We start from the raw sequence: 54215 nt of genomic DNA on the forward strand, positions 1-54215 counted from the left end.
TGTTTATAAGAGACAGGGCGGGGAGGGCGACCGTCACCTGGAGGCCGCCGCCGTCGCGCGGACGGGCGGTCACGGTCCCGCCGTGGGCGCGGACGATCGACTGCACGATCGACAGCCCGAGCCCCGCCCCCTTCGCGGTGACCACGCGGTCGCTGTCGAGGCGGCGGAACGGCTCGAACAGCGCCGGGATCTCGTACGGTGGGACGACGGGGCCGGAGTTGCCCACCTCCAGGACGGCGCGGCCGTTCAGCGTCCGGCAGGACACGCGCACCCGGCCGCCGTCCCCGGTGTTGTGCCGGATGCCGTTCTCCACGAGGTTCTGGACGACCCGTTCGAGCAGCAGCGCGTCGCCCGACGTGACGGCCTCGTCCGTCTCCTCCTCGACGGTCACCCCGGCCGCCCCGGCCTCCGCCGCGGTCTGCGCGGCGACATGGCCGACGACGTCGGCGAGGTCGACCGGGGCGCGGTCCCTGATCTCGTTCTCCGACCGGGCGAGCAGCAGCAGTCCGGTGATCAGCCGCTCGTGCCGGGAGTTGATCTGCAGCAGGGTCTCGCCGAGCTGCAGCACGTCCGGGGACGCCGTCCGGCGGTGCATGGCGACCTCGACCAGCGCGCGGCCCAGCGTGAGCGGGGTGCGCAGCTCGTGCGAGGCGTTGGCGACGAAGCGCCGCTGCCCGTCGAAGGACCGGTCGAGCCGCTCGACCATCGAGTCGAAGGTGTCGGCGAGCTTCTTGACCTCGTCGTCCGGGCCGTCCAGCGCGATCCGCTCGTGCAGGCCGCGGTCGGCGGCGGGCGCCCCGGCGATCCGGCGGGCGGTCTCGGTCACCCGGTGCAGCGGCGCCAGGACCTGGCCCGCGATGAGCCAGCCGAAGCCCGCCGCGGCCCCGCCGACGACCAGCAGCGCGATCGACCCCTGGGTGACCAGCGAGGTCGTCGCGGCGTTGCGCAGCTCGTCGCGCTGCTTGCGGATCAAGTGCTCGGTGTCGGACATCTCCTTCAGCTCGCCGGAGTCCGGCACCCGGGCCTGCGCGTCCCGCTGGGCGGACGCCCGGCTCGTGGCGCCGCCCGTGTCACCGCCCGTGGCGCCGGGGCTGGCCGACGCCGAGCTGGGAGTGAGCGTCCGGGCGAAGATCTTGGTGCCGTTGCCCCGGGAGATCTGCTGGTCGAACAGCGCGTAGGTGACGCCGAGGAGCACGAGGCCCGCGACGAGGAACAGGCCGCCGTAGGTCAGCGTCAGCCGGGCCCGCAGCGAGATTCCGCCGGTCGGGAAGATCTTCACTTGATCCGGTACCCCACTCCCTTGACGGTCTCGACGACGGGCGGGTCGGCGAGCTTGCGGCGCAGCTTGAGGATGGTGAGCCGGACGGCGCCGGTGAACGGGTCGGCGTGCTCGTCCCACGCCTTCTCCAGCAGCCGCTCGGCGGAGACGACGGCCCCGTCGGCGCGCAGCAGCTCGGCGAGGACGGCGAACTCCTTCTTGGCCAGCGGCACGTACCGCCCGTCCCGGAACACCTCGCGGCGGGCCGGGTCGAGGGAGATGCCCGCGCGGCGCAGCGTCGGCGGCGCGGCCGGCCGCGCCCGGCGGCCGAGCGCGAGGACGCGGGCGGCCAGCTCGGGGAAGGCGAACGGCTTGGTGAGGTAGTCGTCCGCGCCGAGCCCGAGCCCGGCGACGCGGTCGGTGACCTCGGCGGCGGCGGTGAGCATCAGCACCCGCGCCGCGTTCTCGCGCACCAGCTCGCGGCAGACGTCGTCGCCGTGCACGAGCGGGAGGTCGCGGTCCAGGACGACGACGTCGTAGTCGTTGACGCCGGCGCGTTCGAGCGCGGCCTCCCCGTCGTAGGCGAGATCGACGGCGTGCGCGTCGTCGCGCAGCCATTCCGCGATCGCGCCGGCGAGCAGCTGCTCGTCCTCCACCACCAGTACCCGCATGTGACCTCCTCGGACGGCCGTCGTGGCCCGGCGGCCCATGCTGCCCGGAAGGGTGTTTCCTCGCCGTTAGGAAACGGTTGTCCGCAAGAGCCGGGCTGGACGGAAACGCGGGGGAAACGTCCGATCGCGTTGCATCGCTCCTCGTCCGGCCGGAACCGATCCGGCCGGCGGACGATGGAGACAAGATATGAGGATTCGGACTCGCGGGGCGCTGGCGGCGCTGCCGCTGGTATTGGCGTTGACGCTGGCCGGGTGCGGCTCGGACGACGGCGGCGACGGGAAGGTGGCGTCGGCGGGCGGCGCCAAGCAGGGCGGCGCGGCGGCCGCCGGCAAGGGCATGAGCCAGGACGAGAAGGGCGTGAAGTACGCCGAGTGCATGCGCAAGAACGGCGTCCCCATGGAGGACCCGAAGCCCGGCGGGAACATCCAGCTCAAGCTCGACAAGAGGACGCCCAAGGCCACGCTCGACAAGGCCACGCAGGCGTGCAAGGCGCTCGACCCGATGGCCGACGGCTCCGGCAAGCAGGACCCGAAGCAGCAGGAGCAGGGCCGCAAGTTCGCCGAGTGCATGCGCCAGAACGGCGTGGAGGCGTTCGCCGACCCCAAGCCGGGCCAGCGCGGGATCATGATCGACGGCAAGGTCGCCGAGGACCCCGACTTCAAGGCGGCGCAGCAGAAGTGCCAGGAGGTCCTGTCGGGCGGCGGCAAGTGAGCGGCGCCACGGTGGACGAGCGGGCGCCGACCGCGGAGGGGGACCGGCCGTCCCGGCGCAGGAGGCCGCGCCGCCGGGTCGCGCTCGCCGTCGCGGCCGTCGTGGCGGTGGGCGGCGGCGCGTCCGCGGTGCTGCTGGGCACGGGCGGCGGCTCGGCGAGCGGGACGGCGGCCGCCCTGCCGCCCAAGACCGCGCCGGTCACCAAGCAGACGCTGCGGGACACCCAGACAGAGGACGGGCAGCTCGGCTACGGCCCGACCTACAGCGCGACCAGCCGCCTGCAAGGCACCCTGACCAAGGTCCCCGAGAGCGGCGATGTGATCACCCGCGGCCGGGAGCTGTACGAGGTGGACGGCAAGCCGGTGACGCTGATGTACGGCTCCAAGCCCTCGTACCGCCCGCTGGAGGTCGGCACCGAGGGATCGGACGTGCTCCGGTTCGAGAAGAACCTGCGGGCCCTCGGCTACGACGGGTTCACCGTCGACAAGGAGTACACCGAGGACACCGCCGACGCGGTCCAGGAGTGGCAGGACGATCTCGGCCTGGAGGAGACCGGCACCGTCGAGCTGGGACGGGTGGTGTTCGCGCCTGGGGCCGTCCGGGTGGACAGCAAGCAGGCGAGCGCGGGCGACCCCACGTCCCCTGGACGCAAGGTGCTCACCTACACCGGCACCGACAAGGCCGTGACCCTGGAGCTGGAGACCACCGACCAGCGGATGGCGAAGAAGGGCGCCGAGGTCGAGGTCACGCTCCCCGACGACGAGACCGTCAAGGGCAGGATCGACGAGGTCTCCACGGTGATCGAGCCCGGGTCGGGGCAGAGCGAGGAGGCGAAGACCAAGGTCGAGGTGACCGTGTGGCTCCGCAGCGCCAAGGCCCGCAAGGCCGCCGCCGCGTACGCGCTGGCGTCGGTCGACGTCACCTTCACCGCGGGGACGCGCGAGGACGTCCTGACCGTGCCGGTGTCGGCGCTGCTGGCCCTGGAGGAGGGCGGCTTCGGCCTGGAGGTCGTGAAGGGCGCCGCGTCGTCCTACGTCCCGGTGAAGACGGGCCTGTTCGCCGACGGGCGGGTCGAGGTCTCCGGTGACGGGATCGCCGAGGGCACGGCCGTGGGGGTCCCGAAATGATCGACCTGAAGGACGTGACCAAGCGGTACGCGGGCGGCGTCCACGCCCTCGACGGCGTGTCGCTGCACATCGGGGCGGGGGAGCTGGTCGCCATCGTGGGCCCGTCCGGCTCGGGGAAGTCGACCATGCTGAACGTCCTCGGCACGCTGGACCGCCCGACGTCGGGCACCGTGCACATCGACGGCCACGACGTGGGACGGCTGTCGGACGCCAAGCTGTCGGCGCTGCGCGCGAGCCGCATCGGGTTCGTCTTCCAGCAGTTCCACCTCGCCGGGGGCACCAAGGCGGTGGACAACGTCGCCGATGGGCTCCTGTACTCGGGGCTGCGGCCGGGCGTGCGGCGCCGCCGCGCGATGGCCGCGCTGCAGCGCGTCGGCCTCGGCCACCGGATGGGCCACGAGCCGCACGAGCTGTCCGGCGGCGAGCGGCAGCGCGTCGCCATCGCGCGGGCCGTCGCCGGTGAGCCCGCGCTGCTGCTCGCGGACGAGCCGACCGGCGCCCTGGACTCGGTGTCGGGCGACGGGGTGATGGCGCTGCTGCGGGAGCTGCACGCCGCCGGCACCACGGTCGTGATCATCACGCACGACCGGGAGATCGCCGACGGCCTGCCGCGCCAGGTGCGCATGCGCGACGGCCGCGTCATCTCCGACTCGGGCCCGCCCGCCGGCGGGGCCGCGGGGCTCGGCGCGCCCGGCATCCCCTTCGCGGAGGCGCGGTGATGGGGGCCGGGGCGCTGCAGCCCGCCCGGCTGTGGCCGCGGGACGTGCTCAAGGTCGGCGCCGTGGGGCTGCGGACGCGGCCGATGCGGGCCTTCCTGTCCGCGCTCGGCATCGCGATCGGGATCGCGGCGATGGTCGCGGTCGTCGGCGTCTCGTCCTCGTCCCGCGCCGATCTCGACCGGGCCCTGGCCGCGCTCGGCACGAACCTGCTCACGGTCACCCCGGGCAGCACGCTGACCGGCGGGAAGGCGCAGCTCCCGCTGGAATCGGAGGCCATGGTGGCCCGCATCCGCCCGGTGCAGGAGGTGTCGGCCATCGGGCTGCTGGAGGAGGCGAAGGTCTACCGCTCCAACAAGATCCCCGAGACGGAGACCAACGGGCTCGCCACCTACGCCACGCGCAGCGACCTGCGCGCCGCGACGGGCGCCGAGCTGCGCAGCGGCGCCTGGCTGAACGCGGCCACCGGCACCTACCCGGCGACCGTGCTCGGCTCGACCGCCGCGGAGCGGCTCGGGATCGGCCACGCGGGCCCCGGCGTGAAGGTGCTGATCGGCGGCAAGTGGTTCACCGTGGTCGGGATCCTCGCCAAGGCGCCGCTTGCGCCCGAGCTGGACTCGGCCGCGCTGGTGGGCTGGCCGGTGGCGCAGTCGCGGCTGGGGTTCGACGGGCACCCGACGACGATCTACACGCGCTCGGAGGACGCGAGCGTCGAGGACGTCCGGGCGGTGCTCGGCGCGACCGCCAACCCCGAGGCGACCAACGAGGTGGAGGTGTCGCGCCCGTCGGACGCGCTGGCGGCGAAGAAGGCGGCGGGCGAGGCGTTCACCGGGCTCCTGCTCGGGCTGGGCGCGGTGGCGCTGCTCGTCGGCGGCGTCGGGGTGGCCAACACCATGGTCATCTCGGTGCTGGAGCGCCGCTCGGAGATCGGCCTGCGGCGCTCCCTGGGCGCGACCCGCGGCCAGATCCGCACGCAGTTCCTCGCCGAGTCGCTCCTGCTGTCGGCGCTCGGCGGGCTGGGCGGGGCCCTCCTCGGGACGATGGTGACCCTGCTCTACGCCCTGTACCAGGGGTGGCCGATCGTCGTCCCCGCGTGGGCGGTCTTCGGCGGCGTCGGGGCGACCCTGGTCATCGGCGCCCTCGCCGGCCTCTACCCGGCGATCCGGGCGTCCCGCCTCTCCCCGACCGAGGCCCTCGCCACGCCCTAACTCCCTAAGGGGGAGGGGGACCATGTGAGGGGGAGGGACTCGATGCCGTAGATGCCCTCCACGCCGCCGAAGCGGACCGGGCCGTCCACGGCCAGGCCGGGCATGCGGGGGGCGAGGAAGGTCAGGGCCTCCTCCAACTCGGCCCTGGCCAGGTTCGCGCCGAGGCAGTAGTGGACGCCTGCGCCGAACGTCAGCGGCCTGTGCTCGCGTTCGGCCGTGATGTCGAACTCCTCGCCCTCCTCGCGGTTGGCGCGTTCCGCGCAGACCGCGACGATCGCCCCGGCGGGGAACCTCACGCCGCGGTGCTCGACCGGCTCCACGCAGATGCGGGCGGTGAACGGGGTGATCGGCTCGAACCGGAGGACCTCGTCCACCGCCCGCCCCACCAGGCCGGGCTCCGCGGCCAGCAGCGCCCACTGGTCCGGATGCCCGGCGAACAGGTTCAGCGCGTGCGAGAGCTGGGCCTGCGTGGTGTCGATCCCGCCGCCCATCACGTTCAAGACGAGGTGGACGCACTCCTCCAGCGTGAGCCGGTCGCCCTCGTCCTCGGCGGCCAGCAGGGTGCTGAGCAGGTCGTCCTCCGGGGCGGCCCGCCGGACGGCGAGCAGGTCGGCGACGTACTCGTGCATCTCCGCCGCCGCCTTCTCGACCAGCGGCAGGTCCTCCGACAGCGCGCGGATGTCGAACTGCCGCTGCACCCAGTGGGCCCACTCGTGCAGGCGGGGGACGTCCTGCTTGGGCGCGCCGAGCACCGCCGCGATCGTCAGCGCCGGGTAGGGACGGGCGATCTCCGGTACGAAGTCGCAGGACGTCGCGCCGGGCTTCCATAGCTCGTCCAGGAAGGCCCGCATGGCGGGACGCGCGCGGTTGGCCGCGCGGGGCGTGAACGCGGGGCCGATGAGCGCGCGCAGCCGCCGGTGCCGCTCGCCGTTCTGGTTGATGATGTTCGCGTCGATGTGCTCGCGCAGCCGCCCGTCCGGCACCGCGAACAGCTCGGCGATCTCGCGGCCGGGGAAGGCCATCGCCCGCGAGCGCAGGAAGAACTCGCCGGCCTCGCGATCCAGCACCACGTACGAGAAGGGGCCCTGCGCGAGCCAGCCCTTCGCCGCGGTCTCGGCGAGGCGCCGGTGGTAGACCTCGCCGACGAGGTCGGGCGCCGAATAATCGAAGACGGGAAGGTCAAGATCTGCCGCCTCTGTCACGATGACTCCCGCTTCGCCGTGTTTACCTGTCAGATGATTATGCGTGCCCGGGACGGCGCGTTTCAGCTTCTCTGGACACCGTCCAGATCAATGCGTGCATGGACCGCGCGTGTCGGGTGAGGCTCAGGGCATGGAAGAGCAAGAGGGACCCGCCGAGGGCTCTGGCGAGGGACCCGTGACGGTCGTGTTCACTTGGGACGTCAAACCCGGACGCGAGCGCGAGTTCGAGGACTGGGCCGACGAACTCCACCGGGTCGCCAGAGGGTACTCCGGCCACGAGGGCGCGACCTGGCTGCGCGCCGAGGGGAACAGGCACCGCTACTACACCGTGCTGAAGTTCGCCGACCAGGAGCGGCTCGACTGGTGGCTGGACTCGGGCGAGCGCAGGAGCCGGATCGAGCGGCTGGACGGGATCGCCGCCGAGCACCGGCACGGGACGACCGGGCTGGAGACCTGGTTCAGCCTGCCCGGCGAGTCCGTGCCGGCGCCGTCCAAGATCAAGATGATCATCGTGACGCTGTGCGCGGTCTACCCGCTCAGCATCGCCTTCCAGGCCGTCATCGCCCCGGCGACCAAGACCTGGGCGCTCCCGCTGCGCGGGCTGGTCTTCCCGATCATCATGGTGCCGCTGCTCACCCTGCTCGTCATGCCGGGGCTGAGCAGGCTGCTCCGGCGCTGGCTCTATCCGGCCGGGCGCGTCCACCGGCCCGCCAGGCCCGGCCGCCCCGACCGGTGATCGGCCGCCGGCGATGCGTCAGCCCTCCGCCGCGAGCAGGTCGTCCAGCTCCCGGACGGCCCTGCGCAGCTCGGCGGCGAAGGCGTGCATGGCGTCCGCGACCGGCCGCGGCGTGCTCAGGTAGACGTTGAAGCGGTCGGGCAGCAGGACGTAGGCGACGCCGATGCACTGCTCGCTGGTCGACCCGAAGCCGAAGTAGCGGATATTGGCCGACGGCGCCGAACTGGTGCTCAGGTAGTCGTCGCGCATCTTCAGCCAGCCCGGCGACTCGAACAGCGGGAGCGGCCCGTCCACCCCCAGCTCCGCGCCGCGCCGCTTCTGGATCAGCTGCAGCTCCCAGAGGTGCTGCTCGGGCGCCCGCACCGCCTGGCACTCCTTGGCGCGCCGGACGTGCGCCTCGGCGGCGGCGCGGAAGGCGGCCCGGCGCTCCTCCGCGCCGGCTCCGGGATCGTCCATGGCCCGGACGAAGCGGACGGCCTCCGGGGTGACGACCCGCATGGCCTCGGTGCGCCCGCGCCGGTACTGCCGGGTGGCGATCGACTCGTAGGTGGCGCCCGTGAGGCCCTTCGCGCGCCGGTGGGCGAGCTGGTAGGCCATCTGCACGAACGCGTCGGGCGACATGCGCAGCCGCTTGGCCCGGTCGCCGCCGAAGTCGTCGAACGCCACGGTGGCGGTGGCCGTGGCGGCGGCGTAGGCGGCGAACGCGGCGGCGGCGTCCCGCATGTCGGCCCGCAGGCCGCCGTCCAGGACGAACTCGACCGGCTCGATGGCGGGCAGCCCCTGCGACCGGGCGCCCGACCGCTGCGAGTGGTGCGCGGCGGACGAGCCCAGCAGGTCGTCGACGAAGCTGAGGACCGTGGTGCCGTCCAGCCCGCAGTGCTCGACGTTGATGCCCGCCCGCCCGTCGCCGAACACGATCAGGGACACGGCCTTGTCGAACCACCGGTTGGCGCTGTCGCCGTGCAGGAGATGGTCGCACGCCTCCAGGTCGTCCTCGGGCGCGAAGTCCTCCAGGCAGAGGCAGAACAGCGCGGTCTCCACCTCCTCCAGCGCGGCGGCGTTGCCGGGATCGGCGGCGAGCAGGTCCCGGCGGCTCGCCGCCCATTCCGCGCGGGCCTTGGTGGTGAGGTGCCCGGCGGACGGTTCGAGGGCGGGGTCCGCCTTCATGATCGTGCGCAGGCCGCCCATGAGCTCGTCGAGGGAGTGCGGCCGCCCGTCCGGGCCGATCACGTCCATGCGGATCATGTTGCCGCGGAAGAACACCAGGATGTGCCGGGCCCGGGACGGGCCGGGCCACGCGTCCGAGTACGGCGCGCGGACCGTGTCCTGCTCCGGGCCCGGGATCCGCGTCGCGGAGAACAGGGCCTTGTTCTGCTCCATCGACAGCGGCCGCCCGCGCCGGGTGACCGGCGGGACCCTCTCCTCGTCCAGCCGCAGCTTGTAGTCGACGGCGCCCGCGACGAGCCCGGCGGCCCGCTCGACCTGCCCCTCGCCGGTGTCCTTGAAGAGGAAGAAGAAATTGGCGTTGAGCGCGATGCGGTCGCGGCGGCCCAGGTACCGGTACGGCCAGAAGGTGTCGAGCCAGCTGTGCACGCCCTCGCTCGCGTCGTAGCGCTCCAGTGCCGCGTGCAGCGCGCGGCCGGGGCCGTCCGGGCGGACGAAGGAGGCCAGCGCGGCCTCCGTCCGCGACAGCTCGTCCGCGGTCAGCAGGGGCGCGCACCATTCCAGGAACCGCTCGCCGCTCGCGTCGAGCGTGGGCAGGGGGACCCGGGGCAGGTCGTCCTCGTTGCCGAAGGTGCGGAGAGAGGGCTCGGGGCTGGCGTTCACGTTCGGTTCCTCGATCTGGCTCGTACGGGAAGGGAGGGCGGCGCCGCCCGGCGGCGGGCGTTCGCCGGGCGGCGCCGGTGCCTGTGCCGGTCAGCCGGTGCGGGGACGCGAGACGTAGAGCTGGGCGTAGAGCCAGCCGTCGGTCTCCAGGCCGCTCGGGTCGGCGCCGACGTCCGACAGCCGGTCCAGCACGAGCGACTGCTCCTCCGCGGTCGCGAACCGCCGCTGCCGGAAGAAGCCGTCCCGGCGGACGCTCTCGTACCCGGCCTCGGCGAGGCTCTCGGCGATCGCGTCGAACGGGAACATGCGCAGGACGAAATGCGCCATCCAGGGCCGCCGCCCGTCATGCGACTCGACGATGCGGGAAATGGTCCGTTCGGTGACGTAGCCGAGGCATCCGGTCGAGATGACCAGGTCCGTTTGGGCGAGCTGGGCGCGCTGCTCCTCCGTCGGGTCGTCGCCCTCCAGATCGGCGTGGACGGCGCCGTCGAGAAAACCGGCCTCGGTCGCGTAGGAAAGGGCGTTGTCCGAGGCGTCCAGGCCGAGGAAGCGTGTTCGGTTCGCATGTTCACCGGAGCGGACCAACTCCCGGTCGCGGGTCAGCAGCATGCCGCGTGTGTGTCCGTTGACGTCGCGGCCGCTGTAGCGATCGTACAGGTCCGCCATGCTGGCCCCGTATTTCACGAGGGCCGCGTTGATGCCGTACGAGCAGCCGATGTCCAGGACGGTGGGGACCGGGACACGGAGCACCTCCCGGTATTCATTGATAAGTCCGGTAAAGTGTGGTTTGGCCAGTTCCGGAATGATGTAGCCGAGCTCGCGCAGCGTGCGGAAATAGGCTCGGGGATCGGGCTGGGTGTAGATGTGGTCGAGCGAGATCTTTCCGGTCGTGTCAACGCGCATGATCGCGTTCCTCCTGGAGCGGCGGTGGATCGAACGGCGGGATCGGCTCGTCGTCGGACAACCTGCTCGTCCGGTGACCGGCCGGCTAGTCCAGCAGCCGGTCGATCCGGACGGCGCGTCCCTCGGCCGCCGGGTGCTCGGGCAGTACACGGCCGAAGAGCTGCCGTGTGCGCTCGACGCTGCCGATGACTCCGGGACGCTCGCTGTAGGCGAAGATCGCCGTATGACGGGCGGTGGCGCCCCGGACGGTGCTCACACGATGCAACGAGTAGCGCCCTTTGAACAGTTGCAGGTCGCCGGGACGCAGCGTCAGCCGCCGGATCAGATGGCCTCCGCCGCCGGTCAGGACGCTTTGGACGTCCTGAAAATTCTCGGCGTCGGCGGACCTGATGTTCGGGCAGTACTCGAAGGCGCCGCCGTCCGCGGGGCCCTGGGTCAGCAGGGTGACCGTGAACTCGTTGGTGTCGAAGTGCCAGGGGTGCTCCATTCCCGGGTTGACGACGTTGAGGCACAGCCCGGACAGCGGGTCGGCCAGCTCGTGCACCCGCGGCAGCCCGAAGCAGCCCGCGACGAAACGCCGGAACGGCTCGCTCGTGTAGAGCCGCCCGATAATGGAATCGGCGGGAATGTGGTCGCGTGCGACGAATGCATTGCCTCGTTTGACGGTAATGCGTCCGGGGTGGTTGTCCGGCAATGGCGAGTTCACGTCGATGTTGTAGGCGTTCACCGTTTCGACGCCGTAATGTGCGCGAGGGGCGAGCGCCGCGCATTCCGCCCGCAGGGCGCCGTGCAGATCCGGCCGGATGAAGTCGGGAAGCACGCAGCAGCCGGATTCTGCCAGCTCGGCCCGGGTCCGGGAGACGACGGCCGCCCAGGCGGCGCCGCCCGGGTCGGCGAGCGGATATCGCTCGGTGTCCACCGCCCGTCCAACGTCCCGGGCTTCCGCAGTGCGCATGGCGATCCTTCCGAGTGGTGAACCCCAGTCGGGTTCTAGCACACTGATTGGGGCAATTCATGAGGGGGTTTTCGGACCGGGCTTATCGGCCGCCGATAAATAACGGGCGTGACCTGTGTCTTTGCACGTTCCAACTTCTCGTTCCGCCACGGGACCGGGACCGCGCGGTGTGGTTCATCTCACGCGGAGGTCACCTGCCCGGCACCGGGACGCCCCGCTCCGTCCCGGCCGCCGGCCGCCGGTCCGCCTGCCCGCCGGGCCGAAGTTTGATCGACTTTCCGCGAACCATCCCTTACGCAGGGGCGTCACCCTCTGGTGGAATGCCTGGTCGAGGACGAGCAAGGGGAGCGCGGTGGCGGATTGGCGGCTGGCGGAGTTCATCGAGGACCGTGAACTCGGACGCGGCGCACAGGGGCGGGTGGTCCTCGCCCGCCACGCCGGGTCCGGGACCCCGGTGGCGATCAAGTACCTGGCCCACGGTGACGCGGCGGCCGTCGCCGGGCTCCGGGCCGAGGCGCAGATGCTCGGCCGGCTGACCAGCCCGTACGTGGCCCGGCTCTACCGGTTCGTGGAGAGCGGGCAGGGCGCCGCGATCGTCATGGAGGCGATCAACGGGGCGTCGCTGAAGGACGTCCTCAACGAGCACGGGGCGCTGGCCCCCGAGGCGGCGCTGCTCGTGCTGAAGGGCTCGCTGCTGGGGCTCGCGGCGGCGCACGCCGTCGGGGTCGTCCACCGCGACTACAAGCCCGCCAACGTGGTCGTGCAGGGCGACGGGCTCAGCAAGCTCGTCGACTTCGGCGTGGCCGTGCTGTCGGGGCAGGGGTCGTTCGCGGGGACGCCCGCCTACATGGCGCCCGAGCAGTGGCGCGGCGAGCCCGCCACCCCGGCCACCGACGTGTACGCGGCGACCTGCGTGTTCGTGGAGAGCGTCACCGGACGGCGGCCGTTCGCGGCGGACGGGCGCGCCGCGCTGATGAACCAGCACCTGACCGCCCCGATCGACCTCGCGGACGTGCCCGGCCCGCTGCGTCCCCTCGTCCAGGAGGGGATGGCCAAGAGCGCCGAGGAGCGGCCGCCCGGCGCGGCGGCGTTCGTCACCCGGCTGGAGTCCGCGGCGGTCGCCGCGTACGGAACCGACTGGGAGCAGCGCGGCGTCCGGGCACTGGCCGCCGCGGCCGTCGCTTTGGCCGCTCTGTTCCCGCTCGGCGCGCTGGCGCTCGCCCCCGGCGCCGCCGGAGCCGGGGCGGGCGCCGCGGGGACGGCGGGCGCCGCGGGGACGGCCGGGTCCGGCGGCGGCATGGGCGCGGCCGGGACCGCGGGCACGAGCGTCGGCAAGGGGTTCCTCGCCACCGCCGCGGGCAAGGGGACGCTCGCGGTGGCGGGCGCGGCCGTGGTCGCCACGTCGGCGACCGCCGCGGTGTACGCGACGAAGGACTCGCCGAAGCAGGACCCGCCCGTGGCGAGCGTGAACATGGCGGCGCAGACTCAGACGATCGGCGACGTCCAGGTCACGAACGCGCAGTACATGAAGATCAGCGGGTTGGGGGATCCGGCCCTGGAGCGGCGCATCAACGAGACCCTGCGCGGGCCGCTGGACCGGCTCATCACGATCGGGAAGAGCAACAGGACGTTCTGCCGGGGCCGTCCCACCAAGGTCTACACGACCGCGCGCGCCGGGCTGCGCGGCCCGCGGCTGGTGTCGGTCCGCTACTTCATGCTCTCCGACTGGTGCCAGCAGGCGGACGGCGCGCCCGGCGGCGAGGTCGTCACCGTCGACCTGCGCACCGGCCGCAGGCTCACCGCCGCCGACGTCTTCCGTCCCGAGACGCTGACGGCGGCGGGCGTGGCGCGGCTCCAGTCGCTCGTCAAGCAGCGCGTCGGCCGGGGACGCCTGTGGTCGCAGTGCTCTCCCGACGCCAAGTTCAAGCCGGACGACTTCCAGCCGAAGAAGTCCGACGGCGAGGCCATCAAGGGGATGGAGACCGCTCCGCCGGTGCTCAGCGCGTTCTTCACCCCCGGCGAGTTCCAGCTGTCGTGGCTGCACGGGGGCAGCGACGGCTGCGGCGATATGGACTTCGGCGCGCCCTACGCCGCCGTCCGCGACCTGCTCAAGCCGGAGATCGCCGCGCTGCTGCCGCGCGCCTGACCTTTGGGGCGCCCCGCTTGGGGGTAGGAGTCGTCCCCGAGAGGTCGGCATGGTGCGCGGGCGCCAGGATGGGAAGGCGATGGAGCCGAGGGGCGAGCGGCTGCTGAAGGACCTCGTGGCGGCGAGCCACCTGATGTCCCTTGAGCAGCTGCCGGGCGTGGTGGCCGGGCACGCCGCGCACGCCGGCCTCAAGGACGTGCTGATCTACGTCGTGGACCTCCAGCAGAACGTCCTGCTGCTGCTCACCGGGTACGGCGTGGACGCGGCGGGCGACCCCGGCGCGGAGGCCGCCGAGCTGCGCGTCGACGGCACCCTCGCCGGACGGGCGTTCCAGAGCGTGCGCGCGGTGACGGGCCAGACGGCGGACGACGGCACCTGCCCCTGCTGGGTGCCGATCCTCGACGGCACCGAGCGGCTCGGCGTGCTGCGGGTGACCGTCGAGCGCGACGACGACGCCGCGATGGAGGACGCCGAGAGCCTGGCCGGCCTGGTGGCGCTGCTGCTGGTCAGCAAGGGGCCGTCCAGCGACTCCTTCTCCCGGCTGGTCCGCACCCGCGCCATGACGGTGTCGGCGGAGATGCAGTGGCGGCTGATGCCGCCGATGACCTTCGCCACCGACCGGGTGGTGATCGGCGCCGCGCTGGAGCCCGCCTACAAGCTGGGCGGGGACACCTTCGACTACGCGCTCGCCGGCGACACCGTGCACCTCGGCGTGTTCGACGCCATGGGCCACGACACCGCCGCGGGCCTGACGTCCAACCTGGCCGTCGCGGCGTGCCGCAACAACCGGCTCCAGGGCGCCGGGCTGGTCGAGACGGGACGGGCGATCGAGGAGGTGCTGGTCGAGCAGGACCAGTCCGGCCGCTTCGTCACCGCCGTCCTGGCCGAGCTGGACATCGGGACGGGCATGCTGTCCTGGGTGTCCTTCGGGCATCCCGCACCGGTGGTCGTCCGCAACGGCCGCTGGGTGACGACCTTGGAGTGCACGCCGGCGACCCCGCTCGGCACCGGCCTCGGCGTCGAGGCGACGCTGTGCCGCGAGCAGCTGGAGCCCGGCGACCGGCTCCTGCTCTACACCGACGGCATCGTGGAGGCCCGCGACCCGGACAAGCAGGAGTTCGGCCTCCAGCGCTTCGTCGACTTCATCATCCGCCGCAACGCCGACGGAATGGCCGTCCCGGAGACGCTGCGCCGCCTCGTCAACAGCATCCTGGAGCACCACGCGGGCCGCTTGGACGACGACGCGACCGTCCTGCTCCTGGAATGGCTCGGACCGGCGCCGCCCGCGAGCGCCGCCGAGGCGACCGAGCAGACGTGACATGAGGACCACCCGGACAGGGGAACGCGCCGGACGCCCTCCGATCGAGGGCACCCGGCGCGCTCGTCCACGCCTTGCGGGGTCAGGCGTCCGGCACCGCGGCGGGAGCGGGGCCCTGCACGTACCGGACGGCCATCCTCACCAGGCCGCGCAAGAGCTGGAAGAGGATCAGGGCGAGGCCGACCAGCGGCAGGAACAGCAGGACGATCTGCAGCCCCGAGGAGAGCAACTGGAGCGGGTCGGCCCCGGACGCGGCGGCGGAGGCCAGCCTGCGCGTCATCCGCCAGTCGGTCTCGGCCAGGCGGGGGACCTGCGAGACCACCAGGCCCAGCTGGAGGAGCAGCACCGGGATGACGGTCAGCACCCAGAGCGTGACGAACAGCTGCGGCCAGCGCTTGAGGTCCCCCAGCCGGGTGTCCGCCGGGCGGCGCAGCAGGGTCCGCTTGAGGATCGGCCCGATGTACTTGAACAGGTCGGGGATGCCGACCAGGTCCGACATGATGTAGTACCCGTCGAACCGCAGCGTCGGCAGGAGCTGCTGGATGATCTCGAAGTTGACGTAGAGGACGGCCACCAGCAGCGGCTCGAACCCGGTCTGCAGGTACGCCAGCGTCAGCCCGACGATGAAGATGCCGTTGAAGTAGACGCCGGCGAGGTCGGCGCGCAGCCGGCCGCCGCGCCCGAGCCGGTACGACTCGGTGATGTCGGTGTAGAAGGCGGGCCACACCAGGTAGATGCCGCACCCCATGGCGCCGGGCCGGACGCCGCCGTAGCGGCACGCGGTCGCGTGGCCGATCTCGTGGAACGCGCACGACGCGACCCCGAGTCCCATGATCAGCAGGATGCTCACCGGGGTGAGGATGGCGTGCTGGAGCGCGTCCGCCATCGACCGGGCGGTGTTCACCCAGACCTCGGCCACCGTGATGGCGGCGACCGCCAGGACCATCACCACCGGCCGGAACAGCCAGGCGAGCAGGCCGCCGACGAACCAGGTGACGGACGCGGGGAACACCGCGATCTTGAAGCGCAGCGCCAGGAACGGGTCGGCCTTCACCCTCGGCGCCGCCGTGCCGTCGCTGTAGGTGGTGACGCCGAGCGGGGCGAGCTTGCGGTCGACGAGGTAGACGATCTGCTCGGCGGACAGCCGCGCGCCCGCCGCCTCGGTGACCGCGCCGGCGACGCGTTCGAGCGCGCCGCCGGCGTCGCCGTCGCCCGCCAGGTGGCGGTGCTCGTGCAGCGCCTTGACGACGAGGAACAGCAGCGGGGGGAGCCGGACGAGCTGCCGGTTGGGCAGGCTGACGAGCTGCGGCGCCTCCCGGTATCCCGAGTTCTTGAACTCGCCGACGAGCTCGGCGCCCTCGGTGAGCGTCGGGAGGGTGAGCGTCGCCGGCGGGCCGGCGCCGGCCTTGGCCGGGGTCGCTGGTGTGCTCATCAGTGGTGCTGGACCACGGTGCCGGGAACGCAGGTCAGCGAGGAGTAGGGCGCCTGGGCCAGCAGGCCCGTCCCGAGCACGCCGGCGGTGCCCGGCGAGTAGGTGGCCTGGCAGGCGTAGACGATCGTGGTGTCGCCGGACCCGTGGCCGCCGCCCTGCGGCATGGCGGTGGACAGCAGCAGCCGCCCCGGCAGGACCTCGGCGTCGAGCCGGTCCAGGTCGGCGTAGGTGAGCGTCTGAGGGTGTGGGTGGCTCATCGGTTCGCTTTCGGATTGTTCGGAAAGAGGGGGAAGGGCTGGCGGGAGAACGCCAGCCCTTCCCATGCGGGTGTGCACCCGCGGCCATGCCAGGTCGGATCAGTGACCCGAGACCACCGAGCTTCCAGAGCAGGTGAACGACTGGTTGGGGTTCTCGGAGCTGAGACCCAGGGCCCCGATGAGACCGCCCTGCGAGTGGTTGATGTTGCTCTGGCAGTTCGGCACGACCGCGGTGGTGCCGCCGTGGCCGCCGTGGCCGCCGTTGTGGTTGAGGTTGAGGTTGTCGTTGTCGGTGCCACCGCCCACGAGCAGGGTGGAGAGCACCGCGCGCTCAGGCAGAACCTCGCCGGCCAGCTTGTCCAGCTCGGTGTAGCTGAAGGACTTCATGTGGTTCCTTTTCTTCCTTGTCACGCCCGGATCTCAAGGTGGATACCGGATGTCCCATACCTCGCCCCGGGTCGAAGCGAGGTAGCTCTACGTATAGCAGATGTGACTCATGGTGGCCAAGTAAGCGGGTTCCGCGCCCCGTCGTGTCGGCTTCCGGATCGCTGGGTAGGCACAGGTCGTTCGCGATCAGAAGGAGTGGCATGTCCGAAAACAGCTTCAGCATCGACGTGGCGGCGATCCGGGAGCGCGCCCGCCAGAAGATGACCGACGGGCCCGTGACCGAGGGGTACCGGCGCAGCGCGCAGGAGGTGGTGGGCGTCCTCAACGACGTCCTCGCGACGGAGATCGTCTGCTGGATGCGCTACAGCCGGCACGCCATCAGCGCGACCGGGATCGACCGGGCGCAGGTCGCGGCGGAGTTCAGCGAGCACGCGGACGAGGAGCGCGACCACGCGATGCGGGCGGCCGAGCGGATCAGCCAGCTCGGCGGGGACCCCGACTTCGACCCGAAGACCATCGCCGAGCGCGCGCACACGACCTACGAGACCTACGACGACAACGACCTCAAGGGCATGCTCGAAGACAACCTCGTCGCCGAGCGGATCGTCATCGAGTCCTACCAGGAGATCATCCGGTGGCTCGGCGGGGGCGACCCCACCACCCGCCGCCTGATGGAGGACATCCTGGCCGAGGAGGAGGAGCACGCCGACGACCTCATGGACCTGCTCGGCAACTGACGCACCCGGCGCCCTTCGTCCCCGAAGGCGCGGCCGCATGATGGGCGTCTCTTGACCATGCATCCCGGATCGGCGGGTATGCGGCCCGTATGGAATTCGGATACACCCTGCTCTGCGAGCAGACACCGCCCAAGCAACTCGTCACCGACCTCGTCGAGGCGGAGGCCGCGGGATTCGGCTACTCGGTCATCTCCGACCACTACTTCCCCTGGCTGGAGGACATGGGCCACTCCGCCTACGTCTGGTCCGTCCTCGGCGCCCTCGCCCAGGCCACGGACCGCATCCCGCTGATGACGTTCGTGACCTGCCCGATCATGCGCTACCACCCGGCCGTGGTCGCGCAGAAGGCCGCCACCATGGGCGTGCTGTCGGACGGCCGGTTCACGCTCGGCCTCGGCGCGGGCGAGAACCTCAACGAGCACATCGTGGGCCGCGGCTGGCCGTCGGTCGACGTGCGCCACGAGATGTTCGCCGAGGCCGTCGAGATCATCAAGGCCCTCTTCGGCGGCGGCTACGTCAACTACGAGGGCAGGCACTTCAAGGTCGACTCCGCGAAGCTGTACGACCTGCCCGACCAGCCCGTCCGGATCGGGATGGCCGCCTTCGGGCCCCGCGCCGGCCGCCTCGCCGCCCGGCACGCCGACGTCCTGGTCTCCGATCAGCCCGTCGGCGACGTCGTCCGCCTCTTCAACGACGAGGGCGGCGCGGGCAAGCCCGTGTACGGTCAGATCCCGATCGCCTACGGCACCGACTACGACGAGGCCAAGGAGCGGGCCCACCGCACGTGGAAGTTCTCCGCGCCCGGCTGGAAGGTCATGGCCGAGCTCCCCGGCCCGGTCAACTTCGAGGCGAGCACGAAGACCGTCCGTCCCGACGACGTCGCCGAGTCGGTGCCGTGCGGCAACGACGTGGACCACTACATCCAGGCCGTCCAGCAGTGGGCGGACGCGGGCTTCACCCACATCTCGTTCTGCCAGAGCGGAGCCGACCACCAGAAGGAGTTCCGCACCTGGGCGGAAGCCGAACTCCTCCCCGCCCTCCGCGAGCGCTTCCCCTGAGCGAACAGCCTCGGTAGAAGCCCGCTGATCGGCCGGGCCATTCCGGACGCGGCCGATCGGGCCGCCGTAACCCTCCCTGATTGATAGGTTGCATCGATCGCAAAATGAGCCGATTGAAAGGTGAACCCTATCGAACGGGCCCGTCGTACTCCTGGCTGTACGGAGGCCGCACTGAGACCGCGGCCCCCGGCTTCCCAGAGACCAGGGAGTATGCAATGTCCGCGAACAAGATTTCCGCCCGCCGCCTCACGGCCACCGCCCTCATGGTCGGCGCCGCCGGAGCGCTCGGCCTCGGCGCCGCCTCGTCCGCCGGCGCCGCCGCCGCGCCCGCCAAGGTCACCGTGAAGGTCGCCCAGAAGGGCAACTACACCGCCACCGTGTGCGTGGGCGACATCCTTGAAGCGCGCTGCACCGAGGGCATCCGCAAGGGCCAGACCAAGACCTTCACCGTGGCGCCCCCGAAGGGCAGCGCCGTCAGCGTCCGCGTGGTCGTCGACGGCGGCGGTTCCGCCGAGAAGTCGGTCGTGAGCAACAAGACCCAGCTCAAGTTCGAGACCGCCGGCAGCAAGGCCAAGCCCTCCGTGAAGCAGGCCTGACCCACCCACCGCCGAGTCCCGCTCCACTCGGCCCGGCCCCGCAACCCTGCCTGGGGGTTGCGGGGCCGGCTTGCCGGCGGAGTTCGTCAGCCCAGGTCGTGGCGCGATCTCGGATCAGCTCTCGAAGAGCCTCCAGGCGGGTAGGCGATGGGCCTTGCCGTGCCCGTCGTCGACGAGGTCGCGGCGGCGGAGCATGAGCCGGAGGTGGCGGGCGGGGTCGCCGTCCTCGGGTGGGCCCGAGTCGAGCAGGACGGCGGTGGAACGGCCGCCCGTCCGCACCAGCGCGTCGACGGGGTGACCGTTCGCGACCAGGCCCAGTTCGATGGCGGCGTCCGGATACTGGGCGGAAAGCGAGACGTAGAGGCGTTTCAGCTCGTCCGGAGTGCGCCCCTGTCCGGCGGCTCCTTCGGAGCGGGACGCGGTGAGGAGGGCGGCGGCCACGCCTGACCGTCTCTCCCAGAGCCCGGCGTCACCGACGACGATCAGGTGCGACCGGGCCCGCGTGACGGCGACGTTCCACAGGTTGAGCTGGTTCTCGATCCAGCGGATCGTGCCCTCGCGCATGCTTGTCGCCGCGACGAGAGAGAAGATCATGACGTCGCGTTCGCCGCCCTGGAAGGTGTGCACCGTGCCGACGCGCACGCGGTCCGTGGCCATCCGGCTCCGGACGGCGTCCGCCTGGGCCGCGAACGGGGTCACCACGCCGATGGTGGCGTCGGCCGGGAGCGTCTCCAGCAGGTAGTTCGCGGACTCGATGACCTTGCCGACCTCGGCATGGTTGACCCAGGAGCCGCCCGGACGCTCGGCCCGGCCTTGCACGTCCGACCAGAGGACCGCGCGGCGGCCGGGCAGGTGGGGACGGCCGCGCACGTCGGTCAGGATGTTCAGCCCGCCGCCGTAGAAGCGCTCGTTGGAGAAGGCGGCGATGTCCGGATGGCAGCGGAAGTGCTCGTCGAGCAGAAGGCTGCGGCCGGTGGCGCGCTCGGCCGCGTGGAAGGCGGAGTGGCGGCGGAATGCCAGGCGGTACTTCTCCAGCCACTCGGCCCGCAGCCCCCGCTCCCGCCGGAACTTCGCCTCCCGCTCGGCGCCCAGGGTGGTGACATGCGGCAGCTGCATGACGTCGCCGATGATGAGCGCCCGCCGGGCGCGGAACAGCAGCGGCAGGATCTGCGGGATGGCGCACTGGCTCGCCTCATCGATGATCACGAGGTCGAACAGCACGGGATTCGGCGGGAAGCGGCGGGCGGAGAGGCAGGTAACGGCCCAGCCCGGCACGGCGCGGAGCACTTGGCCGACGGCCGACCAGTCGGAGCCGTTCATGCCCTGTGCCCTGATGAGCCCGGTGATGAGATCCTTCCCGTTCGTGGCGGACGTGCGGACCACGCTGTCGAGCAAGGTCGCCGAGGCGTCGCGCATACCGGTCTCCGCCGCGGCGAGCGCCCCGGCGAGAGCGTCGTCGTCCGGCCCGGCCGTCAGCTCGGCGCGCTCGGCCCGCCAGCCGAGCTCCGCGCGCCAGAAACCCGCGACCGACAGGCAGGCGGCGGGCGTGCCCGCGCTGGTCACGGGCACACCCACGCGACGGAGCAGGCGTTTGCGGCGCCACTCGCCCAGGAACCTGGCGGACGCGATCCGCTCGGCCCGCTGCGCCACGGTGTCGTCGCGGACGGTCTCGGCGAGCCGATCGACGGGCATTTGCAGCTCGGCCGCGTGCTCTTCGCGGGCCTCGCCGTGCTCGCGGAGCCTCAGCTCTGCGCGGACCGTGCGGTCTAGGGCTGCGCGCGCTTGCTCCAGGGTCTCGGCCGCGACGGTGAGGCGCATCCGTGCGGTTTGGACATTGCAGGCGGGCGGCTCTACCAGGCTCAGTGACTGGAGCGCGGCCGCCTCGGCCCTGGTCTTGTAGTCGGCCGAACCGGTGCGGACGATGCTGCCCGCGACCAGCTTCTCGCAGCGCTCCCACACCTCGTCCACGGCGCGGTTGTTCGTGGAGGCCACCAGGACCTTCTCCCCGGCGGCCTCGGCGGTGGCGACCAGGTTCGCGACGAGCTGGCTCTTGCCGGTCCCGGGCGGGCCGGTCGCCACGGTGAGGCGCCGCGTCATGGCCGCGACGATGACATTCTCTTGCGGCTCGTTGCACGGCAGGGGAGTCACTAACTGGACGTCTTCTCGCGCGCGCGCCGGGGGAGGCTCGGTCCGTTCGAGCGGGTCGGGGGACAGGGCGGCGAGGGCGGTGGTCCCGATCTGCGCGGCCTTGCTCTCCACGGTGTCCAGGTCCTTGAGGAGCTTCTTGGTGGCAGCCTCGGTCGCCCGGGGAACGGTGAAGAGGACGGCGGTGTTTCGGGCGCCGTCCCCTGGCGTGTCGATGTCGATTCGCCCGGCGAGGTCATCGGGCCGCGGCTCCTGGACGCACGGCAGCTCGTACTCCTCGGCCAGCAGGTTGCGGACGTCGACCGCCATCCGGTCGTGCTGCCCTGCGTGCCACGTGGGCTGGTAGGTCTCGGCAAGCCGCTCGGCCTCGTCCGCGCCGAGCCTCTCCCGGGCGAGCTGGGGATGCGGCAGCACCGGCCCGTAGGGTCGCAGGCGCATTCCCTCCTCGTCATGGACGAACTCCACGGCCCGGATGAGCAGCGGCGCGAACCTTGCCACGCCCTGGTGCCGTGTTCTGGACGCGCCCTGAAGCACCACGGCCGGATAGCCGGCCCAGAGTTCGGCGCCCTTGTCGACGGCGTCGACCAGCGCCGTCGCCTGCGCGGGCATGGGGACACAGTGATCCTCATCGAGATCGCCTGAGAGGAGCCGTTCGGCGCCGTCCAGGCACACGTATGAACTGCCGTGGGCGTCCACCCGCAGCAGCGGAGGCTCGGTCACGTCCGAGAGCACGCAATCCCGGTAGTACGCCAGCAGGTCGGGCCAGGTGGGCTGTGACCTCGCGGCCTTCTGGGACGTGGGCTGCGGGGACGCGCCGCCGGGAGCGGCGGCCGTTCCGCGGGTCAGCGGGACGAGTTGAGGCGCGGGGCCGAGCGGGCAGCCGGCGATGATGATCTGGTCGTCGACGCCCTGCGCCGAGTGGACGGGAATCTGCTTAGAGTCGTTCGTCCGCATTCTCCGGTTCACGTAGTCGAAGAGGTCGGCGACGGAGACATCGCCGGTCCCGTCCTTGCCGACCTTGCCCGTGCGCAGGGCCTCGACGATCTCGTGGGTGAACGCGGACGGGGCGGCGCCCTCCGGGAGGTCGGCACCCGCGTAGGAGTCCTCGCCCGCCCTGGAGGACGACAGCACGTACACCCCGCGGCTGGTCAGCAGAGCGCCCTCGCCCGACTTCGCGGCGCCCGGCGGCGGCGCGTCGGCGGTGCGCAGCCCCACCGCGAAACCGCCGCTGCGGCAGCAGTCGATCACCACGACCTTCTGCGGGGCGGCGCACTGCTCAAGCTGCTCGTTGACGAACCCCGCGCTCACCGCCGTTTCGGCGATGTGGTCGAAGTCGGTGTCCCGGGCGATGAAGTGGAACTCTCCACCGGCCTGGACGAGCCTCGTCCCGTGCCCCGACACGTACAGCAGGGCCAGTTCGTCCTCGTCGCAGTCGTCGAGGAACTCGGTGATCTCGTAGCGCATCTCGTCGGCGGTGAGGTCGGCGGCCGACCGCACCGCCAGGAACGCGCCGATCGTGCGGTGCTCCAGGACCTGCCGCAGCCGCCAGGTGTCGGCGCGGGCGGACGGCAGGCCGGCGAACCGGCCGTCGTCGTAGTTCTCGTTGCCGATCAGCAGCGCCTTCCGGCGCGTCGGCCGGCTCATTCCGTCCCGCTCCCGCCGTCGTGCCGGTCGAGGAACGCCAGGACGAGCCGCTCCTGCGCCTCGTCGGGGCTTCCGGTGATGGTGATACTGCCCGCGTCGCTTTTGATCTCGACCTTGCGCTGTCGCGCCCGCGCGCTCCACTCCTTGATCAGCGTGACCAGCACCCGTGACGCCTGCCCGCTGCCCGCTGCGGCGATGGCCCACAGCGCCAGCTCCCCGGCCTGCCCTCCCTTGCGAGCCCCGCCGGATGGTGCCGCCGCTTCGGCCTCCTCGGAGAACCCGGCCTCCAGCGCCTCGGCTCGCCGCAGCTCGGCAAGGAGGTCGCGGGTCAGGCGTTCCTGCCGCAACGTGTCGCCGTCCGTGAGCACCCGCAGCCGCCATTCCTGCTGCTCACGCCCCATAGCGCCCCCATCTTCCACCTTGCGGTCAGTTATAACGTCTTGCTCCGTACTGGCACGCTCCGTGATCGATTGTGACGCAACAGCGGTTTGACTGAGGCTGACTTCCGCGCGCCGGCGATGGCCGCAGTCGGCCACTGATGCGGTGCCGAGGGCACCGAGAAAGGCTCTCCGAAGGGATAACCATGTGTTACTGATCGACTACCTTGAGGGCGGGGAGGGAAGGTCACTTCGGGACTGCGCCGATCTGTTCCGGAGGCTGCCATGACGGAGAACTCGACCCTGCCCTCGACGATCGTCCGGCCCGGTGACAAGCGGTATCCGGCGTTGAGCCGCGGGTTCAACCAGCGGTGGATCGGACGGCCCGACTACGTGCGGCTGGTGCGGTCGCCGGAGGAGGTGCGGACGGCGCTGGAGAAGGCCGTGCGGGAGACGCCGGACGATCCGGAGCGGGCGCGGATCACGGTGCGGTCCGGTGGGCACTGCTACGAGGACTTCGTCTGCGGCAAGGACGTACGGGTGATCCTGGACGTGAGCCCGATGTGCGGGGTCTTCTACGACGAGGACATGAGGGCCTACTGCGTGGAGGCCGGGGCCACCAACTGGCACGTGTACAGCCACCTGTATCCGATCAGCGGCAAGGCGCTGCCGGGCGGGTCGTGCTATTCGGTGGGGCTGGGCGGTCATATTCCCGCCGGAGGGTTCGGGCTCCTGTCGAGGCAGCACGGGCTCACCGTCGACTACCTGTACGCGGTCGAGGTGGCGGTGGTGCGGAGCGACCGGACGGTCAAGCTCGTGGTGGCGAAACGCGATGACGAGGGCGAGCTCGGCGAGTTGCTGTGGGCCCATACCGGGGGCGGCGGCGGGAACTTCGGGGTGGTGACGCGGTTCTGGTTCCGGGGGCTGCCCGAGCCGCCCAGGCAGGTTCTGCTGGTCGGCCTCGCGTGGGACTGGAAGGACTTCACCAAGGACGAGTTCACCACGCTGGTGTCCGCCTTCGGGGACTACTTCCAGGACCATCAGGACGCGTCGACCGCGCCGGGGAAGCTGTTCGCGATGCTCAAGCTCACCCATATGAGCAATGGGCAGATCGGGCTCCTGGCCCAGGTGGACGTGGACGATCCGGACGGCCCCGAGGCGATGGCGGGGTTCATCAGGGCCGTCGACGGTGCCATCGCACCGAAGGCCACGCAGATGCGGACGGTGATGGGGGAGCACCTCGTCCACATGGAGATCCCGCGGGTGATGCCGTGGCTGACCGCGACGCAGGCCCTGAACGCGAGCGGGGAGAACCGCTGCGGGAAATACAAGTCGGCCTATCTGCGGGAGCCGTTCAGCCGGGAGCAGATCAACACGATGTGGGCGTATCTCGGGAAGGAGAAGTACACCAAGTACGTCAACAAACAGGCCCTCATCCAGGTCGACTCTTATGGCAGCGCCATCAACAGCCCGCTACATGACACGGCGGCACGGCAGCGCGACTCGATTCTGAAAATGCAGTACCAGGTCTACTGGACGCAGCAGGATCCCAACGAGCCCCAGCACATCGCCTGGATCCGCGACATCTACAGGGCGACGTTCGCCGGCAGCGGTGGCGTGCCCGTCATCGGCGACCGTACCGACGGGTGCTACATCGGCTACCCCGACGTCGATCTGAACGAGGACGAGTGGAACGACTCGGACCAGACGTGGGCCACGCTGTACTACAAGGACGCCTACCCCAGGTTGCAGGAGATCAAGACGTACTGGGATCCGCTCAACATCTTCGAGCACCGCCAGTCGATCCGGCCCCTCGTGAGCTGAACCCCGGTACGATCCGGGGTCACTGACGCCCGCTGCGGCGCTATTGCACACTTTGGCAATACTTGCGGGTGTGACGCCGGGGACAGTAGTTTCTTCTGGCGAGCGCCGGGCCGCATCGGCTGGGGAGTCCATGAAGAAGCGCACCGACCGGAAGATCGCCATCGCGGGGTCCGCCGCGGCGGCGGTGGTCCTGCCCACCGTCATGATCGGGCTCGTCCAGGCGGGCGTGGGCACCTCGTCCGGCAAGAAGGAGGCGGCCTCGCGCAACGAGACGGTCCCCTCCTTCGGGCCGCCGGCGCAGCCGCCGATGCCCTCGGTGCCGGCGCCCACCGCGTCCAAGCTTCCGAAGCTGCCGGCCAGGGCGCTGACGTCCAACCCGTTCCGGACGGGCAGCGGCTCGCCGAGCGCCGCCGACCCGGACCGCAACACCTCCCAGCACGGCAGGAGGCCGCACCTTCCGCCGGGCTCCGGGCGGTCGAAGTACCGGACGGCCGACGACGGCGCCAGGATCACCGCGGTCAAGAAGGTCAACGCGTCGCAGTTCGACGTCACGATCGCCTCGCCGGCGCTCGGCGCGGCGGTGCGGACCCGGGTGATGATCCCCAAGGGCTGGAAGACAAGGTCCACCCGCAGTTGGCCGGTCGTGTACGCCTACCACGGCGGCAACAACAAGTACACGTCCTGGACCAAGGACTCCAACATCGAGCAGGTCGCGGCCCGCTACAGCGCCATGGTCGTCATGCCCGAGGGCGGCTGGAACGGCTCGTACACCAACTGGTGGAACGGCGGCCGGGGCGGCATCCCCGAGTGGGAGAACTTCCACATCAACGAGGTCATCCCGCTGATGGAGCGCAACTTCCACGCGGGGCCGCGCCGGGCCGCGATCGGGCTGTCGTCCGGCGGCCAGGGCGCCATCACCTACACTGAACGGCATCCGGGGCTGTTCCGGTACGTCGCGTCCTACAGCGGTCCCCTCAACATCACCGCCCCCGGCATGCCGGCCATGCTGCTCTTCATGAACAGGGATTCGGGCACCGCCATCTGGGGCGACCCGATCACCAACCGCGCGAACTGGGAGGCCCACGACGGCACCGTCATGGTGTCCCGGCTCAGGGGCACCGGCGTGTACGTCTCCTCGGGCGACGGGCGCGTGGGCCCCTACGACAAGCCGGGCACGGCGCCCTGGGACGCGGGGCGGATCGGCGAGCAGCTCTCGGGTCAGATGAACACCAACTTCGTCAACGCCGCCAGGCGGGCGGGCGTCCCGGTCACCGCCAACCTGTACGGGCCGGGCATGCACAACTGGAAGTACTGGCGGCGGGAGCTGGTCAGGAGCTGGCCCGCCATCGCCGCCGCCATCGGCGCCCGCAAGTCCTGACCCGCCCGATAGCGTGGGCGCCGATGAAGGGCTTCGCTCGACGTGAGTTCCAGCTGGTGCTGCTGCGGCGCATGGCCGACTACCAGCCCGGCATGGTGGACGGGGCGATGCGCGCGCTGGACGCCTCCCGCACCGAGATGCGCGAGGTCAACGCCCGCTGGCAGCGCATCCTGCGGTCACGGACGTTCCCGCGCGGCCTGCGCCGGTACGAGGCGGTCCTCGGCCCCGCGGCCGTGACGGAGCGCCGGATCGGCGACGTGCGGTGCGAGGTCGCCCGGTGGCCGCCGCTGCCGCTCTGGCCCGGCCTGCGGTTCGAGATCATGATGGCGCCGGACGGGTCGGTCGCGCAGGAGTGGCTCGTCCGGGACGAGGACGACCCGGCGCCGCGCCTGGAGAGCGTCGACGACCTCGTCCCCTGGTCATGCGTGGTGGGCGACCTCGGTGCCCTCGATGGCCTCGACGGGCGCCCCGGCCCGATCACCCACCAGGACGGCGACGCGCCCAGCCGCTGGCACGTCACGTTCTCCGCACCGGACGGCTCCTCCTACGTGGCCCACTTCGTCTGGGGCCTCCTCCAGGAAGTGGTCGCCGTCTAGGACGGGCCCGGCGGAATCGGTGGGCCCGTCACCGGTTCTCGGGCGCGGAGCCGACCAGGGCCGCCGACACCGCCCGGCGCACCAGCCGGGGCGGCACCGTACCGCTCCTATGGGGCTATTGAGGGGTTGCCTGACGCTCATAACCCCGGTGGGGGCATAAGAGCAATGGATGTGTCCCTTGCTCAGCCCAGGATGCGGAAGACGCCGATGTCGTCGTCGTTGCGTCCGGCCGCCGTCGTCTGGTTCAGCGATGCCTCGACCCCGACCCACCCGCGGAAGCGGCCGTGGTCGTCCACGACCTGGATCATGGGCTTCACATGCGAGTTCCCCGTGTAGCAGCCCTGTTCGAGCGCGTCGGCGAGTTCGGTGTGCCAATGCCAGAGGGTGTCGCGCCGGTCCTCCGCCGCGGCGTCGGCGGGCGCGACGTAGTACACGGTGTGGACGGTCGGCTCGGCGTTGGTCTGCGCGCCCAAGCACCTTCCGCCGGCGCAGACCTTCCAGCGTGTGACCCAGAACGGCGCCCCGTCGCCCTCGTCGATGTATCCCGTGTAGCCCCCGCCGGGATCGAAGTCGGTCTTCCACAGGTGATGCCGGTGCACCAGGCGGCCGTGGTCGATGGCGGCGATCTCGTCGGCGGGCACCCGGGCGTCCCAAGGGGCGTTGCTGCCGTTGCCGAAACCATGCGTCGCACCGAAGTCGCTGTCGGCGAGCTCGGCACCGACGAGCCCGCCGTCCAGCGGACGGAGCGTCCAGCCCTCCCGGTGGCCGTCGTCCCATTCGATGCGCAGCTCGCGCCCGCTCACGCGATAGGTGCCGAACATTTTCCGCGCCGCGAACGTGGACTGCCAGCCGTCCGCCGTGAGCACGGCGCAGTCTCGTCCCGCGCAGCCGTGGGCCAGGACGCCCGTGCTGGCGCGCTTGACGCGGACGCGTTGCGTCCAGTCCCAATGCCGCTGCGAAACGCTCCCGTCGGACGCGAACGTGTACTGCCCGAGGCGGACCCAGTTGGCCGTCGATCCGGCATCGAGGCCGCCGACGGCGATGGCGAAGTTCGTCCTGCCCAGCGGCAGCCGCGCCGCGTCCGCCCGCGTGGTGAGCAGCGCGACGAGCAGCACCGCGGCACCGCAGGCGGCCGTCCGCGCGCCGAAAGAGCGCATCGACCTCTCCAGGACCATCGGCACCGACGATCAACGATGACCCCCGTCCCGGGCCGCGCCATGGACCGCCACCGCCCCGCTCCGCGGACTTGCCGAAGACCTTGCCTTCCGTTGGCGAGCGGGGGCCACGTGCTCAACGACCGAATTGAGGGGAGAGTCGCTCTAGTCGCGACTCAATAGCTATTTTTACGGCAAACTACGCCTTTGTGGGCGCGGCGATCCGAGAACTGAGTTTGCTCGAAGTTGAGATGACGAGATGCTTGGGTTTACTATCTGTTCCGACGTGTTCACATGCCGTGAATACTTGTCAATGCGACGAAAGGCGGTTCATTTCAGCATGCGTTTTGTCAGATTGGCTTCGGCCGCCGTGGGCGTGACGGCGGCCGCGACGATGGCCGGTGCCGTGCCCGCGACGGCGGCAACGTCCGTGTTCTACAGCAGCTCCGTCGCCGGGGGGTCCGGGCAGCTCAACGATCCAAAGGCCGGCCCGTGCTACACGGTCGCCACAGGTTCCCTCTCCGCGCGGAACAACACGAGTATGGTGGCCCACCTCTACACCGACCCGTTCTGCTCGACGTTGCGCATCCGGCTCGATCCCGGAAACGAAGTCGGCACGGTGTTCGGCTCGGTGCGCTTCAGCGCCGAGTGACAGGCGTCCTCATGGTGACGCCGCCTCCTCGGCGGCGTCACCATTCCTGATCACATAACGTGCGGCCACGGCGAGGCTTCGAGAGTCCATTTTGTCCCTTTATGTATCGATATTCTCGTTGCCTTCATGGCACAGGAAGTTGTCGCCGGGGTGACGTCCGCGTTTTTCGTTAGTGATCAGCCTCCGGTCGGGAAGCGCGGGATGTGAGGCCGAAATCCGGTCTTCGACGCTACGGCGTCGTCTGGTGCCCCGGGTATTTCCCGGGCCTGCCTGTTAGGAGGAACCGTGCTCCAGACAGTGACCGAACGCACCCCCGTCTCGGGCCTGGACGGTGTGGTGGCGGATCTGATGACCCCGCCGGAGGCGCCCATCAGCGACGCTCCGTCTCCCATCCCTGCCGTCGCTGCTTTTGTCGTCTTCGGCTCCTCGGACGACCCGGGCGACCCGGAGGAGTAGCGGTGGGAACGGCACAGGTCCCGGCTGACGGCGGGAGGGGCTGAGCACCGGTGGTGCTTGCTTGGCAGGAGAGGGTCGCCGGTGCGGTGGAGCGGCTCGCCGGTCTGATCCATCAGGCCGTGCGCCGTCGACAATGCGGTGTGCTGGCCGCGTTCGTGGACGGGGCGCCGCAGGAGGAGGCGGCGCTGGCCGCGGTGCGGGTGCTGGGGCCTGATGCCCTGGCGCCCGCGCTGCTGGCCGGGGTTTCGCCGTCGGGCGTGGACCGCGTCGTCCTCACCCGTGCCCTGGCGGCCCATCCCACCGCGGTCGCCGATCGCCTGGACGTGCGCTGCCTGTCCCAGGCCACGAGCGTCCTGTGCGCCGGTGAGGCCGTTACCGATGTCGGGGCCGCCGCGGACTGGGCACGGGCAGCGGCCGGCTGGGACTGGATCACCCTGTCCCGGCATCTGGCGTGGCTGGCGCCCATGGCGTGGCCGCGATTGTGCGACGCGGTCGGTGAGACGGTTCGCGCCCGTTCGGTGGACGTGGGCCGCGGTCTGGCACGCGCGATGCTGCGCCGTGATTATCCGACCGCGGCCCGGTTGGTCCGCTGGTCCGCGCTGGCCTGCTGTCTGGGCGCCGACCCTGGACTGGACACCGGCGCGGTGACGCACCACGTGGATCTCTGCGGCGGTGCGAGCCCGCGCACGGCCCTGCACACCGAGCTCGCCCGTTGCCTGGCACCCGCCGCGGCGGAGGGATCGTGAGCTCGCCGACCGCGCCATGGGCGCAGGCGGCGCTGCCGCTGGTACGGGGTGCGCTCGCCTGGCTGCACCGCAACCGGCGGTACGGAACCCTCCCGCCGGGGATCACCGCCGATGTCAAGGGGCACGGCGAGACCTACAAGGCCATCGGCGAAGTCGGCCTGGTGTGCCGTATGGTGCTCCTCGCCGGTGCGGCCCTGCCCGCCGAACAGGCCCGGGCGCGGCGGTTGCTGGATTTCTGCTGGGCGCAACTGGGGTATGGCGACCTGCTGTTCGAACGCCAGTTGCGGCACACGCTGGTGACCGACCCGGTGGAGATCTACGCGCACCTGGCCGCGGCCGGCTACCGCCACCAGAAGCTGGAGGAACTGGCCGCGCATTGCCACCGCCTGCGGGGCGTCCAGGCCGTGGAGCAATATCCCAACCGCCGCCTGGCCGTGGCCAACGCCCTGCGCAGGCTCCGACTGCCCTCATCGCAGGACTGGAACGCGCTGACCGACCGCACCTGGCTGGGCCACACGCCCGAGCCATGGACGCTGGACTGGGACGCCGCCTACTGCCTCACCCACACCGTCTACCACCTGGCCGACTGGGGCTGCCGTCCGGACGGAATCCCACCGCACCTGGTCGACTACCTCCACCGCTGGCTGCCGGTGTGGCTGGATGTCTGGACCGAGACCCGGCACTGGGATCTGGTCGGCGAGCTCGTCGCGGTGGACGCCTGCCTCCCCGAACCGCATTACCCTCTGGCCGCATGGCGGGCACTGGCCGCCGCGCAGCACGCCACCGGCTACGTGCCCTGCGAAGGAACCCCCGAGCCGCAGGACGAACCGCAGGACGAGGCGAAGGTCTTCCGCCGCCACCGGCACACCACCTGCGTCACCGCGATGGCCGGCGCGCTCGCCCTGCGCCGCGCGAGCGATGCCGGACCCTGACGGCGACCGACTGGTGCGCGCGGTGGCCGGTGCCGCGGACCGTCACGGCGCGGCCGTGGTCGCGGTGACCCGGCAGGGGACGACCAGCGTGCACTGTACGGGACTCGCCGACCCCGCCCGGGGGCTGCCTGCCGACCAGCGGACACGGTTCGAGATCGGTTCGCTCACCAAGACCTTCACGGTCCTGCTGTTCGCCGTCCTGGTCGCCGAGGGCCGGGTGGACCTGCACGAACCACTCGTCCGCCACCTGCCCGCCGACACCCTGCCCGCCGACCCCGACGCCCAGCGCATCACCGCCTACCATCTGGCCACCCACACCTCCGGGCTACCCCACCACCCACCAAGGCTGCGGCCCTGGAATCTGCCCGTGCTCACCACCAATCCCTACAGCCGTTACCAGCGTGAACACCTGTTCGCCCACCTATCCCGCGCCCGGCTGAGCCATCCCCCCGGCACCGCCACCGCCTACTCCAACCTGGCCGTCGGCCTGCTGGGGCACCTGATCGAAGACGCCGCCGGCGACACCTACGGCAACCTGCTGCGCGAGAAGGTCCTCACGCCCCTTGATCTGACCGACACCACCGGCGACCCCGCCCTTCCGCAAGCACTCGGCCACTGGCACGGCCGGCCCCGTCCGCCCAACCGCGTCCCGGCCATCCCCGCCGCCGGCGGCCTGCGCTCCAGCGCCCACGACCTCACCCGCTACCTTCACCACCTCATCGAGCCCGGCGCCGACCTGCCCCGGCCACTGCGCTCGGCCCTGCACATCGTCCTGCACCCGCCGGCCGACCCCGGCACACCCCTGATATGGCACACCCGCACCGTCCACGGCCGGGCCCTGTACTCCCACCCTGGCGGCACCCGCGGCCACAGCGCCTTCATCGGCTTCTGTCCCCGAGCAGCCGTCACCGTCGTCGCACTGACCAGCAACGGGCACACCCGCAAAAGCACCTTCATCCGCGATTCCCGGCGCCTGCTCCGCCACCACGCGAGCACCTGAGCTTTGAGGATCAGGAGAGGCTCGGTTCGCGGGCCTCCGTCGCGCGTGGGGGTTCGCGGAGGAGGAGGGCGCGGGCGAGCGGGCGGGGGAGCCACCAGTTCCAGCGGCCGAGGAGGACGACCAGCGCGGGCACGAGCATCGCCCGGACCACGGTGGCGTCCAGCAGGATCCCGATCCCGAGGGCGGTCGCGAAGACCTTCACCTCGGTGCCCGGCGTCGCGGCGAGCGAGACGAACGCGAGGAAGAGCACCAGCGCGGCGCTGGTGACCAGGCGGCCGGTGCGGGCGATGCCGGACACCACGGCGCCCGGGGTGGAGCCCGCGGTGTCGTACTCCTCCCGGATCCTGGCCAGGATGAACACCTCGTAGTCCATGGACAGCCCGAACAGGAACGCGAAGACCATGACGGGCACCCATTCGGTGAGGGCGCCGGTCGCCTCGATGCCCCACACCGGCTCGGACAGGTACCCCCGCTGCCAGGCCAGGACGATCAGCCCGAAGGTCGCGGTGACGCTGAGGAGGTTGAGCGCGACGGCCTTGACCGCCAGCAGGACCGACCGGAACGCCCGGACGAGCAGGGCCAGGGTGAGCAGGACGATCAGCGCGAGGGCCAGGGGCGCGTTGCCGTAGACGGCGTCGACGAAGTCGCGGCCCTGCGCGGCGGTGCCGCCGATCCGCGTGCCGGGGACGTCCGCCATGGCGTCGCGCACCTCGGCCCGGACGGCGGCGCCCCGCGCGGAGCTCGCCGTCCGGTCGACGAGGACGGTCACCAGGCCGGTGCCGTCGCGGCGCCAGGACGGGCCGGACGGTGCCAGCGCGGCCCTGACCCCGGGCACGGCGCGCGCCCGGCTCGCGGCCCGTTCGGGATCGCCTGCCAGGGCGTACTCGGGGCTCAGCACCCCGGAGCCGACGCCGGCGGCGGTGAGCCCGTCGAGCGCCTGCCGCGCCGGCCCGGACGAGGCGGTGGCGGCCGGGGCGGGCGCTCCGAGGCGCATCCCGAAGGCCGGGACGACGAGGGCCGCCAGCAGCAGCGTCGCGGTCGCGGCCGTGAGCGCCGGGTGCCGGACGACCAGCCGCGCCCAGCGTTCCCAGCGCCCGCGGCCGCCGCGCCGGATCGGGGCGCGGGACCCGAGCCGGGCGAGCCGGGGGCCCGCCGTCGCGAGGACGACGGGCAGCAGCGTGATCGCGACCAGCACGCTGAACAGCGGGACGAGCAGCCCGCCGTACCCCATGCTGCGCAGGAACGGCACCGGTAGGACGACCAGCGCGGCCAGGGCGACGGCCACGGTGACGCCGCTGAACACCACGGCCGATCCCGCCGTGGTCATCGCGCGCTCGACCGCCGTGACGTCGTCCGCGCCCCGGGCCCGCTCCTCCCGCCACCGCGTGGTGATCAGCAGGGAGTAGTCGATGGCCACCCCGAGCCCGATGAGCCCGACCAGGAACTGCACGACGAACGACACGTCCGACACCGCCGTGAGCCCCCAGATCGCCAGGAAGCAGGCGAGGATCGCGATCACGGCCATGAGCAGGGGCAGCACCGCCAGGGCCGAGCCGAACACGACCGCGAGGACGACGAGCGCGCCCAGCCCGGCGACGGTCAGCTCGGCGAGCAGCCCCGGGCCGCCGGCCTCGCTCGACTGGACGAACAGGGCGTCCGTCCCGGTCACGCGCACCGGGGCGCCGCGCACCCGGACGCCGGCGGCGGCGCGCTCCACCGCCGGAAGCGACCGCGCGTACCGGGGATAGGTCTCGACGGCGGACGGGTAGAGCAGCGCGAACGTCGTGCGCCCGTCCGCCGAGACCAGGCCGCGGTCGCCGGTGCCGGGATAGGACGCGATCCTCGCCCCCGCGGCGATCCGGTCGAACGCCGCCGCCAGGTCGGCGCGGACGCCGCTACCGTCGACGGTCGTGCCCTGGGGCAGCGTCACGGTCAGCACGACGGGATCGGTGGCGCCGCCGTTGCCGTACGTCCGCAGGACGTGCTGGTTCGTCTCGTAGGCGGGACGGCCGGGCAGCGCGCCGAAGTCGGAGGTCATCGCGCCGATCGCGGGCGAGGCGGCGGCCGCCCCGGCGACCGTCACCGCCAGCCATCCGAGCACGACGAGCAGCCGATGGCGCAGGACCCAGCGCGTGAGCCGGAGAAGGAACACGATACCACTCCTTGATAGAGTTGTTGGATCGCATCCTATCTCGATTATCTGGAGTTTCGATTGTCGAATGAATATTCTGAGCCGCCGGGCGTCCGCGGCAGCTCCGAGCCGCACCGCGCCCTGGTGTTCGCGACGCTGGACCTCGGCGCCGACATCGACACGATCGGCCAGGTCGCCGCGTCCCTCATCGGCATCAACCAGACCGACCTGATCTGCCTGAACGCCCTGTTCAGAGACGGCCCGATGAGCGCGGGCCGGCTCGCCTCGGTGATCGGCCTCACCTCCAGCGCGACCACCACCGCCATCGACCGGCTGGAGCGGGCGGGCTACGTCCACCGCCGCAACGACCCCGCCGACCGCCGCCGGGTGCTGGTCGCGGCCTCCGAGGACGGCGCCCGCCAGGCGTTCGCCCTGTTCGACGGCCTGCTCGACGCCCTCGCCGCGCTCGCCGGCACCTACACCGAAGAGCAGGTCGCGCTGCTCACGGAGATGATCGGCAGGTTCCGCGAGATCATCACGGCCTACACCGGCGAACTCCGCTCCCGAGAGTCCACCCACCGCCCCCAACGCCCACACTGACCCCACCGCCGCAAGGCGTTCACGACGTCCAAGGGCGCGTGTCGGCCAGGATTCAGCGCGGTCCGTGACGCGGCGGGAACCGGCCGGAGCTCAGTGCGGCGAGGTAGTTCCTCAACATCAGGGGCGGCCTGGCCGCGACCATGACAACGCAGCCGACCACGAAGGCTCCCCATCCTCCGCCTTCTCCGGCCACGGTGGCGGCGAAGGCGGCGAGGAGACCGACGACCCATGTCCCGACCGCGAAGAGGACAAGGGGCGGGACCGGCCGATTCATCAAGCCCATCGCTGAAATGACCACCAGAAGAGCGCAACTGACGGTCGCTGTGACACAGGCGGCGAGGAACGGCAGCATCGTGCGGGGAAAGTCGTCCACGACGAAGATGAAGACCGCGGACGCGATGATGCCGACCGCCGCGAACCTCACCAGGCAGAGCCAGAGGTAACGGCGGACGACCGCGGGGTTGGGAGGCGTCCGGTGCAGCCGGACCCGCGGCGCACGCGCACGGTTCACGACTCGGGCACGCCGGACGGAGGCCACTTGCCGCCCGCCAGGTGGTCATTGCCGTTGTTCTGCGTGCGGAAAGTGCTCGCCGCGTCCGACATCTCACTGACCGCATACGCGCCGGCGGCGATCACGGCGACGACAAAGGCGGCGATGCACCCGGCCGCGTACAGCAGGGCGGGGATCGCCCCGACGATGCTGACGACTCCGATGATCGCGGCCATGAGTGCGCCGATGAGCGTCGCATAGGCGGTACCCACGGCGATCCAGAAGGTGATGATCGCCCAACGGCACTTGTTCAGGGCCTTGCTGACCTCCGCCACCGTGGCGGCATACTGGCGAAGCGCGGAGCTCTGCGGAGCGTTCGGTTCCAGTACCTTCTTATACTGCTCGGCCGCGTCGCCCTTCCACTTGTCGTCCACCTTCATGTAGGTCTCGGTGAACTTGCCGGCCTGGGCGCTGACGGGGCTTTGAACCTTGTCACTCAGGTTCGTTCCCGCGTCGTTGAGCCGTCCCGGGTCACCGGGCTCCTGAAGATAGGCGTCGATCTCATGCCACATCTTCTTGCTGAGTTCGACCACCTTGTTCCATGCGGCCACGAGAGGCTTGACGAGGTAGGACAGAAAGCCCGGAAACTTGCCCAGTAAGCCGTTCACTTTATCGTTCAGTTTTTCGAATGATACGTTGACCGTGGATATCTGGCTGTTGATATTCCCCATCAGCATACTGAACTCGGTCATGTTAGAACGTCCACCCCGCCTTGATCCTGTTAACGAGTTCCTTGTTCTGCGCCTCCGCGCCTTCGTAGACGGAGATCACCTTGCCGAGCTTGCCCTCGACGTCCCTGAAAACGGTGTCGGCCTGGTCGGCGAGACTTTTGAGGGTGTCATTCAGGGTCGCATAGGTGGTGTCCGCCTGACCTTTGCGGCCAAGGTAGCCGAACGCGGTGCTCAGGTCCTTGACGTCCGCGACCATCTTTGCCGCCTTACGCATCTCCTCGGCGGCATCCTTCCACGTCGCGGTGTCTTTTCGCATCTCGTTGAGGCGGGCTTCGAGTTCACTCATGGATCAACCCCCTGGGAAGCGGAATCCAAGCCTGCTGGTCAGGTCTTGCAGCTCCTGTGTCACCTGCGATATCCGCTGCAGGCCGGGGAGCGACCTTGACGCCGGCTCCGCGGAGTTCTTTCTTATCGCGCTATTCGCCGCTTCGAAGGCGCTCGCGAACTCGTTGGTGATGCGTGATTCGTCCGCGGCTTTCAGCCAACCCTGATGTGTGCTGACGCCAGTGATCGTGTCGTTGGTGATGTACATGACCACTCGGCCGGACTCGCTCCTTACCTCTTCTTGGTCCGGCACGGCGGAGTCCATCTCGCTCTGAGCGATTGTGAGCGCCTCGGTGAATTCGGCGAAAAGGAGATTGGCCTGGCGCAGCGCCGAGTCGGCGTCGATCGTTGGTTCGGTGCCGGCGCGAGGCATCGGCGCCGAATGGCCGGCCGGTGCGGGGCGGGGGTCGTCCATGGCGGAGAGCATTCCAGTGACTCTTGCCATCACGGCGTTGGAAATGGCCTCCGAGACGGCCGGATCGAAAGCCTCGATCGCCAGTGCCTTGCGCCAGGGACGACGAAATGAAATGCCTTCGAACGAGCCGTCGGCCGCCAGCGTGACTCTGATCGTGCCGGAGTGGTCCTCGCCCGTGAAGGAGTCTGTCGTGCTCTGCGTCGCCTGGAGGAGGCTGGTGAGCCCCTCAAGCTCGGCCAGAAGCTCTTGCGCGCCACTGAACAGGGAAAATGGCTCCACGGGTGGAGGGGGAGGCTCGATGGGAATGGTTGAACCCCCGAACAGCGGGCGCTCCGCAGAGGTCTCCGTACCGGTGAGTCGCGGGTCGGCGGCTTCAGTCCCCACGGAGGCGGCAGGGCTCTCTTCGTGGTGGCCGGCCTTGCCTGACGCCAGACGCTCCTGTACCTCCTCTGCGTTACGCGGGGCGAAGGATATGTCGGTGTTGAGAAGAGCGTTCAGCTCGTTGGCGCTGTCGTCTTCAGCGGCCATCGTGTCCTCCGGGAGCAGGGAGCGCTGCCAGAGACCAAATTAGCGGGCACGGAGCTGGGACTTCAACACCATCTTGACTGAGGTTTTCTCACGAAAATAAGTTCCCGTTAACGGGAACTTGATGGTGGCAGCGGTCCAGTGTGCGGAATCGGTGCTGTTCTCGTCGTTGTGGGAACCGGATTCGTGTTCGGGGCGTCTAAGGGCGCGTGTTGGGCCGGATGCGTTGGCTTCTTGTCGCGGGGCCCCTTGCCGTCTCGCTGGTGGTCGGCCTTTTCGCCGTCGGTCACCACTACACGTGGTGGGGACCCGAGCCACCGCGTGATCCCGGCGCGCTCGTCCTGCGGATCCGGTTCGTGAAGGGCATGGGCTCGCCGGTCGACCGCCCGGTCCCCGACATCTCCGTCTACGGGGACGGACGCGTACTGTCCACGGCGATCGATCTCGACGCCTCGCCTGCCCGCCAGGTCGTGCGGGACCAGCGGCTCACCCGCATGGCGTACCGCCGGATCTACCGCGACGCCCGCCTCGCCGGGCTGGGCACGGCCCGCACGTTCCGCAGTGACGAGCAGATTCCGGACGCCGGCCCCACCGTGATCACACTCCTGGCGGACGGCGGGCGCCACGTCTCCACCGTGCAGGCGGGCGCCGGCGGTGTGCGCGTCTGGATGGTCCACCGGCTCGCCGGCCATCTGCGGTCACTGCCGCGCGGCGACCTCGCACGTCCGCCGGTGGTCTACCGTCCGGCCCGCATGGCTCTCGTGGCGTGGCGGCTTCCCGCGAGCGCGTCGGGCTCCGAAGATCCGGTCACGCCCTGGACGCTGCGGCCCCTCGCGGCGGGGCAACAGGCGACCTGCACGCTCCTGGCAGGGCGCGACGTCGAGGCCGCCGCGCGGCTCGCCGGTTCGGCTCCTTCGAACACCAGCTGGCGCAGCGGTGTGAACCTCTACGCCGTGGTCTTCCGGCCATTGCTGCCGGACGAGAAGGACTGCGCGGCGGTGCCTCCCGGCTGAAGCCGTCCCTACGACCCCGCGAACGCGGCCTGACCGGTCGTCCTCATCTGCGGGCCAGGTCGCCGGTGGCGGTGGCGCCGGCCGGGTCCGCGTCCCGCCAGGTGAGGTGGACGTGGTGGTCGGTGAGGGACAGGGTGATGGACGCCCTGGGCGTGCAGTTCCCCCGGAAGTTCTGGGTGAGCCGTTGCAGGAGGCGGAGCCTCTCGTCCGCGTGCGCGAGCACCTTCAGCTCGCCCGAGCAGCGCAGGGTGGGCGAGGTGACGTCGAAGCGGCCGCTCTTGCGGGCGACGTCGACGGTGATCTCAAGCTCCCACCGCTCGCCGGACGGGCGGGTGACGGTGCCCTTCCAGTGGCCGTCGAAGTCCGACTCCTGGTGCTTGGTGTCGAAGGGGTCGGGGAGCAGCCAGGCGCCCACGGGGACGAGGGACAGCGCGAACACGATCGTTGCCATGGTCTTGGCTCGGGTCAGCTTCATGGTGTCTGCTTCCGGGGGTCACGAGCGCCGGGCCAGCCGGTGCCGCAGCACGAGCCAGGCGGCGCAGGCGTAGACGGCGGTCAGGGCGAGGAGGATTCCGAGTTCGGTGAGCATGAGACCGGTCCGGTGGTCCCAGAGGCCGTCCGCCGGGGCGGTGATGGACAGTTCGCGCATGTCGGTCGTCGCGGCGAGGGCGGCGGACGACCAGCGGGACGGCAGCAGCATGCTCACCGCCGACAGCGGGGACCGGCCGGACAGGTCCAGCAGGCCGCCGCCGAGCGCGACCTGGCAGATCGCGGTGGTGGTGGCCAGGCCGACGGCGCGTTCGAGGGTGGACGCGCTCGCCGAGATGAGCAGGCCGAGGGACATGGAGGCCAGCGCGGCGCCGGACAGGCACAGCGCCAGGTCGGTGTCCGGGCCCACCAGGAGGAACGCGTCGCCGGGCGGCCGGACGAGCCGGAACGCGGCGGCCGCGATCAGCGCCTGGAGGACGGCGAGGACGCCGAAGACCAGCGCCTTGGCCGCGATGACGGCGCCGGGCGACACCCCGGCGCGCTTCTCGCGGTGCAGGATCGGGAGCTGGGACACCACGTCGCTGTAGGTGATCGCCTGCCCGGCGAACACGCAGGCGGTGATGAGGATCGTGAGGGCCTGGACGCCCGGGGTGTTGTTCTCCTCGGCCCCGCCGCCGAGCCCGTCCGGGGACGCGCCGAGCGCGGCGAGCACGCCGCCGAGCGCCGGGACGCCCGGGAGCTGGGCGAGGGCCAGCGGGCCCCGGGCCCGCAGGAGCGCCAGCTCCCGCCCGGCCAGGACGCCGATCTGGTGGAGCACCCGGCGCCGGGGCGGCTCGGGGCGCAGGGACGGCGGCGGGTCCGCCCGCCGACGGGTGCCCGCGAGGGCGGCCGCCTCCCTGGGGACGGGGCCGTCGAGGAAGGACGCCGCCGCGGCCTCGGGCGTGCGGTGGGCGGTCAGCATGAGGTCGGCGTAGTCGTCCTCGCCGAGGGCGTCCAGGGCGGACGCGGTGTCCCCGAAGTAGAGGGGGCGGCCCTTGGAGCCGATGACCAGCGTCTTGCCCGCGCCGTCGAGCTGGTCGGTGGAGTGGGTGGCGACGGCGACGGTGCAGTCGTTGCCCGCGATGTCGCGCAGCAGGCGCATGACGGACCGGGTCCGGCCCGCGTCCAGGCCCGAGGTCGGCTCGTCCAGCATGAGCAGGCGCGGGCCGCCCAGGATCTCCACGCCGATCGAGACGCGCTTGCGCTCCCCGCCCGAGAGGGTGCGGATCCGCTCCCGCATGAGGTGGTCGATCTCCAGATGCCGCGCGATCTCCTGGATCCGCGCACCGCGCTCGGCCGGGGTGGTGCCGGGCGCGAGCCGCAGCCGGGCGGCCTGGTGGAGGACCTGCCCGACCGTCAGGCTGTCGTGCAGGTCGTCCCGCTGCGGGACGAACGCCACCATGTGCCGGATCTGCTCGGCCTCGGTGGCGAGGTCGAGCCCGGAGAACAGCAGGGTGCCCGCGGTGACCTCGACCTCCCCGAGCAGCGCGCTGAAGAGGGTGGACTTGCCGGCGCCGGACGGGCCGACGACGGCGAGGACCTCGCCGGAGCGCAGCACGGCCGACAGCTCCTGGAGCGCGGGCCTGCTGCCCGACCCGCGCGTCCGGTACGCGGCGCAGAGCCCGCTGATCACGAGGGTCGCGCCGGTGGCCTGGCGCGTCTCGCGGAGCGCGCCGGGGCCGTCCAGGGTGAACGTGCTGTACCCGATCGTGAAGGAGTCGCCGGGGCGCAGCCGGGCCCACATGACCCGCCGCCCCCGGACGAAGGTGCCCGCGCCGCGCCCGGCGTCCCGGATCTCGAACTCGCCGTCCGGCCTGCGGTTCAGCGTCGCGTGCTCGGCGGCCACACCGAGGTCGGGGACGTCGATCCCGGCGCCGGGCCCGTTGCCGAGGACCGTCCTCGCGCCGATCGCGTGGGTGCGCGTGCCGGTCCCGTCCCGGCGGAGCGTGGACGGCACCCAGCCGACAGGCGGCGCAGGCTTCGGGGCGGGCGGTGTCGGCGGCTCTGCGGCGGGCGTCGGCGGCGCAGTCGGGCCCGGCGGCGCGGCGGCCGGGTCCGTGTGGCTGAGCGTCAGGTCGACGCTGGACGAGCCGAGCCGGAGGGTCACCTTCACGTCCCTGGTGGACCTGAGGTGGATCACCGCCTCGGCGCGCGGCTCCCCGTCGACCGTGGTCTCCTCGACGCCCGGGTCCGGGATCATCATCCAGTGGCCGATGTGGCGCAGCCGCGCGACGGGCGCGGAGAGACCGGCGACGTCGACCCGCACGTCGCAGGACTCCGCGCCGCCGATCGAATGCTCGCGCGTCGGATCGAGCCTGGTCACGGCGCCGCGCACCGTGACGTAGAGGGGTTCGGGCATCGACGGCCTCGCTTTCGGCTCAGCGGTTCAGGAAGGCGAGCACGGCCGCGATGAGCAGGACCACGAGGACGGCGACGACGAGCCGCGCCGGGACCCCCTCGCCGGACGGCGCCGGAGCGGGGGACGGCGCACGCCGCGGCCGGGCGGTCGACGTGAGGTCGGCGCCCCCTCCGAGATCTTGCGCCCAGGGCTGGGCGGGGGCGGGCGGAACGGCCCCCTCCGGCAGCCACAGCCTGCGCATGCTCTCGTCGGTCTGGACGTAGAGGGCGTTCGGCGTGACCATCGCGGGCCACGCCGAAGCCTTGTCGCGCAGCAGCAGGCCCGCGCCCGGGACGTCGTGTCCGGCGCAGAGCCCCACGAGCGTGTCGAGCGTCCGCGTCTGCATCAGGGACCGGAGCCGGTCCGGGTCGGGCGCGGGGCACTCCAGGTTCTCCTGGAGGCACCGGACGACCATCCACGCGAACTTGTACAGGTCCGTCCGGACCCCGAACGGCTCCGGCGTCGGCGTCTTCCAGATCTCCGGGTCCTGCGGGAGGAGCGCGGGGCGGCCGGTGAGCGGGGCGCACGCGTCGCAGTCGATCAGCATCACGTCGGCGGTGTGGGCCTCGTAGGAGAACATGGCGTTGAGCGGCTGGAGGTCGCCGACCGCGTACCCGCGCTCGTGCAGCCACAGCATCGTGCCGCAGAAGCGGGCGAGGACGGCCAGCTTCACCGGCGCCTCGTAGTAGCGCAGGCCGAGCTTGTCGGCCTGCGCCGCCGGGCGCGCCAGCGCCGACAGGTGTCTCGGCCTGGGCCGGCTCGTCCCCTTGTGGACGATGACGTCGGTCATCGTGTCGGGGGCGGGCCGGATGAGCACGCCCTGGACGGCCTCGCCCTCCATCACCAAGGCCCGGGGCCAGGCACAGCGGACGTCCAGCTCGGCGCGGTCCGCGTCGCTGAGGTCCAGCCGCCACGCGACCATCGCGTCGAGGGGCTTCAGCGCGACCGACGCGCGGACGTCGGGCGTGTACGACTTGAACAGGTACGCCCCGCCGTCCGGCGCGATGCACTCGACCAGCTTCGTGGCCTGGCCGCCGCCCGGGACGGACGTGCCGGACAGCACAAGTTGGTCTATCTGAATGAATCGGGGCAGCGCGTCCATACCCGTCCTTAAGCCTGGAAGTCCGAGATGTTTGGCCAGAGGGCCACGACGGTGCGGTCGTCGGTGAAGGTGGCGCGGCGGAAGTCGACGTCCCGGGCGAAGCCGAGCAGTTCGGGAGGCCGCCGCCACTCCTTCGCGAGTACCTGCGACAGCTCGCTGCCGTGCCCGAGGCCGTTGGCGAAGCCGTCGGTGGTGAGCAGGAGGACGTCCTCGGGTCCCCACGTGACGGACACGGTGCGCAGATCGTCCAGCCCGGGTGGCAGCGCGGCGGTGACATCGTCGCGGACGGGTCCGCCGGACGCCCGGTCCGGCCCGAGCACCAGCGCCCACTCGCCGGTGCCGGTGCTCAGGCGCAGGACGGGCGAGTCGCCCACCCCCGCGCAGTGCACCGTGCAGCCCGGGGCGGGCTCGGCGGGGGCGATCAGCACGGCGAGGGTCGTGCGCGCCGGGCGCAGTCGAGCCTCGCGCAGCTTCTCCAGCGGACGGGTGTGGGCGGCGATGTCCACGGCCACCTCGGCGAAGATCGGATGCCATTCGCGCGGGTCGAACCCGTCCCGTCCGGCGAGCCGCCGCGCGATGATGTTGACCGCCGCCGCCACGGCGGCCTGCGCGGCGACCTCGGCGTGCGCGGAGTTGCCCACGCCGTCCGCGACGGCCGCGATGACCCAGCGGCCGTCGTCCGAGGCGCCGACGAGGAAGGCGTCCTGGCGCGGCAGGCCCCGCTGCATGTGCCCGCTGCCACGGCAGCTCGCGGCCCGCACCGTCACGCGGCCCACGCCGCCGCCGTCCGCCTGGAGGCTGGAGCGGCCCGCCAGCACGGTGGTGGGCAGCAGCACCGACACGGTGCTGGGCCTGCGCTCGGTGTACCGGACGAACCGCGCGTCGGCCTTCTCCGGCTCGCGCCAGGCGGATCCCCGCTCGCGCTGCGGAGGCGGGATCTCGCGATTGCCTTGCCGGCGGCTCTCGTCCTCCTGGCGCTTGGGGCCGTTTTCCTGGCGCTTCCGGCGCTCCTGACGCTTCTGGAATGGCCGGGGCCTGCCGCGCGGCCCGTCCTGCGGCCTTTTCGGCGGTCCCTTGAGCGGCTTCTTCGGCGGCCTGCTCGGGCGGCGCGGCCCCGTCCCGGGCCCGGCGGACGGCCCCGGCAGGGTCTTGACGAAATTCAGGAACGCGGCCAGAGCGAACATTCCGCTCATGAACGCCAAGATGAACTGTGCGAACCCCACCCTGATCTCCCGTTCCCCCGGCCGTCAGCCGTTCGAGGGCCCGCAGGCCCAGTCCATGCCCTCGGGGACGCGGATCGACAGCTCCCCTTTGGAGACGGACGAGGAGATGCTGATGAACAGCGTCTCCATGAGCGCGTCGAGGACCCGGCTGACGTCCATCGACCCGGCGGCGATGAAGGCCAGCCGCCGCTTGCCCTGCTCGGTCGCCACCTTGCACAGCACCCGCCGCTGCGCCTGCCCGAACCCGAAGGCCACCAACTGCGGCCGGTACGCGAAGTCGGGGGCCACGAGCCGGTCGCGGGGCGGCAGCCAGGCGCTCTCGGGCTGGTTCGCCCTGCCGACGTACGGGATGCCGTCGGTGAGGAAGAACACGGCGGGCTGCTTCAGGTCGTAGGCGGAGGACAGGCGCTCGCAGTCCTCCTCGATGCGGTGGCGCAGCAGCGTGAAGACACTCGCGTAGTCGGTCTGGTCGCCCTTGTCGAACGCCTTCAGGTCGTAGACGTCGCGCGGACGGCTCAGCGGCAGCAGGACCTCCGCCGTGCTCGAAAAGGCGATCACGCTGACGAGCGCGGCGTCACTGATCATCTGCTCGGTCTGGACCCGGAACAGCAGTTCGGGCACCGCGTCGGAGAGCACTTCGAGCGGAATGCGTGCGGAGTTGTGGAATCGTGGATCCCACATGGTCTGCGACACGTCGCATACCACGTAGAAGGGGAAGGCGCGTTCACGGCCGCCGAAATCCAGCACCCTTTGTTCCTCTCGGGCTTCGGACCCCGCATATCGATGGCGCGTCAGCAGACGTGCGGGTTCTTCGGGCTGGTGACGACCGGTTGGCGGTCCGGTTGCCGCAGATGCGCGAGCACCAGGTCGCGAAGAAGGCGATAGGCGAAGTCGTCGGTACAGGAAGCGGGAGCTTTTTGTACGTTCGCGAGCGCGTGCGCCGCCTGGCCCCAGGCGCCGGCCTGGTTCCGGGTGACCGCGAGGCATGCCTGGGCGAGCCCTCCGTAGACGACCTGCCCGGGGGCGTCGCCCTTGACGGTCAGGCTGGGCATGGCCTCGCAGTCGCGGCTGTTGACCACATCCAGCCACTGCTGGTTCGGGCGGCCTTGCGCCGGATCGCCCGGCGGGTCGGCGGCGACGGTCGCCCACGCCACGGTCTCCGGTGAGGCCGCCCCCGGCTCCGGAGCCGGAGGGACGGTGGTCCCGGCCTCGGCTTTGGGGGACTCTTCCCAGGCCACCGCCATGATCCCGCAGAGCGCCGCCAGACAGCAGAAGATCAATGCCGCGAGGGCGTTCGATGGTCTGCGAGAAAGGTCCATTAACCGCTCCGTCCGGCGCCGTGCTCATCGTCCCCGTGTGTCCGGGCGGATGTGCGTTCCATCAATTATGGAGCAGTGCTTCTGACGATGTGAAGGCGATCGGGGCGGCCGAGCGAGTAATACTGCACAGTAGACGATGATTCCGGGGAAACCCGGACGGGGAAACACGGGGGGACGATCATATTGGTCGTCTGCCGGGGGCCTTTAGTTGTCGTCCTGGCCGCATCAGGACGCACCCTTTTTCACGCGCCGGGCCGAGGCGATCAGTCGCGCATGACCTTCTCGATCATTTCGCGGCTCGGGCCGGGGGAGAGGGCGACCTCCTCGATGCGCTCCCAGGTGCGGGTCAGATCGCAGCGGGCCAGGTCGATGCCGAGCGCGGTGTGCACGACCGAGATCCGGTCGTCCATGGCCGGGAACTCCAGCACGTCGAAGGAGCCGTGCAGGCCGGCGTGCGCCCCGACGCCGGCGGGGACGACGCGGACGGTCGTGTGCCCGTCCTCGGACAGGCCGAGCAGGTGGTCGCACTGGCCGCGCCTGATCTCGGGCGGCCCGCCCGTCAGCGCGGACTCGCAGACGATCACGTCGAGGACGCGCGGGACCCCGCCGGGGCGGTGCCGCTGCCGGCTGGCGAGCAGGTCCCACTCCTCGTCGGCGTCCACCTGCGGCACGTGGTGCTCGAAGCCGATGCGGGCATAGGGCTCCGAGCGCACCAGCTCCGGCACCACGGCGATGCCGTAGGTGTGGATGACCGTCGCCTCGGATTCCAGCGTGTACAGGTCGCGGACGAGCGCCTTCAGCCGTCCGGCGTGCGCGGCGAGCCAGGGCGGCCCGGACGGGCGGGACGCCAGGTCGATCACGGCGGTGCGCATCCGGTGCGGCGGCACGCCGTAGAAGTCCAGGACCTCGCGGGCGCGGTCGGGCGTGAGCCGCTCGAAGCCCGTCTCCACGCGGATCAGCCAGTTGGCGTCGCAGCACAGTTGCACGGCCGCCTCGTCGTAGGACAGTTCGAGCGTCTCGCGGATCTGCCGGAGCAGCAGACCGAGCCTTCGGGCGTTGATGTTGGGAGCGCGATAGTCGACCGGCATACCTCTATGGTGCGCTACGACGATGCGGTGTGCAGCGAATCGGTGACACTGAGTCAGTGGATCTCCCGCCGGGCGACCGTCCGGTCTCGGGAGCGGCCGCTGACCGCCTTCGGCGGGCGCCCGTTTGGCGACTGGGTGTCGCCGGTTGGCGACCTGTTGGTGCCGCTCTCCGCATCGGGCGCGGGTGTCCTGCCCGGAGGCGGCCATGGCGGCTTACCTTCGAGCCCCTGTTGTCGGCCTGTGAAGGACGTTCAGCATGAAAGCGAAGAGAAGACGGTTCGTGGTCGGTTCGGTCGTGTCGCTCGGCGCCGCGATGGCGTTCGCGGTGCCCTCCGCCGCGGGCGGGGCCGTCCTGAAAGCGGCTCCGGCGTGCACGGACGGGACGACCGTGCAGACGGACCGAGGACCGGTGTGCGGCACGATCGCCGGCGGCGTCAAGACGTGGCTCGGCGTCCCGTACGCGGCGCCGCCCGTCGGCGCGCGGCGCTGGGCGCCGCCCGAGCCGGCCGCGCAGTGGACCGCCCCGATCCAGGCGACGGAGCGGGGCAACCCCTGCCCGCAGCCGCAGGGGCTCGGACCCGGCTCGACCAACGAGGACTGCCTGAAGGTCCACATCGTGGCGCCGGAGAAGTCCGACAAGCCGCTGCCGGTGATGGTGGAGCTGCACGGCGGCGGGTTCAGGCTGGGCGGCCCGTCCGATGGGACGCACCTGGTCAAGAACGGCGGCGTCCTGCACGTCGGGGTCGGCTACCGGCTCGGGATCATCGGCTTCCTGGCGCACCAGGCGTTCGGGAAGAACGCCGGGAACTACGCGATCCAGGACCAGCAGGCCGCCCTGCGCTGGGTCCAGAAGAACATCGCGCGCTTCGGCGGCGATCCGAACAACGTGACCATCTTCGGAGCGTCCGCGGGCGGGTCGAGCGTGTGCGCCCACACCGCGTCGCCTACGGCCAAGGGGCTGTTCCACAGGGGCATCGCGCAGAGCGGCGAGTACAACTCGCTGCGGGGCGTCGACACCCAGTGGCAGCCGCAGGACTGCAAGGCCGTGCTGCCCACCGAGGAGCAGGCCAGTGCCGCGGGCGCGCGCTTCGCGTCCGCCCTGGGCTGTAAGGACGCCGCCGACGCGGCGGCATGCCTGCGCGCCGTCCCGGTGCAGAAGCTCCTGGAGCAGGCCGGTAACGGGATCGGGCCCGACAGGGGCACGCAGGGACCGGTCGTGGACGGCAAGGTGCTGCCCATGTCGCCCGGCCAGGCGTTCGCCGCAGGGAAGGTCAACGACGTCGCGCTGATGCACGGTGTCGACCGGGACGAGACCCAGCTCAGGGCCGCCAACACCGCCGCGGAGTACGAGGCGTTCGTGCGGGAGCAGTACGGGACGCTCGCCCCCGAGGTCTTCAAGCGCTACCCGCTCGCCCGGTACCCCGACCCGTCGGCGTTCATCGCCTACCGCACGATCGTCGCGGACTCCAACTCCGTCTGCCCGGCCCTGCTCAACGACGAGCGGCTCGCCCGCCGCATCCCGGTGTTCGCGTACCAGACCGACAACGCGGACGCGCCGCCGATGTTCTTCCTGGACAAGACGAAGCCGAACGGCTCGTACCACATCAGCGAGAGCCCGTTCCTGTCGCCGTTCCCCAACTCCCCGGAGCTGACCGCCAACCAGAAGGCGTTCGGCGTGCAGCTGACCGCCCAGTGGACGGGGTTCGCGCGCACCGGGAACCCGACCGTGGACGGCACGCCGTACTGGCCGCGGTTCACCCCGACCGACCCCGACGTGATGTCGCTCGTCCCGGCCGGCGACAGTCAGCTGACCAGGGAGATCTCCAGGCAGCACCACTGCGCCTTCTGGAACGAGCACACCCCGTTCCATCGCGGACGCTCCTGAATTGTCGTCCAATGTCGCCCTATTTGCCCTACCTGCCAGATGTCGTATCAACCTCTTGATCGCCGGTGAACTCATGGATTCCATGTGCGCATGCAAGCCACAGTGGTCGTGGTCGCCTGCCTCTGCGGGTTCGCCGCCGTGGACATCGCGGTGAGGGCGGCCGCGCGGCGCCGCGCCGCCCATGACGTGGCACGGCGCCGCGCGGCCGACATGGCGCGGAGCGGCCGGACCGATAGGGCGCGGAGCGGCCGGACCGGCGGGACGCGAGGCGGCGTTCCGGCCGACGTCGCGCGGGCCGCGGACGCCCTGCGCGGCGGGCTCGACGCCGAGGCGGCGGCCCGCGCCGCGCGGCACCTGTCCGCGACTCCCGAACTGGCGGGCGCGCTCGGCGAGCTCGCACGCCTCCTGCGGTCCCGGTCCGAGACCGCGGCCCCAGACCGTTCGCCCGGCCGGGTTCCGGCCGGTATGGCTCCGGCCGGGCGGGCCTCAGCCGCAAGGGGTTCGGCGGGGCGTCCCGCCGCCGGCACAGCCCCGGCCGGGCGGACTCCGCCAGGAACGCCGCCGGCCGGAATGGCCCCGGCCGGGCGGACCGCGTCCGGGCGGAAACCCTCGTCCCCGACGGCCCCTGCCGGGCGGACGACGGCCGGGGCACCTCCTACCGGGCGGACCGCGTCCGGGACGGCCCCGGCCGGACGCGGCCGGGGCCGCCGGGCGGCCTCGTCCCGCGACGTGCCGGTGGGCGACGACGTGATCCCGGCCGGGCTGGGCGGCGTCATCCGCTTCGTCCGGCGCTCGGACGTGCGGTACGCCGAGGCCCACGGCGACTACGCGCGGCTCTACACCCGCACGGGCAGCCATCTCGTCCGCGTGTCGCTGGCGGCGCTGGAGGAGGCATGGGGCGACGCCGGCTTCGTCCGCATCCACCGGTCGCACCTGGTCGCGCTCGCGCACGTCGAGGAGATGGTCCTCGAATCCGGCCGGTGCACGCTCCGCGTCGGCGGCGTGCGGCTGGCGGTGAGCCGCCGCAACACCGGCGCGCTCCGCGACCGGCTTGTCCGCGGTGCCCGGCCCGGTCCCTTATGACCCGGCGCCGCTCTTCATGAACCGGAAGGAAGTTCGACGATGGATCCGATGAGACGGGGCCGCCTGCGGCGGCCCGCCGCCGTGCTCGCCGCGGTCGGCGCGGCATGCCTGGTGGTGGCGTCGAGCGGGACGGGCGCCTCCGGGGGCCCGAAGACCGGGGACTGGCCGTCCTGGCAGAAGGACCTCCTCGGCTCGCGCCACAACCCGCAGGAACGCCAGATCACCGCCGCGAACGTGGGCGGGCTCAAGCTGAAATGGGCGTTCGGCTTCCCCAAGGGCGGTTTCGGGGGGCACAGCCAGCCCGCCGTCGTCGGAGACACGATCTACTTCGGCGGCGCGGACGGCAAGTACTACGCGCGTGACGCCAAGACCGGCGCCGCCAAGTGGGAGTTCGACCTGTCGACCGTCGGCACCGGGTTCACGGTGGTGCGGGACGGGGCCGCCGTGTCCGGTGGCAAGGTCTACTTCGGCGACACCCGCGGCTACCTCTACGCCGTGGACCAGGCCACCGGGAAGCTCGCCTGGGCCGAGCGGCTCGACGCCCACGCCAGCGCGACCGTGACCAGCTCGCCGATCGTGTACGGCGGACGGGTCTACGTCGGCGTGTCCAGCGGCGAGAACATCATGGGCAAGGAACACGCCTGCTGCACGTTCCGCGGTCATGTGGACGCCCTGAACGCCAAGACCGGCAAGCTGGACTGGCGCTACTACACCACCCCGGAGCCGAAGCAAGACGGGACGTGGCCCAACGGTGTTCCCAGGTACGCCCCGTCCGGTGCGGGAGTGTGGAGCACCCCGGCGATCGACCCCGCCACGCAGACGCTTTATGTCGGCACCGGCCAGAACTACACGGGGAGCGCGGGCAACTACGACTCGGTGCTCGCCCTGGACACCGAGAACGGCAAGGCCCGGTGGACGCGCAAGATGACCGACGTCGACACCTGGCGGCGCGAATGCTCCAGCCCCTCGCCCGAGGACCAGAAGTACTGCCCGAACCTGCCTGACGGCACCGCGCTGGACTTCGACCTGGGCTCGGCTCCCAACCTGTTCGCCGCGGACGGCAGGCGGCTGGTCGGCATCGGCCAGAAGGCCGGCGTCTACCACGTCCTCGACGCCAAGACCGGCGAGATCGTGTGGCAGCGGCAGCTGTCCAAGCCGCAGCCCGGCGGCGGGCTGACCGGCGTCCAGTGGGGGCAGAGCTACGACGGGCAGCGCCTGTACGTCGCGACGTACATGGCGAACCCGGGCACGCTGTTCGCGATCGACCCGGCCAACGGCCACATCATCTGGAACACGCCCAACCCGGCCGACGGCTGCACTACCGGAGGCGCGGCGCAGTACCCGAACGTCTGCCGTCTCGGCCACCCGCCCGCGGTGACGTCCACGCCGGGCCTCGTGTGGGAGGGCAGCACGGACGGCAAGCTGCGGGCCTACTCCGCGGCGGACGGCAAGGTCCTGTGGGCCTACGACACGATCGCCGACGTCCAGACCGTCAACGGCGGCGTCGGACGCGGCGCGGCCCTCGCCGGCGGGGGCGGCGCGGTCGTCTCCAACGGGATGGTCTACGTCCTGACCGGTGACACCTTCACCCGCTACCCGAGTGACAAGGGACTGGTCATGCTGGCCTTCGGCCACTGACCCAGAGACCGGGCGGCCTGCCGACCTACTGTGGCATCTCCCAAAGGCAGGCCGCCCGCCCCACTCCACCGTCGCCGCTCTACCGCCCGCCGCTCCGCCGCTCTATGCGAGGACGACGGGCTTCAACTCTTCTTCGCACCACTGGCGGAAGGTGGTGTGGGTGCTGTTCTGCGGAGTGCGCGCCACGCCGTCGTCCAGGCCCGCGTCCTTGGCCAGGAACATCTCCACCAGGCCCTGGCTCACGGCCTCGGACATCCCCGACCGGAGCAGTCCCGCCCGGAACTCCTCGACCGGCACCTGCTGGTGGCGGACCGGACGCCCCAGCACCTCGGACATGATGTGCGCCATGTCGTCCGGCGACAGGTCCTCGGGGCCGAGCAGCGGGACCTCCTCGACGCCGCTCCAGGAGCCGTCCAGCAGCAGGTCCGCGGCGGCCGCGGCGATGTCGCGGGTGGCGCAGGCCGGCAACCTGCGGTCGCCGGGGCCGCACGAGACGAACATCCCCTGCTCTCTGATCAGCTCGGCCTGGCGCAGCATGTTGTCCATGAACGAGGGCAGCGCCAGCGCCCGGTAGCCCACGCCCGTGCTCGCGATCAGATCGTCCAAGGCCAGCGCCGCCGTCACGTGCCCGGCGTCCGCGGCCACCGGGGTTCCGCGGCCGAGGGCCGACACGCCGACCACGCGCCTGACGCCCTGCTCCCGGAAGGCCGCGCACGCGGGCCGGCTGAAGCCGCTGTAGGCCGCGTCGGGTCCGGCGGCCCGCGGGTCCGGCGGCACCAGCCAGAAGACGGACTCGGCACCGGCGAACGCCTTGTCGACCACCTCGCGGTCGCCGTGCGAGCCTTCGACGACCTCGACATGCTCGCGCACCCCGGCGGGCAACCGCGCGGGGTCCCGCACGATCACGCGGACGGGCGCGACGGCGTGCAGGAGGTGCTGGACGACCCGCCGTCCGATCTGGCCGGTGGGCGCGGTGACAACGATCATTGAAGCTCCCGAAGAATAGGTGTGCGGAGATACCGTCAGTCAACGCCGCAGCCGGCCGAACCTGAAGGACCGATTCGGGCGCCATTGATACCCTGTGGGTATGAACGACCTGGAGGTCCGGCAGCTCCGGTATTTCGTGGCCGTCGCCGAGGAACTGCACTTCGGACGGGCCGCCGAGCGGCTGGGCATGGCGCAGCCGCCGCTGTCCCGGGCGATCCGGGACCTGGAACGGCAGCTGGGCGTGCGGCTGCTGGAGCGCACCACGCGCCGGGTCGCCCTCGCCCCCGCCGGGCAGGTCCTGCTCCGCGACGCCCGGACCGCCCTGGACGCGGTGGCGGCGGCCGCCCGCCGGGCCCGGCGCGCCGGGCAGCCCGAACCCGGGCTGCGCCTGGCGCTCAAGGCCGACTACGACGGCGGGCTGCTCCCGCAGATCCTCGCCGCCTACGAGGGCGAGGCGGACGCGCTGCCCGTGAGGCTGGTGCTGGGCGGGCGCGACGAGCAGCTCCCGGCGCTGCGCGACGGCCGCGCGGACGTCGCGCTGCTGCCCGCTCCCTCCGGCGAGCCCTTCGATGTGCGCGGTCTGGACGTCGAATCGCTGCTGACCGAGCCCCGCCTGGTGGCGCTGGCGGCGGCCGACCCGCTGGCCGCCCGCCCGTTCCTGCGCCTGGCCGACCTGTCCGGCCGGGTCCTCCCCGACGGCACCCCCGCCGATCAGGAGGGCCGTCCGGCCGGTGACGCTCCCGGCGGCGGATGGCCGCAGGACTCCGGCCGTCCGGGCGTGGAGGGAATCGCGCCCAGGCGCCTGGACCTGGCGCAGATCTTCAACCTGGTCGAGCTGGGCCGCCTCGTCTGGTTCCCGCCCGCCTCGCTCGTGCGGCGCCACCCGCGGCCCGACATCGCCTACCGGACGGTCACCGACCTGCCGCCGCTCACCCTCGCACTGGCCTGGCCGCGGGAGTCCCGCTCCCCGGCCCTCGCCGCCTTTGTCCGCATCGCCACCGCCACGGCCGAGGCCGCCCGCACCCCGGACCGGCCGGCCCGCGCCCTCCCGGCTCGGGCGCGCGGCGCGTAGAGTGCCCCGGCGGATCCGTCCGCTCGTTCACACCATGTACTGGTCGTGGCGCCGGTACAGCTCCGTCCACTCCTCGCCCGTGAGCGTGCGTCCGGTCTCCGCGATGTCGGCGAGCTCCTCGAAGTAGCCCTCGCGGGGCGCGCCGGGTGTGAAGAGCAGCAGCATCGCGGCGGGCTCGCCCGACTCGTTGCGGAACGCGTGCACGCCGCCCTCGGGGACGAACAGGAAGTCGCCCGGCGAGGCGTCCGTCCAGCCCTTACCGTCGTAGAGCCTGACCGTGCCGGACAGGATGTAGAACGACTCGGTGATCGTCCGGTGGAAGTGCGGGGACGGGCCGGACGGCCGCGTCCCCATCTCCCATCGGTAGAGGCCGAACGCCCCGTTGGTGGAGCCGCCCGTCCCCAGGTAGTGCACACGCGTCCCGGTGTGGACGCGGTCGGAGTCGCTCGCGCCGATGACCAGATCGGGACCGGTGTCCCCGGGGCGGAGCACCCCGCTGTTCTCGCCGCCTTCACCGTGGTAGCGGGCCTCCGGATACGACATCGCGTGTCTCCTCTCAAGACTTCGGCGAGTTACCGCCCCCGGCCGAACCGCCCCTGGCGAACCAGCCCTCCAGCCCGTCGAGCAGCCGCGCCAGCCCGAACTCGAAGCTCTCGTCCTGGTACTGCTCCACGTCGAGGTCGCGGTTCTCCTTCCACCAGGCGAGGAAGTGCGGGTACTCGGAGCCGATGCGCTCGACGTAGGGTTCCAGCCGCTCGATCATCTGGTGCCCGGTCATGCCGGTGTGCGCGGTCATCCGGCGGTACGCCGCCTCGGTCGTGGCCGCGCCGATGGCGTACGACATCAGGACCCCGCTGGCCCAGGCGACCTCGGGCCCTCGGAACCCGACCCCCGTCAGCACCCTGATCGCCCGGTCGGTCGCCCGCATCGAGTTGGGCCCGATGTTCGCCTGGACGCCGAGGATCCCGATGACCCACGGGTGGCGCAGGATCACGGCCCGCATCCCACGGGCGAAGTCGCCGGCGGCGGCCCGCCACCCCACCGCGGCGGCGTCCGGGACCTCGATCTCGCCCATGACCTCGTCGAGGACGAGTTCGAGCAGCTCGTCCTTGTGGGCGACGTAGAAGTAGAGGGACGTGGCCCCGGCGCCGATCGTCGCGCCGAGCCGGCGCATGCTCAGCCCGTCCAGGCCCTCGGCGTCGAGGAGTCCGACGGCCGCGCCCACGATCTCGTCGCGGCTCAGCTGCGGCCTGCCCCGCCGCGGCGCGGCCGGGCGCATCCAGACCGAATCGGCGATGGGGTCGGGGTTGCGGGGCATCGGGATCCTTCGGGCAGTGGCGGATCTCCAGCCTACCGGCTTGCGAACGCTGTTCTAAGATTAGTACAGTGTGCGAAAGTTCGTTCACTGTTCTAACGTTCACTGTTCTGGAGAGCCATGTCGGCCTCGACCCCC

The 54215-nt window shown here is 71.6% G+C and carries 51 protein-coding genes; 24 read left to right on the plus strand and 27 right to left on the minus strand.

Annotated elements, in window-relative coordinates:
- Positions 1 to 1279 (minus strand): sensor histidine kinase (locus E1298_RS06425; protein ID WP_131889934.1); only part of this gene is annotated, 1279 nt, incomplete at its 3' end.
- Positions 1276 to 1929: a response regulator transcription factor gene (locus tag E1298_RS06430; RefSeq protein ID WP_131889936.1), complete on the minus strand. Its 654-nt coding sequence runs from the start codon at positions 1927 to 1929 to the stop codon at positions 1276 to 1278. The genes E1298_RS06425 and E1298_RS06430, both read right to left, overlap by 4 nt.
- Positions 1930 to 2116: 187 nt before the next feature.
- Between E1298_RS06430 and E1298_RS06435 the strand changes: the two genes are divergently transcribed.
- Genes E1298_RS06435 through E1298_RS06450 form a run of 4 tightly spaced genes read left to right on the plus strand, consistent with a single transcriptional unit; the run spans position 2117 to position 5692 of the window.
- Positions 2117 to 2641, plus strand: a complete 525-nt coding sequence (locus E1298_RS06435) for a hypothetical protein (protein ID WP_131889938.1) — start codon at positions 2117 to 2119, stop codon at positions 2639 to 2641.
- Positions 2638 to 3768 (plus strand): peptidoglycan-binding protein, encoded by a 1131-nt coding sequence (locus E1298_RS06440; RefSeq protein ID WP_165975331.1) that lies wholly within the window; start codon positions 2638 to 2640, stop codon positions 3766 to 3768. The genes E1298_RS06435 and E1298_RS06440 overlap by 4 nt, the downstream gene beginning before the upstream one ends.
- A complete protein-coding gene (locus E1298_RS06445; RefSeq protein ID WP_131889942.1) occupies positions 3765 to 4487 on the plus strand; it encodes an ABC transporter ATP-binding protein in 723 nt (240 codons plus the stop codon). Before E1298_RS06440 ends, E1298_RS06445 begins: the two co-directional genes overlap by 4 nt.
- Entirely contained in the window at positions 4487 to 5692 is a 1206-nt protein-coding gene (locus tag E1298_RS06450) for an ABC transporter permease (protein WP_131889944.1), read from the plus strand. The genes E1298_RS06445 and E1298_RS06450 overlap by 1 nt, the downstream gene beginning before the upstream one ends.
- On the opposite strand, the gene E1298_RS06455 is transcribed toward E1298_RS06450, so the two are convergent.
- On the minus strand, positions 5689 to 6894 hold the full coding sequence (locus E1298_RS06455) for a cytochrome P450 (protein ID WP_131889946.1): 1206 nt from the start codon (positions 6892 to 6894) through the stop codon (positions 5689 to 5691). The genes E1298_RS06450 and E1298_RS06455 overlap by 4 nt on opposite strands.
- A gap of 130 nt (positions 6895 to 7024) precedes the next feature.
- Between E1298_RS06455 and E1298_RS06460 the strand changes: the two genes are divergently transcribed.
- Positions 7025 to 7630: an antibiotic biosynthesis monooxygenase gene (locus E1298_RS06460; RefSeq protein WP_131889948.1), complete on the plus strand. Its 606-nt coding sequence runs from the start codon at positions 7025 to 7027 to the stop codon at positions 7628 to 7630.
- A gap of 18 nt (positions 7631 to 7648) precedes the next feature.
- Here the strand turns inward: E1298_RS06460 and E1298_RS06465 are convergent, their stop codons facing one another.
- From E1298_RS06465 to E1298_RS06475, 3 genes are all read right to left on the minus strand, one after another.
- Positions 7649 to 9457, minus strand: a complete 1809-nt coding sequence (locus tag E1298_RS06465; RefSeq protein WP_131889950.1) for a choline/carnitine O-acyltransferase — start codon at positions 9455 to 9457, stop codon at positions 7649 to 7651.
- A 90-nt stretch (positions 9458 to 9547) separates the two neighbouring features.
- Positions 9548 to 10360 carry a class I SAM-dependent methyltransferase gene (locus tag E1298_RS06470; protein ID WP_131889952.1) on the minus strand — a complete coding sequence of 271 codons (813 nt, stop codon included), beginning with the start codon at positions 10358 to 10360 and terminating at the stop codon, positions 9548 to 9550.
- 85 nt (positions 10361 to 10445) lie between these two features.
- The gene (locus E1298_RS06475) at positions 10446 to 11315 is read right to left on the minus strand and encodes a HalD/BesD family halogenase (RefSeq protein ID WP_131889954.1); all 870 of its coding nucleotides are present in this window, start codon (positions 11313 to 11315) and stop codon (positions 10446 to 10448) included.
- Positions 11316 to 11667: 352 nt separating this feature from the next.
- Between E1298_RS06475 and E1298_RS06480 the strand changes: the two genes are divergently transcribed.
- Positions 11668 to 13461, plus strand: coding sequence for a serine/threonine-protein kinase (locus tag E1298_RS06480; protein WP_165975332.1), 1794 nt, complete (start codon positions 11668 to 11670; stop codon positions 13459 to 13461).
- Between the two features lie 79 nt (positions 13462 to 13540).
- On the plus strand, positions 13541 to 14779 hold the full coding sequence (locus E1298_RS06485) for a PP2C family protein-serine/threonine phosphatase (protein ID WP_131889958.1): 1239 nt from the start codon (positions 13541 to 13543) through the stop codon (positions 14777 to 14779).
- 82 nt (positions 14780 to 14861) lie between these two features.
- On the opposite strand, the gene E1298_RS06490 is transcribed toward E1298_RS06485, so the two are convergent.
- The 3 genes from E1298_RS06490 to E1298_RS06500 form a co-directional block, all read right to left on the minus strand.
- A complete protein-coding gene (locus tag E1298_RS06490; protein ID WP_131889960.1) occupies positions 14862 to 16211 on the minus strand; it encodes a hypothetical protein in 1350 nt (449 codons plus the stop codon).
- The gene (locus E1298_RS06495) at positions 16211 to 16468 is read right to left on the minus strand and encodes a hypothetical protein (RefSeq protein ID WP_131889962.1); all 258 of its coding nucleotides are present in this window, start codon (positions 16466 to 16468) and stop codon (positions 16211 to 16213) included. Before E1298_RS06495 ends, E1298_RS06490 begins: the two co-directional genes overlap by 1 nt.
- Before the next feature lie 99 nt (positions 16469 to 16567).
- Positions 16568 to 16855, minus strand: a complete 288-nt coding sequence (locus E1298_RS06500) for a hypothetical protein (RefSeq protein WP_131889964.1) — start codon at positions 16853 to 16855, stop codon at positions 16568 to 16570.
- Between the two features lie 200 nt (positions 16856 to 17055).
- On the opposite strand from E1298_RS06500, the gene E1298_RS06505 reads away from it, so the two are divergent.
- The 3 genes from E1298_RS06505 (at position 17056) to E1298_RS06515 (ending at position 19246) form a co-directional block, all read left to right on the plus strand.
- Positions 17056 to 17592, plus strand: coding sequence for a DUF892 family protein (locus tag E1298_RS06505; RefSeq protein WP_131889966.1), 537 nt, complete (start codon positions 17056 to 17058; stop codon positions 17590 to 17592).
- Positions 17593 to 17681: 89 nt separating this feature from the next.
- Entirely contained in the window at positions 17682 to 18650 is a 969-nt protein-coding gene (locus E1298_RS06510; protein ID WP_131889968.1) for a TIGR03557 family F420-dependent LLM class oxidoreductase, read from the plus strand.
- A gap of 215 nt (positions 18651 to 18865) precedes the next feature.
- The gene (locus E1298_RS06515; RefSeq protein WP_131889970.1) at positions 18866 to 19246 is read left to right on the plus strand and encodes a hypothetical protein; all 381 of its coding nucleotides are present in this window, start codon (positions 18866 to 18868) and stop codon (positions 19244 to 19246) included.
- A 114-nt stretch (positions 19247 to 19360) separates the two neighbouring features.
- Here the strand turns inward: E1298_RS06515 and E1298_RS06520 are convergent, their stop codons facing one another.
- Together E1298_RS06520 and E1298_RS06525 are read right to left on the minus strand one after the other, a co-directional pair.
- On the minus strand, positions 19361 to 23035 hold the full coding sequence (locus E1298_RS06520; RefSeq protein WP_131889972.1) for a caspase, EACC1-associated type: 3675 nt from the start codon (positions 23033 to 23035) through the stop codon (positions 19361 to 19363).
- Positions 23032 to 23436, minus strand: coding sequence for a hypothetical protein (locus tag E1298_RS06525; RefSeq protein ID WP_131889974.1), 405 nt, complete (start codon positions 23434 to 23436; stop codon positions 23032 to 23034). The genes E1298_RS06520 and E1298_RS06525 overlap by 4 nt, the downstream gene beginning before the upstream one ends.
- A gap of 261 nt (positions 23437 to 23697) precedes the next feature.
- Here E1298_RS06525 and E1298_RS06530 point away from each other — a divergent pair, with 261 nt between their 5' ends.
- The 3 genes from E1298_RS06530 (at position 23698) to E1298_RS06540 (ending at position 27210) form a co-directional block, all read left to right on the plus strand.
- Positions 23698 to 25236 (plus strand): FAD-binding oxidoreductase, encoded by a 1539-nt coding sequence (locus E1298_RS06530; RefSeq protein WP_131889976.1) that lies wholly within the window; start codon positions 23698 to 23700, stop codon positions 25234 to 25236.
- 130 nt (positions 25237 to 25366) lie between these two features.
- Positions 25367 to 26614: an alpha/beta hydrolase gene (locus E1298_RS06535; protein WP_131889978.1), complete on the plus strand. Its 1248-nt coding sequence runs from the start codon at positions 25367 to 25369 to the stop codon at positions 26612 to 26614.
- 23 nt (positions 26615 to 26637) lie between these two features.
- Complete coding sequence (locus tag E1298_RS06540; RefSeq protein WP_131889980.1) at positions 26638 to 27210, plus strand: hypothetical protein; 573 nt, start codon at positions 26638 to 26640, stop codon at positions 27208 to 27210.
- 182 nt (positions 27211 to 27392) lie between these two features.
- Here E1298_RS06540 and E1298_RS06545 read toward each other — a convergent pair whose 3' ends face one another.
- Complete coding sequence (locus E1298_RS06545; protein WP_131889982.1) at positions 27393 to 28367, minus strand: hypothetical protein; 975 nt, start codon at positions 28365 to 28367, stop codon at positions 27393 to 27395.
- A 310-nt stretch (positions 28368 to 28677) separates the two neighbouring features.
- Between E1298_RS06545 and E1298_RS06550 the strand changes: the two genes are divergently transcribed.
- The 5 genes from E1298_RS06550 to E1298_RS06565 all read left to right on the plus strand — a co-directional run bounded on the left by E1298_RS06550 (position 28678) and on the right by E1298_RS06565 (position 32150).
- Complete coding sequence (locus tag E1298_RS06550; protein WP_131889984.1) at positions 28678 to 29016, plus strand: RNA-binding protein; 339 nt, start codon at positions 28678 to 28680, stop codon at positions 29014 to 29016.
- Positions 29017 to 29301: 285 nt separating this feature from the next.
- Positions 29302 to 29472 (plus strand): hypothetical protein, encoded by a 171-nt coding sequence (locus E1298_RS47785; RefSeq protein ID WP_165975333.1) that lies wholly within the window; start codon positions 29302 to 29304, stop codon positions 29470 to 29472.
- Positions 29473 to 29522: 50 nt separating this feature from the next.
- Entirely contained in the window at positions 29523 to 30218 is a 696-nt protein-coding gene (locus E1298_RS06555) for a hypothetical protein (protein WP_131889986.1), read from the plus strand.
- Entirely contained in the window at positions 30215 to 31150 is a 936-nt protein-coding gene (locus tag E1298_RS06560) for a DUF6895 family protein (protein ID WP_207944479.1), read from the plus strand. The genes E1298_RS06555 and E1298_RS06560 overlap by 4 nt, the downstream gene beginning before the upstream one ends.
- Positions 31137 to 32150, plus strand: coding sequence for a serine hydrolase domain-containing protein (locus tag E1298_RS06565; protein WP_131889988.1), 1014 nt, complete (start codon positions 31137 to 31139; stop codon positions 32148 to 32150). Before E1298_RS06560 ends, E1298_RS06565 begins: the two co-directional genes overlap by 14 nt.
- Before the next feature lie 10 nt (positions 32151 to 32160).
- Here E1298_RS06565 and E1298_RS06570 read toward each other — a convergent pair whose 3' ends face one another.
- Positions 32161 to 34302, minus strand: coding sequence for an MMPL family transporter (locus tag E1298_RS06570; RefSeq protein WP_131889990.1), 2142 nt, complete (start codon positions 34300 to 34302; stop codon positions 32161 to 32163).
- A 60-nt stretch (positions 34303 to 34362) separates the two neighbouring features.
- Between E1298_RS06570 and E1298_RS06575 the strand changes: the two genes are divergently transcribed.
- On the plus strand, positions 34363 to 34881 hold the full coding sequence (locus tag E1298_RS06575; RefSeq protein ID WP_165975335.1) for a MarR family winged helix-turn-helix transcriptional regulator: 519 nt from the start codon (positions 34363 to 34365) through the stop codon (positions 34879 to 34881).
- 52 nt (positions 34882 to 34933) lie between these two features.
- Here E1298_RS06575 and E1298_RS06580 read toward each other — a convergent pair whose 3' ends face one another.
- Genes E1298_RS06580 through E1298_RS06595 form a run of 4 tightly spaced genes read right to left on the minus strand, consistent with a single transcriptional unit; the run spans position 34934 to position 37429 of the window.
- Positions 34934 to 35392: a hypothetical protein gene (locus E1298_RS06580; RefSeq protein ID WP_131889994.1), complete on the minus strand. Its 459-nt coding sequence runs from the start codon at positions 35390 to 35392 to the stop codon at positions 34934 to 34936.
- The gene (locus tag E1298_RS06585) at positions 35389 to 36123 is read right to left on the minus strand and encodes a hypothetical protein (protein ID WP_131889996.1); all 735 of its coding nucleotides are present in this window, start codon (positions 36121 to 36123) and stop codon (positions 35389 to 35391) included. Before E1298_RS06585 ends, E1298_RS06580 begins: the two co-directional genes overlap by 4 nt.
- A gap of 1 nt (position 36124) precedes the next feature.
- Positions 36125 to 36448 (minus strand): hypothetical protein, encoded by a 324-nt coding sequence (locus E1298_RS06590; RefSeq protein ID WP_131889998.1) that lies wholly within the window; start codon positions 36446 to 36448, stop codon positions 36125 to 36127.
- A gap of 3 nt (positions 36449 to 36451) precedes the next feature.
- Positions 36452 to 37429, minus strand: coding sequence for a hypothetical protein (locus E1298_RS06595; RefSeq protein ID WP_131890000.1), 978 nt, complete (start codon positions 37427 to 37429; stop codon positions 36452 to 36454).
- Between the two features lie 218 nt (positions 37430 to 37647).
- Here E1298_RS06595 and E1298_RS06600 point away from each other — a divergent pair, with 218 nt between their 5' ends.
- Positions 37648 to 38439, plus strand: a complete 792-nt coding sequence (locus E1298_RS06600; RefSeq protein ID WP_131890002.1) for a hypothetical protein — start codon at positions 37648 to 37650, stop codon at positions 38437 to 38439.
- Between the two features lie 43 nt (positions 38440 to 38482).
- Here the strand turns inward: E1298_RS06600 and E1298_RS06605 are convergent, their stop codons facing one another.
- The 7 genes from E1298_RS06605 to E1298_RS06635 all read right to left on the minus strand — a co-directional run bounded on the left by E1298_RS06605 (position 38483) and on the right by E1298_RS06635 (position 46097).
- A complete protein-coding gene (locus E1298_RS06605; RefSeq protein ID WP_131890004.1) occupies positions 38483 to 38914 on the minus strand; it encodes a hypothetical protein in 432 nt (143 codons plus the stop codon).
- A gap of 18 nt (positions 38915 to 38932) precedes the next feature.
- Positions 38933 to 41326, minus strand: coding sequence for an ATP-binding cassette domain-containing protein (locus tag E1298_RS06610; RefSeq protein WP_131890006.1), 2394 nt, complete (start codon positions 41324 to 41326; stop codon positions 38933 to 38935).
- Between the two features lie 19 nt (positions 41327 to 41345).
- Positions 41346 to 42467 (minus strand): hypothetical protein, encoded by a 1122-nt coding sequence (locus tag E1298_RS06615; RefSeq protein WP_131890008.1) that lies wholly within the window; start codon positions 42465 to 42467, stop codon positions 41346 to 41348.
- Positions 42468 to 42475: 8 nt separating this feature from the next.
- Positions 42476 to 43660: a protein phosphatase 2C domain-containing protein gene (locus E1298_RS06620; RefSeq protein ID WP_131890010.1), complete on the minus strand. Its 1185-nt coding sequence runs from the start codon at positions 43658 to 43660 to the stop codon at positions 42476 to 42478.
- A 54-nt stretch (positions 43661 to 43714) separates the two neighbouring features.
- Positions 43715 to 44437 (minus strand): vWA domain-containing protein, encoded by a 723-nt coding sequence (locus tag E1298_RS06625; RefSeq protein ID WP_131890012.1) that lies wholly within the window; start codon positions 44435 to 44437, stop codon positions 43715 to 43717.
- A gap of 44 nt (positions 44438 to 44481) precedes the next feature.
- Positions 44482 to 45009, minus strand: coding sequence for a hypothetical protein (locus tag E1298_RS06630; protein ID WP_131890014.1), 528 nt, complete (start codon positions 45007 to 45009; stop codon positions 44482 to 44484).
- A gap of 263 nt (positions 45010 to 45272) precedes the next feature.
- A complete protein-coding gene (locus E1298_RS06635; protein WP_165975336.1) occupies positions 45273 to 46097 on the minus strand; it encodes a helix-turn-helix domain-containing protein in 825 nt (274 codons plus the stop codon).
- Positions 46098 to 46353: 256 nt separating this feature from the next.
- On the opposite strand from E1298_RS06635, the gene E1298_RS06640 reads away from it, so the two are divergent.
- The 3 genes from E1298_RS06640 (at position 46354) to E1298_RS06650 (ending at position 50703) form a co-directional block, all read left to right on the plus strand.
- Positions 46354 to 47982 (plus strand): carboxylesterase/lipase family protein, encoded by a 1629-nt coding sequence (locus E1298_RS06640; RefSeq protein ID WP_131890018.1) that lies wholly within the window; start codon positions 46354 to 46356, stop codon positions 47980 to 47982.
- Between the two features lie 90 nt (positions 47983 to 48072).
- A complete protein-coding gene (locus tag E1298_RS50205; RefSeq protein ID WP_243725420.1) occupies positions 48073 to 49065 on the plus strand; it encodes a LytR/AlgR family response regulator transcription factor in 993 nt (330 codons plus the stop codon).
- A gap of 48 nt (positions 49066 to 49113) precedes the next feature.
- A complete protein-coding gene (locus tag E1298_RS06650) occupies positions 49114 to 50703 on the plus strand; it encodes an outer membrane protein assembly factor BamB family protein (protein ID WP_131890020.1) in 1590 nt (529 codons plus the stop codon).
- Positions 50704 to 50805: 102 nt separating this feature from the next.
- Here E1298_RS06650 and E1298_RS06655 read toward each other — a convergent pair whose 3' ends face one another.
- On the minus strand, positions 50806 to 51690 hold the full coding sequence (locus E1298_RS06655) for an NmrA family NAD(P)-binding protein (protein WP_131890022.1): 885 nt from the start codon (positions 51688 to 51690) through the stop codon (positions 50806 to 50808).
- A gap of 100 nt (positions 51691 to 51790) precedes the next feature.
- On the opposite strand from E1298_RS06655, the gene E1298_RS06660 reads away from it, so the two are divergent.
- On the plus strand, positions 51791 to 52762 hold the full coding sequence (locus E1298_RS06660) for a LysR family transcriptional regulator (protein WP_131890024.1): 972 nt from the start codon (positions 51791 to 51793) through the stop codon (positions 52760 to 52762).
- A 27-nt stretch (positions 52763 to 52789) separates the two neighbouring features.
- Here the strand turns inward: E1298_RS06660 and E1298_RS06665 are convergent, their stop codons facing one another.
- Positions 52790 to 53305, minus strand: coding sequence for a cupin domain-containing protein (locus E1298_RS06665; protein ID WP_131890026.1), 516 nt, complete (start codon positions 53303 to 53305; stop codon positions 52790 to 52792).
- A gap of 13 nt (positions 53306 to 53318) precedes the next feature.
- A complete protein-coding gene (locus E1298_RS06670) occupies positions 53319 to 54080 on the minus strand; it encodes a TetR/AcrR family transcriptional regulator (protein ID WP_131890028.1) in 762 nt (253 codons plus the stop codon).
- Between the last annotated feature and the right edge of the window lie 135 nt (positions 54081 to 54215).

It is taken from the genome of Actinomadura rubrisoli, from assembly GCF_004349215.1.
GTDB classification, from domain to species: domain Bacteria; phylum Actinomycetota; class Actinomycetes; order Streptosporangiales; family Streptosporangiaceae; genus Spirillospora; species Spirillospora rubrisoli.

Coding starts and splice junctions, on each gene's coding strand:
- E1298_RS06655 (WP_131890022.1), bottom strand. CDS start 51,690: ATGATCGTTGTCACCGCGCCCACCGGCCAGATCGGACGGCGGGTCGTC.
- E1298_RS06640 (WP_131890018.1), top strand. CDS start 46,354: ATGAAAGCGAAGAGAAGACGGTTCGTGGTCGGTTCGGTCGTGTCGCTC.
- E1298_RS06475 (WP_131889954.1), bottom strand. CDS start 11,315: ATGCGCACTGCGGAAGCCCGGGACGTTGGACGGGCGGTGGACACCGAG.
- E1298_RS06535 (WP_131889978.1), top strand. CDS start 25,367: ATGAAGAAGCGCACCGACCGGAAGATCGCCATCGCGGGGTCCGCCGCG.
- E1298_RS06590 (WP_131889998.1), bottom strand. CDS start 36,448: ATGAGTGAACTCGAAGCCCGCCTCAACGAGATGCGAAAAGACACCGCG.
- E1298_RS06490 (WP_131889960.1), bottom strand. CDS start 16,211: ATGAGCACACCAGCGACCCCGGCCAAGGCCGGCGCCGGCCCGCCGGCG.
- E1298_RS06445 (WP_131889942.1), top strand. CDS start 3,765: ATGATCGACCTGAAGGACGTGACCAAGCGGTACGCGGGCGGCGTCCAC.
- E1298_RS50205 (WP_243725420.1), top strand. CDS start 48,073: ATGCAAGCCACAGTGGTCGTGGTCGCCTGCCTCTGCGGGTTCGCCGCC.
- E1298_RS06545 (WP_131889982.1), bottom strand. CDS start 28,367: ATGCGCTCTTTCGGCGCGCGGACGGCCGCCTGCGGTGCCGCGGTGCTG.
- E1298_RS06500 (WP_131889964.1), bottom strand. CDS start 16,855: ATGAAGTCCTTCAGCTACACCGAGCTGGACAAGCTGGCCGGCGAGGTT.
- E1298_RS06665 (WP_131890026.1), bottom strand. CDS start 53,305: ATGTCGTATCCGGAGGCCCGCTACCACGGTGAAGGCGGCGAGAACAGC.
- E1298_RS06540 (WP_131889980.1), top strand. CDS start 26,638: ATGAAGGGCTTCGCTCGACGTGAGTTCCAGCTGGTGCTGCTGCGGCGC.
- E1298_RS06515 (WP_131889970.1), top strand. CDS start 18,866: ATGTCCGCGAACAAGATTTCCGCCCGCCGCCTCACGGCCACCGCCCTC.
- E1298_RS06430 (WP_131889936.1), bottom strand. CDS start 1,929: ATGCGGGTACTGGTGGTGGAGGACGAGCAGCTGCTCGCCGGCGCGATC.
- E1298_RS06550 (WP_131889984.1), top strand. CDS start 28,678: ATGCGACGAAAGGCGGTTCATTTCAGCATGCGTTTTGTCAGATTGGCT.
- E1298_RS06650 (WP_131890020.1), top strand. CDS start 49,114: ATGAGACGGGGCCGCCTGCGGCGGCCCGCCGCCGTGCTCGCCGCGGTC.
- E1298_RS06505 (WP_131889966.1), top strand. CDS start 17,056: ATGTCCGAAAACAGCTTCAGCATCGACGTGGCGGCGATCCGGGAGCGC.
- E1298_RS06485 (WP_131889958.1), top strand. CDS start 13,541: ATGGAGCCGAGGGGCGAGCGGCTGCTGAAGGACCTCGTGGCGGCGAGC.
- E1298_RS06510 (WP_131889968.1), top strand. CDS start 17,682: ATGGAATTCGGATACACCCTGCTCTGCGAGCAGACACCGCCCAAGCAA.
- E1298_RS06630 (WP_131890014.1), bottom strand. CDS start 45,009: ATGGACCTTTCTCGCAGACCATCGAACGCCCTCGCGGCATTGATCTTC.
- E1298_RS06525 (WP_131889974.1), bottom strand. CDS start 23,436: ATGGGGCGTGAGCAGCAGGAATGGCGGCTGCGGGTGCTCACGGACGGC.
- E1298_RS06660 (WP_131890024.1), top strand. CDS start 51,791: ATGAACGACCTGGAGGTCCGGCAGCTCCGGTATTTCGTGGCCGTCGCC.
- E1298_RS06520 (WP_131889972.1), bottom strand. CDS start 23,035: ATGAGCCGGCCGACGCGCCGGAAGGCGCTGCTGATCGGCAACGAGAAC.
- E1298_RS06495 (WP_131889962.1), bottom strand. CDS start 16,468: ATGAGCCACCCACACCCTCAGACGCTCACCTACGCCGACCTGGACCGG.
- E1298_RS06595 (WP_131890000.1), bottom strand. CDS start 37,429: ATGGCCGCTGAAGACGACAGCGCCAACGAGCTGAACGCTCTTCTCAAC.
- E1298_RS06615 (WP_131890008.1), bottom strand. CDS start 42,467: ATGGACGCGCTGCCCCGATTCATTCAGATAGACCAACTTGTGCTGTCC.
- E1298_RS06450 (WP_131889944.1), top strand. CDS start 4,487: ATGGGGGCCGGGGCGCTGCAGCCCGCCCGGCTGTGGCCGCGGGACGTG.
- E1298_RS06600 (WP_131890002.1), top strand. CDS start 37,648: ATGCGTTGGCTTCTTGTCGCGGGGCCCCTTGCCGTCTCGCTGGTGGTC.
- E1298_RS06610 (WP_131890006.1), bottom strand. CDS start 41,326: ATGCCCGAACCCCTCTACGTCACGGTGCGCGGCGCCGTGACCAGGCTC.
- E1298_RS06620 (WP_131890010.1), bottom strand. CDS start 43,660: ATGAGCGGAATGTTCGCTCTGGCCGCGTTCCTGAATTTCGTCAAGACC.
- E1298_RS06435 (WP_131889938.1), top strand. CDS start 2,117: ATGAGGATTCGGACTCGCGGGGCGCTGGCGGCGCTGCCGCTGGTATTG.
- E1298_RS06635 (WP_165975336.1), bottom strand. CDS start 46,097: ATGCCGGTCGACTATCGCGCTCCCAACATCAACGCCCGAAGGCTCGGT.
- E1298_RS06565 (WP_131889988.1), top strand. CDS start 31,137: ATGCCGGACCCTGACGGCGACCGACTGGTGCGCGCGGTGGCCGGTGCC.
- E1298_RS06460 (WP_131889948.1), top strand. CDS start 7,025: ATGGAAGAGCAAGAGGGACCCGCCGAGGGCTCTGGCGAGGGACCCGTG.
- E1298_RS06470 (WP_131889952.1), bottom strand. CDS start 10,360: ATGCGCGTTGACACGACCGGAAAGATCTCGCTCGACCACATCTACACC.
- E1298_RS06605 (WP_131890004.1), bottom strand. CDS start 38,914: ATGAAGCTGACCCGAGCCAAGACCATGGCAACGATCGTGTTCGCGCTG.
- E1298_RS06670 (WP_131890028.1), bottom strand. CDS start 54,080: ATGCCCCGCAACCCCGACCCCATCGCCGATTCGGTCTGGATGCGCCCG.
- E1298_RS06530 (WP_131889976.1), top strand. CDS start 23,698: ATGACGGAGAACTCGACCCTGCCCTCGACGATCGTCCGGCCCGGTGAC.
- E1298_RS06585 (WP_131889996.1), bottom strand. CDS start 36,123: ATGACCGAGTTCAGTATGCTGATGGGGAATATCAACAGCCAGATATCC.